Source organism: Cupriavidus cauae, assembly GCF_008632125.1.
Lineage (GTDB): Bacteria > Pseudomonadota > Gammaproteobacteria > Burkholderiales > Burkholderiaceae > Cupriavidus > Cupriavidus cauae.
Map to the genome: position 1 here is coordinate 171,820 of NZ_VWRN01000031.1, position 57,671 is coordinate 229,490.

General features: G+C 68.0%; 48 protein-coding genes and 1 pseudogene (2 of these 49 only partly in view). 21 read left to right on the forward strand and 28 right to left on the reverse strand.

The window, feature by feature from the left end; genetic code table 11:
- From F1599_RS11715 to F1599_RS11730, 4 genes are all read right to left on the reverse strand, one after another.
- On the reverse strand, positions 1–651 hold the 5' portion of the coding sequence (locus tag F1599_RS11715; protein WP_150083211.1) for a tripartite tricarboxylate transporter permease. It extends 852 nt beyond the left edge of the window; only the first 651 of its 1,503 coding nucleotides appear in the window; it begins with the start codon at positions 649–651; its stop codon lies off the left edge, out of view.
- 13 nt (positions 652–664) lie between these two features.
- Positions 665–1,126 (reverse strand): tripartite tricarboxylate transporter TctB family protein, encoded by a 462-nt coding sequence (locus F1599_RS11720; RefSeq protein WP_149317382.1) that lies wholly within the window; start codon positions 1,124–1,126, stop codon positions 665–667.
- Between the two features lie 470 nt (positions 1,127–1,596).
- Positions 1,597–2,523, reverse strand: coding sequence for a 2-hydroxy-3-oxopropionate reductase (locus tag F1599_RS11725; protein ID WP_150083212.1), 927 nt, complete (start codon positions 2,521–2,523; stop codon positions 1,597–1,599).
- Positions 2,524–2,710: 187 nt separating this feature from the next.
- On the reverse strand, positions 2,711–3,811 hold the full coding sequence (locus tag F1599_RS11730; protein WP_150083213.1) for a malate/lactate/ureidoglycolate dehydrogenase: 1,101 nt from the start codon (positions 3,809–3,811) through the stop codon (positions 2,711–2,713).
- A 335-nt stretch (positions 3,812–4,146) separates the two neighbouring features.
- Between F1599_RS11730 and F1599_RS11735 the strand changes: the two genes are divergently transcribed.
- A complete protein-coding gene (locus tag F1599_RS11735) occupies positions 4,147–5,223 on the forward strand; it encodes an Ldh family oxidoreductase (protein ID WP_149317379.1) in 1,077 nt (358 codons plus the stop codon).
- Positions 5,224–5,259: 36 nt separating this feature from the next.
- On the opposite strand, the gene F1599_RS11740 is transcribed toward F1599_RS11735, so the two are convergent.
- A complete protein-coding gene (locus F1599_RS11740) occupies positions 5,260–5,679 on the reverse strand; it encodes a GNAT family acetyltransferase (protein WP_150083214.1) in 420 nt (139 codons plus the stop codon).
- Between the two features lie 91 nt (positions 5,680–5,770).
- Positions 5,771–6,574, reverse strand: a complete 804-nt coding sequence (locus tag F1599_RS11745) for a thioesterase family protein (RefSeq protein WP_150083215.1) — start codon at positions 6,572–6,574, stop codon at positions 5,771–5,773.
- A 158-nt stretch (positions 6,575–6,732) separates the two neighbouring features.
- Between F1599_RS11745 and F1599_RS11750 the strand changes: the two genes are divergently transcribed.
- From F1599_RS11750 to F1599_RS11765, 4 genes and pseudogenes are all read left to right on the forward strand, one after another.
- Entirely contained in the window at positions 6,733–7,377 is a 645-nt protein-coding gene (locus F1599_RS11750) for a TetR/AcrR family transcriptional regulator (protein ID WP_150083216.1), read from the forward strand.
- Positions 7,370–9,049 carry an acyl-CoA dehydrogenase family protein gene (locus F1599_RS11755; RefSeq protein ID WP_150083217.1) on the forward strand — a complete coding sequence of 560 codons (1,680 nt, stop codon included), beginning with the start codon at positions 7,370–7,372 and terminating at the stop codon, positions 9,047–9,049. Before F1599_RS11750 ends, F1599_RS11755 begins: the two co-directional genes overlap by 8 nt.
- A 105-nt stretch (positions 9,050–9,154) precedes the next feature.
- A pseudogene (locus F1599_RS11760) lies at positions 9,155–10,663 on the forward strand (class I adenylate-forming enzyme family protein).
- A 184-nt stretch (positions 10,664–10,847) separates the two neighbouring features.
- Positions 10,848–11,285 (forward strand): FKBP-type peptidyl-prolyl cis-trans isomerase, encoded by a 438-nt coding sequence (locus F1599_RS11765; RefSeq protein ID WP_149317373.1) that lies wholly within the window; start codon positions 10,848–10,850, stop codon positions 11,283–11,285.
- A 50-nt stretch (positions 11,286–11,335) separates the two neighbouring features.
- Here the strand turns inward: F1599_RS11765 and aac(3)-IVb are convergent, their stop codons facing one another.
- On the reverse strand, positions 11,336–12,133 hold the full coding sequence (aac(3)-IVb, locus tag F1599_RS11770; protein WP_150083218.1) for an aminoglycoside N-acetyltransferase AAC(3)-IVb: 798 nt from the start codon (positions 12,131–12,133) through the stop codon (positions 11,336–11,338).
- Positions 12,117–12,437 (reverse strand): winged helix-turn-helix transcriptional regulator, encoded by a 321-nt coding sequence (locus tag F1599_RS11775; RefSeq protein ID WP_150083219.1) that lies wholly within the window; start codon positions 12,435–12,437, stop codon positions 12,117–12,119. Before F1599_RS11775 ends, aac(3)-IVb begins: the two co-directional genes overlap by 17 nt.
- A gap of 55 nt (positions 12,438–12,492) precedes the next feature.
- On the opposite strand from F1599_RS11775, the gene F1599_RS11780 reads away from it, so the two are divergent.
- A complete protein-coding gene (locus F1599_RS11780; RefSeq protein WP_223819586.1) occupies positions 12,493–13,443 on the forward strand; it encodes an NAD(P)-dependent oxidoreductase in 951 nt (316 codons plus the stop codon).
- 151 nt (positions 13,444–13,594) lie between these two features.
- On the opposite strand, the gene F1599_RS11785 is transcribed toward F1599_RS11780, so the two are convergent.
- Positions 13,595–13,825, reverse strand: coding sequence for a hypothetical protein (locus F1599_RS11785; protein ID WP_150083221.1), 231 nt, complete (start codon positions 13,823–13,825; stop codon positions 13,595–13,597).
- Here F1599_RS11785 and F1599_RS11790 point away from each other — a divergent pair.
- Both F1599_RS11790 and F1599_RS11795 read left to right on the forward strand, forming a co-directional pair.
- The gene (locus tag F1599_RS11790; RefSeq protein ID WP_150083222.1) at positions 13,814–15,220 is read left to right on the forward strand and encodes a saccharopine dehydrogenase NADP-binding domain-containing protein; all 1,407 of its coding nucleotides are present in this window, start codon (positions 13,814–13,816) and stop codon (positions 15,218–15,220) included. The genes F1599_RS11785 and F1599_RS11790 overlap by 12 nt on opposite strands.
- 283 nt (positions 15,221–15,503) lie before the next feature.
- On the forward strand, positions 15,504–17,453 hold the full coding sequence (locus F1599_RS11795; RefSeq protein ID WP_150083223.1) for a putative Ig domain-containing protein: 1,950 nt from the start codon (positions 15,504–15,506) through the stop codon (positions 17,451–17,453).
- Positions 17,454–17,567: 114 nt separating this feature from the next.
- On the opposite strand, the gene F1599_RS11800 is transcribed toward F1599_RS11795, so the two are convergent.
- Positions 17,568–18,329 carry an SDR family oxidoreductase gene (locus F1599_RS11800; protein ID WP_150083224.1) on the reverse strand — a complete coding sequence of 254 codons (762 nt, stop codon included), beginning with the start codon at positions 18,327–18,329 and terminating at the stop codon, positions 17,568–17,570.
- A 242-nt stretch (positions 18,330–18,571) separates the two neighbouring features.
- Between F1599_RS11800 and F1599_RS11805 the strand changes: the two genes are divergently transcribed.
- A complete protein-coding gene (locus F1599_RS11805; RefSeq protein WP_150083264.1) occupies positions 18,572–19,555 on the forward strand; it encodes a GlxA family transcriptional regulator in 984 nt (327 codons plus the stop codon).
- 103 nt (positions 19,556–19,658) lie between these two features.
- Complete coding sequence (locus tag F1599_RS11810) at positions 19,659–20,195, forward strand: dihydrofolate reductase family protein (protein WP_149317367.1); 537 nt, start codon at positions 19,659–19,661, stop codon at positions 20,193–20,195.
- Positions 20,196–20,317: 122 nt separating this feature from the next.
- Here the strand turns inward: F1599_RS11810 and gyrB are convergent, their stop codons facing one another.
- From gyrB to dnaA, 3 genes are all read right to left on the reverse strand, one after another.
- The gene (gene gyrB, locus F1599_RS11815; protein WP_149317366.1) at positions 20,318–22,843 is read right to left on the reverse strand and encodes a DNA topoisomerase (ATP-hydrolyzing) subunit B; all 2,526 of its coding nucleotides are present in this window, start codon (positions 22,841–22,843) and stop codon (positions 20,318–20,320) included.
- Positions 22,844–23,067: 224 nt separating this feature from the next.
- On the reverse strand, positions 23,068–24,183 hold the full coding sequence (gene dnaN, locus F1599_RS11820; protein ID WP_023264426.1) for a DNA polymerase III subunit beta: 1,116 nt from the start codon (positions 24,181–24,183) through the stop codon (positions 23,068–23,070).
- 322 nt (positions 24,184–24,505) lie between these two features.
- A complete protein-coding gene (gene dnaA / locus F1599_RS11825) occupies positions 24,506–26,215 on the reverse strand; it encodes a chromosomal replication initiator protein DnaA (protein WP_149317365.1) in 1,710 nt (569 codons plus the stop codon).
- 813 nt (positions 26,216–27,028) lie between these two features.
- On the opposite strand from dnaA, the gene rpmH reads away from it, so the two are divergent.
- The 6 genes from rpmH to mnmE all read left to right on the forward strand — a co-directional run bounded on the left by rpmH (position 27,029) and on the right by mnmE (position 32,368).
- Positions 27,029–27,163, forward strand: coding sequence for a 50S ribosomal protein L34 (gene rpmH / locus F1599_RS11830; RefSeq protein ID WP_006578231.1), 135 nt, complete (start codon positions 27,029–27,031; stop codon positions 27,161–27,163).
- Between the two features lie 164 nt (positions 27,164–27,327).
- Positions 27,328–27,741 carry a ribonuclease P protein component gene (gene rnpA, locus F1599_RS11835; RefSeq protein WP_150083265.1) on the forward strand — a complete coding sequence of 138 codons (414 nt, stop codon included), beginning with the start codon at positions 27,328–27,330 and terminating at the stop codon, positions 27,739–27,741.
- A 14-nt stretch (positions 27,742–27,755) separates the two neighbouring features.
- Positions 27,756–28,016, forward strand: coding sequence for a membrane protein insertion efficiency factor YidD (yidD, locus tag F1599_RS11840; protein ID WP_149317364.1), 261 nt, complete (start codon positions 27,756–27,758; stop codon positions 28,014–28,016).
- Positions 28,017–28,036: 20 nt separating this feature from the next.
- Entirely contained in the window at positions 28,037–29,698 is a 1,662-nt protein-coding gene (gene yidC, locus F1599_RS11845) for a membrane protein insertase YidC (protein ID WP_149317363.1), read from the forward strand.
- Between the two features lie 176 nt (positions 29,699–29,874).
- On the forward strand, positions 29,875–30,915 hold the full coding sequence (locus tag F1599_RS11850) for a CHAD domain-containing protein (protein ID WP_150083225.1): 1,041 nt from the start codon (positions 29,875–29,877) through the stop codon (positions 30,913–30,915).
- A gap of 19 nt (positions 30,916–30,934) precedes the next feature.
- Positions 30,935–32,368 carry a tRNA uridine-5-carboxymethylaminomethyl(34) synthesis GTPase MnmE gene (gene mnmE / locus F1599_RS11855; protein ID WP_150083226.1) on the forward strand — a complete coding sequence of 478 codons (1,434 nt, stop codon included), beginning with the start codon at positions 30,935–30,937 and terminating at the stop codon, positions 32,366–32,368.
- Positions 32,369–32,450: 82 nt separating this feature from the next.
- Here the strand turns inward: mnmE and F1599_RS11860 are convergent, their stop codons facing one another.
- Positions 32,451–33,695: an MFS transporter gene (locus F1599_RS11860; protein WP_150083227.1), complete on the reverse strand. Its 1,245-nt coding sequence runs from the start codon at positions 33,693–33,695 to the stop codon at positions 32,451–32,453.
- 1 nt (position 33,696) lies between these two features.
- A complete protein-coding gene (locus F1599_RS11865) occupies positions 33,697–35,106 on the reverse strand; it encodes an amidase (protein ID WP_150083228.1) in 1,410 nt (469 codons plus the stop codon).
- 161 nt (positions 35,107–35,267) lie between these two features.
- Between F1599_RS11865 and gcvA the strand changes: the two genes are divergently transcribed.
- From gcvA to F1599_RS11880, 3 genes are all read left to right on the forward strand, one after another.
- Positions 35,268–36,167: a transcriptional regulator GcvA gene (gcvA, locus tag F1599_RS11870; protein ID WP_150083229.1), complete on the forward strand. Its 900-nt coding sequence runs from the start codon at positions 35,268–35,270 to the stop codon at positions 36,165–36,167.
- 87 nt (positions 36,168–36,254) lie between these two features.
- Complete coding sequence (locus tag F1599_RS11875) at positions 36,255–36,968, forward strand: MgtC/SapB family protein (protein WP_149317358.1); 714 nt, start codon at positions 36,255–36,257, stop codon at positions 36,966–36,968.
- Between the two features lie 168 nt (positions 36,969–37,136).
- Positions 37,137–37,421: a hypothetical protein gene (locus F1599_RS11880; protein WP_150083230.1), complete on the forward strand. Its 285-nt coding sequence runs from the start codon at positions 37,137–37,139 to the stop codon at positions 37,419–37,421.
- A gap of 268 nt (positions 37,422–37,689) precedes the next feature.
- Here F1599_RS11880 and F1599_RS11885 read toward each other — a convergent pair whose 3' ends face one another.
- From F1599_RS11885 to F1599_RS11925, 9 genes are all read right to left on the reverse strand, one after another.
- Positions 37,690–38,721: an ABC transporter ATP-binding protein gene (locus F1599_RS11885; protein WP_150083231.1), complete on the reverse strand. Its 1,032-nt coding sequence runs from the start codon at positions 38,719–38,721 to the stop codon at positions 37,690–37,692.
- Positions 38,722–38,837: 116 nt separating this feature from the next.
- Complete coding sequence (locus F1599_RS11890) at positions 38,838–39,863, reverse strand: ABC transporter ATP-binding protein (protein WP_150083232.1); 1,026 nt, start codon at positions 39,861–39,863, stop codon at positions 38,838–38,840.
- Positions 39,860–40,771 carry an ABC transporter permease gene (locus F1599_RS11895; protein ID WP_223819588.1) on the reverse strand — a complete coding sequence of 304 codons (912 nt, stop codon included), beginning with the start codon at positions 40,769–40,771 and terminating at the stop codon, positions 39,860–39,862. Before F1599_RS11895 ends, F1599_RS11890 begins: the two co-directional genes overlap by 4 nt.
- Complete coding sequence (locus tag F1599_RS11900; RefSeq protein WP_150083233.1) at positions 40,764–41,675, reverse strand: ABC transporter permease; 912 nt, start codon at positions 41,673–41,675, stop codon at positions 40,764–40,766. Before F1599_RS11900 ends, F1599_RS11895 begins: the two co-directional genes overlap by 8 nt.
- A gap of 90 nt (positions 41,676–41,765) precedes the next feature.
- Positions 41,766–43,373, reverse strand: a complete 1,608-nt coding sequence (locus F1599_RS11905; protein WP_150083234.1) for an ABC transporter substrate-binding protein — start codon at positions 43,371–43,373, stop codon at positions 41,766–41,768.
- 183 nt (positions 43,374–43,556) lie between these two features.
- Positions 43,557–44,390, reverse strand: coding sequence for an IclR family transcriptional regulator (locus tag F1599_RS11910; protein ID WP_223819589.1), 834 nt, complete (start codon positions 44,388–44,390; stop codon positions 43,557–43,559).
- Between the two features lie 83 nt (positions 44,391–44,473).
- The gene (locus tag F1599_RS11915) at positions 44,474–45,487 is read right to left on the reverse strand and encodes a Bug family tripartite tricarboxylate transporter substrate binding protein (protein ID WP_149317352.1); all 1,014 of its coding nucleotides are present in this window, start codon (positions 45,485–45,487) and stop codon (positions 44,474–44,476) included.
- Positions 45,488–45,605: 118 nt separating this feature from the next.
- Positions 45,606–47,387 (reverse strand): AMP-binding protein, encoded by a 1,782-nt coding sequence (locus F1599_RS11920; RefSeq protein WP_150083235.1) that lies wholly within the window; start codon positions 47,385–47,387, stop codon positions 45,606–45,608.
- A 58-nt stretch (positions 47,388–47,445) separates the two neighbouring features.
- Positions 47,446–50,802 carry a carboxyl transferase domain-containing protein gene (locus tag F1599_RS11925; RefSeq protein ID WP_150083236.1) on the reverse strand — a complete coding sequence of 1,119 codons (3,357 nt, stop codon included), beginning with the start codon at positions 50,800–50,802 and terminating at the stop codon, positions 47,446–47,448.
- 358 nt (positions 50,803–51,160) lie between these two features.
- Between F1599_RS11925 and F1599_RS11930 the strand changes: the two genes are divergently transcribed.
- Complete coding sequence (locus F1599_RS11930) at positions 51,161–51,802, forward strand: Sbal_3080 family lipoprotein (protein WP_223819590.1); 642 nt, start codon at positions 51,161–51,163, stop codon at positions 51,800–51,802.
- A gap of 84 nt (positions 51,803–51,886) precedes the next feature.
- Here F1599_RS11930 and F1599_RS11935 read toward each other — a convergent pair whose 3' ends face one another.
- Positions 51,887–53,890 (reverse strand): methyl-accepting chemotaxis protein, encoded by a 2,004-nt coding sequence (locus F1599_RS11935; protein ID WP_223819591.1) that lies wholly within the window; start codon positions 53,888–53,890, stop codon positions 51,887–51,889.
- Between the two features lie 314 nt (positions 53,891–54,204).
- Here F1599_RS11935 and F1599_RS11940 point away from each other — a divergent pair, with 314 nt between their 5' ends.
- Entirely contained in the window at positions 54,205–55,197 is a 993-nt protein-coding gene (locus F1599_RS11940; protein ID WP_150083237.1) for an Rpn family recombination-promoting nuclease/putative transposase, read from the forward strand.
- A 42-nt stretch (positions 55,198–55,239) separates the two neighbouring features.
- Here the strand turns inward: F1599_RS11940 and F1599_RS11945 are convergent, their stop codons facing one another.
- From F1599_RS11945 to F1599_RS11955, 3 genes are all read right to left on the reverse strand, one after another.
- The gene (locus F1599_RS11945; protein ID WP_150083238.1) at positions 55,240–56,211 is read right to left on the reverse strand and encodes a M14 family metallopeptidase; all 972 of its coding nucleotides are present in this window, start codon (positions 56,209–56,211) and stop codon (positions 55,240–55,242) included.
- Between the two features lie 10 nt (positions 56,212–56,221).
- Positions 56,222–57,217 (reverse strand): Bug family tripartite tricarboxylate transporter substrate binding protein, encoded by a 996-nt coding sequence (locus F1599_RS11950; RefSeq protein WP_150083239.1) that lies wholly within the window; start codon positions 57,215–57,217, stop codon positions 56,222–56,224.
- Positions 57,218–57,448: 231 nt separating this feature from the next.
- Positions 57,449–57,671 carry the 3' portion of a LysR family transcriptional regulator gene (locus F1599_RS11955; RefSeq protein ID WP_150083240.1) on the reverse strand. It continues 764 nt past the right edge of the window, so 223 of the gene's 987 nt are visible here — the last part of the coding sequence; its start codon lies beyond the right edge, outside the window — the gene reads right to left on this strand; it ends in the stop codon at positions 57,449–57,451.

Consider the following 57,671-nt stretch of genomic DNA (forward strand, 5'->3'; position numbering starts at 1 on the left):
GGCGAAGCCGAACAGGCCCATCGCCAGCCCGGTGATGTTGATGCCGTCGGTCAGCTCCGGGACGTCGAACGAGAAGCGCGCCACGCCCGAATTGACGTCGGTGCCGATCAGGCCGATCAGCAGGCCGAGCACGATCATCGCCACGGCCTTGACCAGCGAGCCCGACGCCAGCACCACGGCGCCGATCAGGCCCAGCACCATCAGCGAGAAATACTCGGCGGGACCGAACTTGAAGGCCAGCTCCGACAGCGGCGTCGCGAACGCGGCCAGGATCAGCGTGGCGACGCTGCCGGCAAAGAACGAACCCAGCCCCGCGGTCGCCAGCGCGACGCCCGCGCGGCCCTTGCGGGCCATCTGGTAGCCGTCCAGCGTGGTCACCACCGACGACGACTCGCCGGGCAGGTTGACCAGGATGGCGGTGGTCGATCCGCCGTACTGCGCACCGTAGTAGATGCCCGCCAGCATGATCAGCGCCGCCACCGGCGGCAGCGTGTAGGTGATCGGCAGCAGCATCGCGATCGTCGCCAGCGGCCCCAGGCCCGGCAGCACGCCGATCAGCGTCCCCAACACGCAGCCCAGCAGCGCATAGGCCAGGTTCTGCAGCGACAGCGCGGTGGAGAACCCCAGCGCCAGATGGTTGAGCAATTCCATAGCGTGGGCCTCCTCAAGCCGACAGGAAAGCCGGCCAAACCGGCATTTGCAGATTGATGCCGTAGACGAAGGCAACCAGGCTGATGACCACCAGCACCGCGGCATTGAGCAGCGCCCCGCGCCAGGTGAACTCGTGGCTGGCCATCGACGCGATCAGCACCAGCAGGATCACCGACAGCACCATGCCGAGCGGCTTGAGCACCAGGCCGAACAGCACCACCGAGCCGAGCACCCACAGCACGGTGCGCAGGTCCCAGCGTGCGAGCCGGTCGGACTCGCCCTTTGGTGACATGGCGCCAATCGTCACCACCGCGCCCAACAGCGCCAGCACGATGCCGAGCCAGAACGGAAAGTAGCCGGGCCCCATGCGCGCCGCGGTGCCCATGGTGTAGCCGCGCGCGACCAGGGAAAAGCCGAGGCCGACGGCGATGAACATCAGGCCGGAGAAGAAATCGGTTTGTTTGCGTATTCGCATGATGGCGCCCGCAGGATTCGAAACGGTGAACGGAACAGCCATCCCCGCCTGTCTTGGCGCAGGCTTGTCGCGATGGCACTCGGGAATGTCGCGGCGCGCGGGCCCATATGCCGGCGCGGCGACGGCAGGCGACCCTCGTCGTGGCGAGGGCGGCTGCAGGTCAGGGCTGGCGGAAGTCCCGGTGACGGACCGGGACCAGCGCCCTCACGACGGTGCGGAACCGTCGATGGCTACGAAAGATACATCATGGCGTGATGTATTTGAACGAAAACAAGGGTAATTCCCGAGAAATTCACCGTGCCGGTGCCGGGTCAGGTGCGGGGGCATGCATGCGGGTTTGGCCCGATTGCAGCGGGCATTGGTGGCGCGATCCACGCGAACCACGCAGTCGGACAGGCGCGGCGGCGCGAGCCGTCCCTGGCCGGCGTGGTCCGCGTTGTTGCCGCCGTCGTTGCTGCTGTTGCCGCTGCTTATGCGCCGCGCCCGGCGCTGTCACCGCTCGCGGAAGCGGGCGTATCGCCGATGGCGAAGTCGGCCATGTGTTCGAGCGCGCGGACCAGCCCCGAGTGGTCCCAGGCCTCGCCGCCGAGCGCTTCGCAGACATTGAACAGCTGCTGGCACGACGCGGTGCCGGGCAGGCTCAGGCCGAGCTTGCGGGCGGTCGACAGCGCGAGGTTCAGGTCCTTCTGATGCAGCGCGATCCGAAAGCCCGGATCGAAGGTGCGGCGGATCATCCGTTCGCCATGCACCTCCAGGATGCGCGAGCTGGCAAAGCCGCCCATCAGCGCCTGCCGCACGCGCGCCGGGTCGGCCCCGGCCTTCGCGGCCAGTACCAGCGCCTCGCCGACCGCCTCGATCGTCAGCGCGACGATGACCTGGTTCGCGACCTTGGCGATCTGCCCGTCGCCGACGCCGCCGACCAGCGTGATGTTCTTGCCCATCAGCTGCAGCAGCGGCAACACGCGATCGAACGCGGCCTGCTTGCCGCCCGCCATGATCGACAGCGTGCCGGCCTTGGCGCCGACCTCGCCGCCCGATACCGGCGCATCGACATAGTCGCAGCCGAGCGCTTCGATGCGTCCGGCGAACTCGCGCGTCTCGATCGGCGAGATCGAACTCATGTCGATCACCACCTTGCCGCCGGACAGCCCCGCCGCGACGCCGTTGTCGCCGAACAGCACGCGTTCGACGTCGGGCGTGTCCGGCAGCATCAGAATGACGATCTCCGCCTGCCGCGCGACCTCGGCCGCGTTCGCACAGGATTGCGCACCGGCATCGAGCAGCGCCTGGGGTGGGCCGCTGCGGCTATGGACGTACAGCGTATGTCCGCCTTCGAGTAGATGCTGGGCCATCGGCGCGCCCATCACGCCCAGGCCGATGAATCCGATATTGCTCATCTGTCTGCCTCATCGATAGATCGGGAACCGCCGGCTCCGTCCAGCATCGTACGCTGGCGCGTCCGGCACCAGCGCCAGCATACGCCCTGTGGGCCATACGCCGGGCGATACTTCCGAGCGATACCCTTCAGCGATGGCACCGGCCGATGCTGCCGGGCCATGGCCCGGCAGCATCGCCTGCAGGCGCTCAAGCGGGATCCATCACGAGCCGCGACAGCGGCCCCGGCGATGCGCCGCACCTGGCCTGCACCTGCGCCGCGGCATCGTCCAGCTGCGCCAGCGTGCCGCCGTCGACCGGGATGCCGTCGGCGCGCGCGTGCTGGCGTTCCCGCTCGGGATCGCCGGGCATGCGGATCGCATCGTGTCCCGGCTGCAAGGGCGACGACTTCAGCCAGTCGACGAAGGCTTGCAGCTCGGCGCCGAAGCTGGTGCTGCCGGCGAGCCGCTCCGGATCGAACACGATCGCCAGCATGTTGTTCCAGATCGCATGCGGATGCGTCAGGGTCTCGGGCCGGACCGTATGGCCGCCGGTCACGGCCGCGCCCAGCAGCTCGCACATCACCGCCAGCGCATAGCCCTTGTGCTCGGCGAAGGGCCGCAGCGCGCCTTGCGGCTCGCCGTTCTGCGGATACATCACCGAGGCCAGCTCGGTCGCGGCGCCGTCGGCATCGAGCAGGCAGCCGGCCGGCACGGCCACGCCCTTGTTGTGGGCCACGCGGACCTTGCCCAGCGCGATCGCGCTGGTGGCGAAGTCCATCACCAGCGGCGGCTTGCCGGCGACCGGCACGCCGATCGTGAACGGATTGGTCCCATAGCGCGCCTGATAGCCGCCATGCGGCGCGACGATCGGCTTGGACAGCACGTTGACGAAGTGGATCGAAATCATGCCCGCGGAGCACGCCTGTTCCGCCCAATGGCCGACCCGTCCCAGATGATGCGACTGGCGCAGCCCCATCACCGCCACGCCGTGCTCGCGGGCCCGCGCGATGGCGAGCGCCATCGCTTCCTCGGCCACCGCCGGTCCCATGCCGCGGTTGCCGTCCAGGCTCAGCATGCTGCCGGTGTCCTGCAGCACGCTGACGCGCCGGTTCAGCTGCAGCTGGTCGCCGAGCCAGGACTGCACGTACTTCGGGATCATGCCGACGCCGTGGGAATCGTGGCCGGTCAGGTTCGCCGTCACCAGATGGTCGGCGGTCAGCTGCGCCTCGCGATCGTCGGAGCCGGCGGCGCGCCACAGGTCGACGACCCATCGATGCAGGGAGGCAGGGGCAATGTGATGTTCGGTCATGGGTTCGGGATGCGAGGTGGGTGAAGAGAGCCGTGGGCTCCCGCGCGAGTTCAGCGGTCAATGATGGGGTATCCGGGCGTCGCATGCCAACCGGTCCGTCATTCGGACTCGAGGTTGGCTGTCGTGTCGTGCTGGTCAACAATGGCGTGTATGGCATGTCCCCGATGCATCGGGAGAAGCGCGCTCCGGGCCGCGTCAGCGGCGCGCCATCGCCCGGCGCACGCGACCAGCGATGGAAGATCGATAGCCTGACAGGCGGCGAATAGACGACCGATACACGACCGATAGACGACTGGTACACGACGATAGACGACGACCGATACGAGGAAAGCCCGATGACCAACGCATCTCCTGAAGTTCGCGCCCGCTATCACGCGGCCGCGCTGCGCGATATGGCTGTCGCCCTGCTGACGCGCGCCGGCATGCCGATCGATCGCGCCGGCGATGTCGCCGACATCCTTGTCGAAGGCGACCTGATGGGCCACGACACCCACGGCCTGCAGCTGCTGCCGGTCTATCTGGCGGAGATCGAGAGCGGCAGCATGCAGGTGGCGGGGGACTACGAGGTGATTTCCGAGCGCGCGGCCGTCGCCACCTGGGACGGCAAGCGCTTGCCAGGGCCGTGGCTGACCCTGCGCGCGCTCGATGTCGCGATCGAGAAGGCGAAGGCGTACGGCACCGGCACCGTGACCATCCGCCGCAGCCACCATATCGCCGCGCTCGCCGCCTATCTGGAGCGCGCGACCTCGCAGGGCCTGATGATGCTGCTGTACTCGTCGGCGCCGGCGGCGATGATGGTCGCGCCGTTCGGCGGCACACGCCCGCTGTTCTCGCCGAGCCCGATGGCGGCCGGCATCCCGACGCCGCGCGGGCCCGCGCTGATCGATGTCTCCACGTCGATCACCACGGTCGGTCTGACCACGCGCCTCTATCGCGAAGGCAAGCGCTTGCCGCACGCCTGGCTGATCGACGAGAACGGCGAGCCCAGCGACGACCCCGCCGTCCTGCAGGCGCCGCACAAGGGCTCGATCCTGCCGCTCGGCGGCCTGGACGTCGGACACAAGGGCTACGCGCTGTCGCTGATGGTCGAGGCGCTGACCGCGGGGCTGGCCGGGCACGGCCGCGACGACCCGGGCCAGCGCTGGGGCAATACGGTCTTTCTGCAGATCCTCGACCCGAAGGCATTCGCCGGGGAGGACGCGTTCGAACACCAGATGGGCTGGATCGCCGATGCCTGCGCGCAGAACCCGCCGCGGCCAGGCGTCGAACAGGTCCGGCTGCCGGGCTGGGCCGCGCTCGACAGAAAGGCCAGGCAGCTGGAGGAAGGCGTTGCGCTGAACCCGAGCATCGTGCCGCAGCTGGAGCCGTGGCTGCGGAAGTTCGGCACCGACATGCCGGAGCGGATGGGCTGAGCCCGGCCGCTCGGTTGTCGGGCTCGGTCGGCGGACTCAGTGATCCGGGATCAACCGTTTGCCCAGGGTGACGGTGGCATCGGCGGCATAGCCGAGCTGGCGATAGAAGGCGAGCACGGCTTCGTTGCCGGCGCGGATCTGCAGGTTCAGCTTCGGGCAGCCGCGTTCCATCAGCAGCCTCTCCGCCTCGGCCATCAACTGACGGCCATGACCGCGGCCCTGGAAATCGCCATGCACGGCGAGGTAATAGATCCAGCCGCGATGGCCGTCATAGCCGACCATGGCGGTCGCCATCAGCCTGCCGTCGACTTCGCCCACGAGGAACAGCTCCGGCTGTTCGGCGAGCTTGCGCGCGATGTCCCGGTGCGGATCGTTCCATGGACGTGTGAGGCCGCAGTGCTTCCACAGGGATACCACTTCGGCTTCGTCGGACTCGCGGTAGGTGCGTATTTGCATGGGCGTTCAGCGGTTGCCGGGAAACGCCCAGTGTAGCGTCCCCTTCGCCCGCTCGCGCGCGGACCCCAACCATGGCGACCACGGCAACCATCTATCGCTGCTTGATCAGCAGGCTCTGCTGCGCCACGCCGATCACGCCGGCTTCGTCGTACAGCGTCGAGGTGGTCAGCCCGATGCCGCTCGGCTGCGCGACCGTGACGGAATCCACGCCGACCCATTCGCCCTGCGGCGGCCGGTGCAGCGAGACGCTCAGGTCCGCGTTCGCGAACACGAAGCGATCGAGCGGCAGTGCCCAGCTGATGCCGTTGCCAAAGTCCGCGGCGGCCACCGCACGGGCGCTGGGCGGCGTGGGCCAGCCGTCGATCAGCGGCACTGCCAAGCGGAACCACGCGGCGGCCGGGCCGGGCTCGGCGACGCTGCCGCTCGCCACGCGGCTCTCCATTGCCGTGTAGTGGAACGAGGTCTGCTCGACCATGCCCGGGATGCGGATCGGCTCTCTGCACTGGTCCGGCAGCGGCAGCGGGCATGCGGCGGCGGCCGGGCTCAGGTCGACCGCCCGTTCGCGCATGAATACCGCGACGCCGCGCACGACCGGCTTGTCCTCATGCATCAGGCTCAAGGCCACGCGCCGCACCGAGCCGCCCGGCTGGATTTCCTGCGTGGCCTGCAGCGGCGCGATCGGTACGGGCCGCAGCAATTCCAGCGTCAGCCGCACCATCGACCATCCCGGCTCGTCGGCCATCGCGCGTTCGGCGATCGCAGCCAGCAGGCCGGCCGGCGCGCCGCCGTGCTGCGCATCCGGACTCCACGGCCCGCGCGCCAGCGCCGTCGGCAGGATGCGGTTGCCGACATAGGCGAACACGCTGTGCGGATCCAGCTCATTCTGCGACGCCACAGGCCACCTCCGGGATCGGTACGGTTTCGACGGCCAACTGGCGTGACCAGCCGCGGAACCGAATGCGCGTGCATTCGTTCTTTCCGTCGAATTTTTTCCGAGTCTACAACCAGAATCTCAACCTTGCACGAAGAAATGAAAGCATAGATACTTCTTTCATGCCCTACCGTCGAACCCCCAAAGTCGAAGCCCGCCTGGCAGAAACCCGCGAGCGCATCATCAAGGCCGCGCTCAAGCTGGTCGCGCGTGGCGGCTACGCCGCCGCCAACATTCCGGCCATCGCCGCCGAGGTCGATATCTCGGCCGGCCTGATTTACCGCTACTTCGCCACCAAGGCGGATCTGTTCAACGAGGTGTTCAAGCGCGCCGCGCAGACCGAGATCGACGCCTGCGCAGCCGCATTCGATACCGAAGGCACCGTGCGCGAGCGGCTGGCGCGGGTGGTCGAGACCTTTGCGCGGCGTGCCCTGCGCGGGCGCAAGCTGGCCTGGGCGCTGCTGGCCGAGCCGGTCGATCCGCCGATCGACGTGGCACGGATGCAGTTCCGCGAGCCCTACCGCGCGATCTTCGCCAGGCTGGTCCAGCAGGGCATCGAGGCGGGCGAGATCGCGCCGCAGCATCCGCACCTGGTCGGCACCGCCATCGTCGGCGCCATCGCGGAAACGCTGGTGGGGCCGCTCAGCGCGCCGCATCCGGACGAGGAAGACGTCGACTTGGTGGCGAGCCTCGTCGCCTTCTGCGTGCAATCCCTTGGACCGCAGCCCACTGCTGCCAACCCGTCAAGGAGAAGACGGCATGAGTGACTTCCATCAGGCCGCGCCGAAGCCCGGCAACCGCTTTCGTACCGATCCGACGCTGCGGCTGACGCTGGAGCGGCTGCTTCCGGCGGAGGTGTTCGCCGAGGCCAGCCCCTCGCTGGATCGCCTCGGCGAGCGCGCGGTCACCGAACTGCTGCCGCTGGCCGAGCAGGCCGAACGCAATCCGCCGCAGCACGTGCCCTACGACCCGTGGGGCCGGCGCGTCGACGAGCTGCGCGTCGATCCGGCGTGGCTGCGACTGGTGCAGATCGGCCAGGAGGAAGGGCTGGTCGCCTTGCCCTATGAAACGCCCTACGGCGAGCATTCCCGCGTGGTGCAGGCCGGCCTGGTCAACCTGTACGACCCCGCCTGCGCGGTGGCCGACTGCCCGCTGGTGATGACCGACGGCGCCGCGCGGCTGCTGCTGCAGCACGACCCGCAACTGGCGCGGCGCTATGTGCCGAAGCTGACCGCCCGGCACGAGGCGTGGACCTCGGGCCAATGGATGACCGAGAAGGAGGGTGGCTCGGACGTGGGCCGCAGCTCGACCACGGCGCGGCGGTCGAGCGACGGCAGGTGGTTGCTGAACGGCACCAAGTGGTTCACCTCGGCCACCACCGGGCAGGTGGCGCTGGCGCTGGCGCGGCCCGAGGGCGCGCAGGACGGCAGCCGCGGCCTGTCGCTGTTCCTGGTCGAGCTGCGCCGCCCGGACGGCAGCTGGAACGGCATCGAGGTCCGGCGGCTGAAGGACAAGCTGGGCACGCGCGCGCTGCCCACCGCCGAGCTGGACCTGAAGGACACCGTCGCGGTGCCGGTCGGCGAGATCGGACAGGGCGTCGGCAAGATGGCGGGCCTGCTCAATATCGCGCGACTGTGGGCCTCGTGGGGCGGCCCGGCGGGGGTCGGCCATCTGCTGGATCTGGCGCGCGACTACGCGGGCAAGCGCGAGGTCTTCGGCAAGCCGCTGGCGCAGCAGCCGATGCATCGCGCCTGGCTGGCGCGCATCGCCGCCGAATACGAGGCGATGCTCGCGCTCAATTTCCAGACCGCGGCGCTGATCGGTGCGGCCGAGCACGGGGCCGACGGCACGCTGTCGCGCCTGATGGCGCCTCTGACCAAGCTGGCCTGCGCGCGCCAGGCGGTCTGGGCCGGCAGCGAGCTGCTCGAGAGCTTCGGCGGCGCGGGCTATATCGAGGACACCGGCCTGCCGCGGCTGTTCCGCAATCTGCATGTGCATTGCATCTGGGAGGGCACGACCTCCGTGCTGGCGCACGACGTCCTGCGCGCGCTGCGCGCCTCCGAACATGGCGAGGCCTGGATCGAGGACGTGGTGCGGCGGCTGCGCGGGCTGTCGCTCGATGCGACGCGCGGCCTGCGCCAGCGGATCGAGAATGCGCTGGACACGCTGATTCCGATGATCAACGCGCCGGAGGAAGCGCAAGGCCGGCGCCTGGCATGGGGCATGGCGCGCACGTACCAGGCGGTGCTGCTGGGCGAGGCGGCGGAATGGCGCCTGCGGGTCAAGCGCGATGCGGCAGGGCTGGCCGCGGCCGAACTGTTCTGCGCCGACGGACTGGTGCCGGCGACGGTGTCGGCGATGTTGTCCGCAACCGGTGGCAGCGACATCGCCGCCGCGGTCGATGCGCTGGCGATGGGAACGGCGCGACCGCACGCCTGATGGCATCGGCCTGAATGGAATCACCGGGGAGGAAGCGGCAAGCCATACGGTAGACGACGGAAGACGAAACGGCCGAACCAGGAACGGCCTCAAGGAGGAGACACCATGTGGACGATCAATGAGGCGCTGGACAGCGTCGCCCGGCAGCGCAAGTCGGATATCGCTATCGTCGATGGCGCGCAGCGTATCCGCTACGACGAACTGCGACGGCGCGTCAAGCACACCGCCGCGTGGCTGCAGGCGCAAGGTATCGGCAAGGGCGACAAGGTCGCGCTGCACGGCCGCAATTCGGCCGCATGGGTGATCGCCTACTACGCGATCCTCGATATCGGTGCCGTCGCCGTACCGGTCAACCACAAGCTCGCCGCGCCCGAAACCGCCTATATCCTCGAACACAGCGAAAGCCGGCTGTGGCTGGTCGATGCCGACCTGCATCGGCAGCTGGACGGCGCGCCGCCGGCGTTTGCGCTGTCGCCCGCCGGCAATGAGGCGGGGCTGCCCCTGATGGCTCCGGAGGGCGGGGCGCACCCCTATCGGCCAGTCGGAGTCGAAGCCGACGATCTCGCCGAACTGCTGTACACCTCGGGCACCACCGGCAGGCCGAAGGGCTGCATGCACTCGCACGCCAACGTGATTCTCGCCGGCACGGGATAGAGCCTCGTCTATGGGCTGGGTCCTTCCGATCGCGTACTGCTGGCGATGCCGATCTGGCACAGCTTTCCGCTGAACAACCTGCTGGTCGGCAGCCTGTTCGTCGGCGCCACCGTGGTGCTGCTGCCCGAATATCATCCCGTGCGGTTTCTCGAGACGGTGCAGCAGGAGCGATGCACGCTGTTCTTCGGCGCGCCGATCGCGTACCTGATGGCGATGAAGATGGCACCGGATTTCGCCAGCTACGATCTGTCCAGCGTGCGCGCCTGGCTGTACGGCGGCGGCCCGATCGATGCCGGCACCGCCCGCGTGCTCGCCGAACGCTACCGCTCCGAGCGCTTCTATCAGGTCTTCGGCATGACCGAAACCGGCCCCACCGGTACCGCGCTGTTGCCGGAGGAGCAGGTCGTCAAGGCGGGCTCGATCGGACGCCACGCGGTCAGCGGCTGCACCATCAAGGTCATGCGCGACGAACAGCACGAGGCCGGCCCGGGCGAGGTCGGCGAAATCTGGATGCGCTGCCAGTCGATGATGCAGGGCTACTACCGCGATCCCGCCGCCACCGCGGCAGCATTTCACGATGGCTGGTATCGCACCGGCGACCTGGTGCGGATCGCCGAGGACGGCTATCTGTTCATCGTCGACCGCGTCAAGGACATGATCGTCACCGGCGGCGAGAACGTCTATTCGAAGGAGGTCGAGGACGTGCTGGCGGGCCATCCGGCGATTTCGGAAGTGGCGGTGGTCGGCATGCCGCACCCCGAGTGGGGCGAGAGCGTGGCAGCCGTGGTGGTGGCCAAGGCCGATGCCAGCGTCGACGTCGAAGATATCCAGGCATACTGCGCCGAACGGCTGGCGAAGTACAAGGTGCCGCGGCAGGTGCGCGTCGTCGAGGCGATGCCGCGCACGCCGACTGGCAAGGTGATGAAGTACCAGTTGCGTGAGCGCTTGCGGACGGGTTGAACGCGCGAGTTTGAGGGGGGAGCGGGTGAAGTCGGGCGGTCTGCCGGTGCCTGCGGCAGTGCTTGCCGTGGTGCGTGCAGCGAGGCGCTGCATGGCGCCGCATGGCACCGCACGGCACCGCGGACCGTCCCGGGCTTCAATCGGTTTATCCTTGTGCCTTCCCCTGACTCAAAGGATTACCGCAATGACCCGACTCCCCCGCCTTGCTTCCTTCGCTTCGTTTGCTTCCCTCGCTTCGCTGCTTTCCTTCGGCGCGCTGGCCTTCGCCGCCCATGCCGCCGAACCGGCCCAGACCCTGCCTTCCGGCGTCTCGATCCAGCACCTGACCAAGGGCAACGGCGCCTCGCCCAAGGCCACCGATACCGTCAAGGTGCATTACCGCGGCACGTTGACCGACGGCACCGAATTCGACAGCTCGTACAAGCGCGGGCAGCCGATCTCGTTCCCGCTCAATCGCGTGATCCCGTGCTGGACCGAGGGCGTGCAGAAGATGCAGGTCGGCGGCAAGGCCAGGCTGGTGTGCCCGGGCAGCACCGCCTATGGCTCGCGCGGCGTGCCGGGGACGATCCCGCCGAATGCGACGCTGAATTTCGAGGTGGAGCTGCTCGGCATTGGCGGTTGAACGCGCCATTCCGGCAACATCTCCCGCTACGTCATTCGCTACGTCGGTCGCTACTTGGTGCTGACCGACCGCCGCGCGGCATCGCACTCCTCGCAGCCAACCTGAGGCGGATGCAGGAAGACGAGCGGATCGCGAGCCAACTGCTGCCGCACGACATCGACGATGTCCCGCGCCCGCATCAAGCGGGCGCCGGCATTGCCAACTGGGCCTTCACGCTGAAGGCCCTTTTCCTTGAGCCATCCGTCCACCAGATCGAAGCGCTGGCAGCAGTGGTCGTTTTCGAGATAGTCGATGCGAGCCGGCTTGCCGTCCCGCAGCACCGTGCAGTGATGCGGCACGCCGTAAGGCACGCCGGCCATCAGTTCGGCCAGATGGATCGTGGTGTTGGCGTCATGGCCCACGCCAAGCAGCAGCACCTGTCCATCGAGCTCGTGCACGCGGCCGACCGGGCTGGCCGGAATATGGGGCGGCAACGGCAAGGGATCCGCGGTGATTCGATGCGCATGCGGTCCCGCCGCCGCGAAGGCAAACGGGTGGTGGCTGCGAACCACGTCGGGCAGTCGCCAGAAGGCATCGGCGACCGCGCCAAGGTCCGCCGATGCCGGCGTGGCGGCCGGGTCGAAGGGCGCGTCATCGTCATCGCCCCACGACGGCATCACCAGCGTGCCGGCAGGGCCGGCCGCTTCCCGCAGCGCCTCGATCAATCCTTGTGGGCCCCGTTGCACGGGCCTGATCGAGCGGAACGACGCGTGGACCAGCAGCACGGCGCCCGGAGGCACGCCGAGCGCGCGCAACTGGGTCACCAACTCGGCCTGTTGCCACGCGCGCGGATCATCGGGATGCCGCATATTTTTGTCCCCATTCGGCGACCGGCCCCAACGCCCGATTCAATGCCCGGCCGGCCGGCGTCAGCGAGTATTCCACACGCGGCGGTACCTCGTGAAACACCTCGCGGCGCACGATGCCGTCCGCCTCCATCTCGCGCAATTGCTGGATCAGCATCTTCTCGGTGATGCCATCGAGCAGTCGACGAAGCTCTCCGGTCCGCAAGGGCCCGGCATGCAGCTCGTACAGGATCAGCGCCTTCCATTTGCCGCCGATCACTTCGAAAGCAGGGCCGATGCCGCAGTTGTAAGGCTGGCTGCGTTTCATTCGATTCATCTCCAATACTTACCAATTGGATAGTACCTGTCATTTTAGTGCGTACTTGACCATCCAAACCGTACATTCGCATACTGCGCCAACGTTACACGAATGGAGTGCGCAGATGAAAACGGTAGCCGTGATCGGCCTCGGCCAGATGGGAACGAAACTCGCCAGCCTGCTGTTGCAGGCGGGCATGGAAGTGCATGTGTGGAACCGCACGCCGGACAAGGCCGCATCGTTGGCGAGCCATGGTGCCATCGTCGCGGATACGGCCGCACAGGCGGCGGCTGCAGCCGAAGCCGTCGTCATCTGCGTGCACGACTACGCGGCCACGCACGCCATCCTGTCGGGAGACGGGGTCAAGGCGGCGCTGAAGGGCAAGCTGGTGTTGCAGCTGACCACCGGAAGCCCGCAGGACGCGAAGGAGTTGGCGGCCGTGGCGCGCGAGGTGGGTGCCGGCTATCTGGACGGCGCCATCCAGGTCGCGCCCGAGCAGATGGGCCAGCCCGATACGACCATCCTCGTTTCCGGAAGCCGTGCGGCACATGCCGATGCGCGCGATCTGCTGGCGGCGCTCGGCGGCAATATCGTCTACCTCGGCGAAGACGCTGCCGCCGCGGCCACCATGGATCTGGCGACGCTGTCGTACGTCTATGGTGCGTCGATGGGCTTCTTCCAGGGCGCCGCGCTGGCGCAGGCCGAGGGGCTCGACGTCGGTGTCTATGGTGGCATCGTCGAAGCGATGTCTCCCTCGTTCGGCGCATTCCTGCGTCATGAGGGGAATGTCATCGAGAAGGGCGATTTCGCGATCTCGCAGAGTCCCTTGTCGATCTCGGTCGATGCCACCCGGCGCATCGAAGAGGCGATGCGTCGTCAGGGCCTACGGAGCGAATTGCCCGCGCTGATTGCACAGCTGCTGCGCGACGCGGAAGACGCGGGATATGCGAACGAAGAGTTCGCGGCCGTGACGAAGATCTTGAGGGGCGCGGCGGCACCGACGTCCGTCGGTTGAGCCGCTCACGTCGAGCTGTCTCCATTCTTTGTGGCAAGGCTGCGGGCGTGGCGCGCCGCCTCGTGTGCATGGCGCGCCAGCCCCGGCGATTCCGGCTTGGAGACTGATCTTGCCGGGCCTGAAGCGGGGCAACAATGATGCGTCCGGCATATTAGGCATCACCCGGCGGAATGGCGGCCGGCAGCTGGGTTGCCGGCGCGCACTGCGAAATCGATGCCCGTTGGCAGTGGCCGCACGCGGCGATACCATTGCCTTCGCCAGTCTGGATATAAGGAATCGAATCGATCGGTATCCCCGATTCGGTCCGCTGCGGCGCGGTCTTGGCGCGCGAGATGACCGGCATCGCCGTTGTCGAGCGGAAGAGTTCAACGTGATCGAGCAAATCGTCATCGTCGGCTTTGGCTGTATCGGGCAGGCCGTGCTGCCGCTGCTGCAGCGAACCTGGCCACGGGCGGCCATCACCGTGGTGGATCGCTCGCTGGACGATCGCCGTCGGCAGGTCGTGGCGGCGCACGATCTGCGCGCGGTGGAGGCCGGCATTACCGCGGACAATTTTGCGCCCGTCCTTGGCCCGCTGCTGCGCCCGGGGACCTTTCTGGTGAGTTTGGCGCCTTCCGTCTGCAGCCGCGACCTGATCGCACTGACGCAGCACCGCGGTGCCTTCTACATCGACGCCGGCATCGAGCCTTGGGACTATGCCGGCAACGCCCCCGCCTCGCAGCTGAGCAACTACGCGTTGCGCGAACGGATGCTGGCATTCGCCCGCGGCCGCGAGACGCTGCCGACTGCGCTGGTGGCGCATGGCGCCAACCCGGGCATGGTGTCGGTGCTGGTCAAGGCGGCCTTGATGGAGCTGGCGGGCCATGCCGGGCTGGAGGCGGTCGAACCGCGGCATCGCGCCGGCTGGGCCGCGCTCGCACGCCGTCTCGATCTACGGGTCATCCAGATCAGCGAATACGATAGCCAGCAAGCGCCGGGCTTCCCGCGCGATGGCGAATTCGCCAACACCTGGTCCGCGGAGGGCTTCATCACCGAATGCCTGCAGGACGCGGAACTCGGATGGGGAACGCATGAGCCCGCGCTGCCCCCCGGCGGCTACCGCCACAGTGACGGCTGCGGTGCGGCGATCGCGATCAATCGGCCGGGACATCGCACGCGCGTTCGCTCATGGTCGCCGGCGCACGGACCGTTCGACGCCTACCTGATCACGCACAACGAATCGATCTCGATCGCGGCCTACCTTACCGACGATGGTGCCCAGGGCGCCGGTGCGGCCGATGCAGCCGATGCAGCCGGCCGGCCCCCGTATCGTCCCACCGTCTACTACGCCTACCGCCCCACCGCCGCCACGCTCGCCTCGATGCAGTGGCTCGACGACCGGACCGCCACGCGCGTACGCGGCGCACGCATCCTGCGCGACGAAATTGTCAGCGGCGAGGACGAACTCGGCGTGCTGCTGCTCAGCGGCCGATACGGCGGCATCTGGTACGGCTCGCACCTCGGCATCGAGCGAGCGCGCACGCTGGTACCTTACAACTCGGCGACGAGTCTGCAGGTCGCCTCCAGCCTGGTGGCCGGAATGCGCTGGGTGCTGGCGAACCAGCGGCGCGGCGTGGTGGAGTCCGAAGCGGTGGACTTCCGTTCCGTACTCGCCGACGCAGCGCCCTGGTGGGCGCCGCTGGGCGGGCATGTCACGGACTGGCAGCCGAAGCCGGGGGCGAGGTCCCTGGTGATCGCGGACTTCCTGCCGGACTGGCCGACGACATGGCGTCGTTGAGGCGCTGCTTTATCCAATACACGGAATGGCACCATTGGCCCCACGTACCCGTGCCATCCATTGGTGAAATCTGCGGAAACCGGCATTATTGACCGCGATCATTCCGTGCATTGCCTGGTGTATATTCGCGCCAATTCCTGGGCCATCGCCGATTTATCAGGTGGAATTGCATTTCGCCCATATTGGAATGCGATTGTCGCAACGGCTGCGTATCGGTTTGCCACGCAATACCGTTGCCCATTCGGGAGCGCCGTAAATCAACGCATTTTTGGAGCCGGGAAAAATGACAAATCTCTCGCGCCATGCCGCAATTCGCCCGCGGCACCAATTGCAGCGGCCGGCCCAATGGCTGCTGTTGCTGTGCCTGTGCTGTCTGTCGCTGCTGTCCGCATGCGGCGGCGACGATGACGATGACAAGCAGGTGCCGGCCCCAACCCCGACGCAGCAGGCGCCCGCCGGCCTCAGCTATGGCATGTCGTCGGCCGTCTACGAGGTCGACAAGCCCATCGTGCCCAATCATCCCAGTGCGAGCGGCGGGGCGATCGAGCGCTACACCATCGCACCGGCGTTGCCGGAAGGGTTGGTTCTCGATGCCGCCACGGGGATTATCTCGGGGACGCCCGCCGCGGTCACTCCCTCGACAGTCCATGTCGTGACGGCGCGGAACGGCGCCGGCAGCGCGACCGCCAGGGTGCAGATCGAAGTGCGGAAGACAACGGTGGCCCCAAGCCAGCTGGCTTACCGGGAGCCCGCCGTCGTCTACACCGTGGGTGTGCCCATTGCCGCGAACGGACCGACCAACGGTGGCGGACCGATCGATGCCTACACCATCACGCCCGCGCTGCCCGCGGGGCTCGCGTTCGATACGCAGACGGGCGTGATCACTGGCACGCCAGCCGCCGCGGCGGCGGAGGCGACCTATACCGTGACGGGACGCAATGCGGCCGGGGAAGCGACGGCGACGCTGCGCATCGCCGTGGAAGCCGCCGTTGTGGCTCCATCCGGCCTTGCCTATGCGCAGGCGTCCGCGCTGTATGTCGCCGGCGAAGCGATCGTTCCCAACACGCCTGTCGTCACCGGCGGCGCGGCGGCGAGCTTTTCGGTGAGCCCCGCCTTGCCCGCCGGCCTGAGCCTGAACAGCCAGACCGGCGTGATTGCCGGCACCGCCACCACGATCCAGCCGCAAGCCGTGTACACGGTTACCGCGGCCAACCGGGCCGGCAGTACGCAGGCCACGGTCCGGATCGGCGTGACCGCCCGCGGCAGCTGGATAACGGCGCATTCGCTGCCGGGTCCCATGCACTACATGTCCGCGACGAGCCTGAACAATGGCAAGGTCCTCGTGGCCGGCGGCTACCTTGCGTCGGCGGCCAGTGTTTCGGCGTTTCTCTATGACCCGGTCACCGATCTCTGGGCAGCGACGGCGAGCATGGTCAGTGCCCATGTCGAGGCGACCGCTACGCGTCTGCAAGACGGGCGGGTGCTCGTCGCCGGAGGCAACACGGCGACGGCGGAGCTCTACGATCCGGCCACCGGCACCTGGCAGTCGGCCGGCAGCATGGCGTACAGCCGCACCCGGCATACCGCTTCGCTGCTGCCGGACGGCAAGGTGCTGGTGATCGGCAGCAGCACCAGCGGGGCGGCGTCCACGACGGCGGAACGGTACGATCCGGCCACCAATACCTGGACGTTGCTGGCGACGCCGCTGGCCTTTTCGCGGGGGCAGCATGCGGCAACGCTGCTGCCGGGCGGCGATACGGTGCTTCTGGTGGGTGGTCTCGGCCCGGGTTCCGCGGTGGCGGAGCTGTATCCGGTTGCCGATACCGGCAGCAGCACGCCGCTGGCGTTCCCCGGCAGCACCAGCACAGTGGCCGAGTCCGTGTTGTTGGCCAATGGGAAGGTCCTGATGACAGGCGCAGGCAATACGGCGTGGCTCTATGATCCTGTCGCGTCGACATGGACGCCCAGCACCATGCATGCCGGACGTTTCCTGCCCGCGATGGCGCTTCTGGCGGACGGTCGCGTGCTTGTCGCTGGCGGCGCCACCTCGGCGGGCACAACGGCGACCGCGGAAATTTATAACCCGGACGTCAACGTCTGGACCGTGGCAACCAGCATGTCGAGGCCACGCAGCCGGGCCGCGCCATCGCTGCTCCAGGACGGCAGCGTTCTGGTTGTCGGCGGTGCCGATTCGAGCGGCAATCTCGACATCGTGGAAAGGTATCGACCGTAGACCGGGCCCGGCTCGGATTGCCAACTCCAACAAGAAACCCCCGCCAGCAGGCGGGGTCTGATTCAGGCGACTCGGGTAGCCACCGCGCCATGCGCCGACGCGCTTGGCGGCGTCTCAGCCCACCGGGATCGGCGTGGCCGCGATGCTCTCGTTGAAGCCATTGACGAACGCATGCTCTGCGGCGCCGGGGTTGTCGCGCAACGGACGTGCCGCTTCGACCAGCACTTCTTCCGCATCGGTCGCCAGCGCCGCCATGGTCTGCTCGATGAAGGCATCGAGCGGCATCGCGCGCGGGTCGTCGCTCTTCTGGATCAGGTCCGTGTTGACCCAGGGCGGCGCGATTTCCTGCACGCGCACCGAGGTGTGGCGCAACATGAAGCGCTGCGACAGCGCGTAGGAATGCAGTGCGGCCTTGGTCGCCGAGTACACCGCGGTGTTGGCAAGCGGCACGTACGCCAGCACCGACGTGTTGTGGATCACCACCGAGCGCGGCTGGCGCTTCAGGTGTTCGATCAGCGCCGAGGTCATGCGGATCGGGCCGAGCAGGTTGGTGGTCACGGTGGCCTGCATGGTCGCCTCGTCGATCGCGGCGTCGGCCTGATCGAAGGGCATGATGCCGGCGTTGTTGATCAGCACGTTGAGCCCGGGATGGCGGGCAGTCAGCTCGCTTGCCGCGCGCGCGATGCTTGCGGGGTCGGCGATATCCAGCTCCACCGCGTCCATGCCCGGGTTGGCCTTGGTCACTTCGTCCAGCAGATGCTTGCGGCGGCCGCCGACGATGACCTGGTTGCCGAGCTTGTGGAACGCTTCCGCCAGGGCGCGGCCGATGCCGGAGGTGCCGCCGGTGATGAAGATGGTGTTGTCGGTGAGTTGCATGTCGATGTCCTGTATCGCTGTATCGGTCAAAGGGGATTCGGCAGCTCGCACTGGAGCCCATTGGCCCTGCCGTGCCGCCGGTGCCCGATGCGTTGCCGTCCGAGCTCATTCTGGTGGAAACCGGCGATGGCTCAAATGACCAAAAAACCGCAATAAGGGACACGGCGAAAGGCCGGCCGATTGGCGGCCCTGCCGCTACAATGGCCGGCATCCAATCGGCGGAACCCTCCAAAGGGGACATCATGAGCGCGCGCATTGCCCTGGTCGTCTATCCCGGCTTTCAGATCCTCGACATGGCGGCACTGACCGTCTTCGAGCTGGCGAACGAGCTGTCGTCGCAACCGCGCTACGAGATTGCGGTGGTGTCCGCCGACGGCGGCATGGTGGCCGGATCGTCGCGCGTCAAGATCGAGACGCAGGCAATCGGCCGGCGGCACTACGACACCTTGCTGGTCGCTGGCACCACGACGCAGGCCCCCACCGAGCCCGCGCTGATCGCCCAGTTGCGACGAGCGGCGCCACGCGCCAGGCGCATCGCCAGCATCTGCACCGGTGCCTTCATCGTGGCGGAGGCGGGACTGCTGGACGGACGCCGGGCCACGACGCACTGGGCGCTGGCGCGCGAACTGCAGCAGCGTTTTCCCGCGGTGCAGGTCGATGAGGACAAGATCTTCGTCAACGACGGGCCGGTGTGGACGTCGGCGGGCATGACGGCCTGCATCGACCTCGCGCTGGCCCTGGTGATGGCGGACCTCGGCGATGCGCTGGCCAAATCCATCTCGCGGATGATGGTGGTGCATTACCGCCGTACGGGCGGGCAATCGCAGTTCTCCACGCTGGCTGCGCTCGAACCCAAGTCCGACCGCGTCCGGCTCGCGCTCGACTTCGCGCGCGAACATCTGCACGAGCCGTTATCGGTCGAACAGCTTGCCGAGCACGTGCATTGGAGCAAGCGGCATTTCAGCCGGGCGTTCCAGGCGGAGACGGGCATGTCGCCGGCAAAGGCGATCGAGAAGCTCCGGCTCGAGGCGGCCCATGCGCTGATCGAGGCAGGAGAGACCTCGATCGGCAGAGTCGCGGCGCAAACGGGATTCGGCGACGAGGAACGGATGCGGCGGGCCTTCCTGCGTTCGCTGGGCAGGCCGCCGCAGGCGCTGGTACGGGAAACGCGGGCGCGCCGCGGCGGCGACGGCTTTGCGGGCGCAGGGGCATTGCGCGCGGCATAGTGCGCGGCCTGGCAGCCGACCGACCTGCAACAGTGCCGTGGCGAGTCTTGTGCCAGGGGCATACGCGGACAACAATACGGTCCGCACACAAGGAGGCAAACCAGTGACCACCGCACACGTCTTCATCGCCACCAGCCTCGATGGCTTCATCGCCCGCCCCGACGGCGATATCGGCTGGCTGCTGCAGCGCGACGATCCCGACGAGGACCATGGCTACACGGAATTCATCGCGGACAAGGACCTGATCGTGATGGGACGCGGCAGCTATGAGAAGGTGCTGAGCTTCGATCCATGGCCTTACGACCGGCCCGTGCTCGTGCTGTCCAGGCAATTGGCGGACACGCCGGTGCCCGAGGCGCTGAAGGGCAAGGTCCGCTTCGCCAACTGGACGCCGACGGAAGCGATGGAGGCACTGGCGCGCGAGAACGTACGTCGCGTGTATGTCGACGGCGGGCAGCTGGTGCAGTCGTTCCTGCGCGATGGCCTGATCGCGGACATGGTGATCACCACGGTGCCGGTGCTGATCGGCTCCGGCAGGCCGTTGTTCGGCGCACTGCCGCACGACATCGACCTTGCGCTGGTATCGAGCCGCAGCTTTCCTTCGGGGCTGGTGCAGTCGACTTATCGGGTGATGCCTTGAATGTCCTGAATGCCCCGAGTCTTCTGAATCTTCTGAGCCGGCCATAAAAAAACGCCCGGCCGTTGAACGGTCGGGCGTCTTGCCTCGGCTTGAACAGGCCGCCATGCTACGGCGCTGCGCGATCACACATCGATATTGCGTGCCACCAACGCATTCGACTCGATGAAGTTGCGGCGCGGCTCGACCTCGTCGCCCATCAGCGTCGTGAAGATCTGGTCGGCCGCGATCGCGTCCTCGATCTGCACCTTCAGCAGGCGGCGCTGCGTGACGTCCAGCGTCGTTTCAAACAGCTGCTCGGGGTTCATCTCGCCCAGGCCCTTGTAGCGCTGGCGGGACACGCCGCGCTCGGCTTCCGACAGCAGCCACTGCATCGCGCCGTGGAAGTCGTTGACGGTCTGCTCGCGCATCTTCTCGCCTTCGCCGCGGCGAACCTTGGTGCCGACCGGAATCAGGCCCTGGAAGGTCTTGGCGGCGAGCGCCAGCGCGGCGTAGTCGGCGCCATGGACGAAGTCGGAATCGATGTGCGACAGGCGCACGTTGCCGTGATGGCGGCGGGCCACCATCAGGCGGTGCTTCTCGTTCTTCTCGTCGAACTGCGCGTAGACGTCGGCGGTGCCGTCGTCATTGACCGCGGCGCCGTTCAGGCGCTTGGCGTGCATTTCCGACAGCTTGGCCTTCAGTGCGCGGGCCGAGGCCTCGGCGGCTTCGGCGGAGTCCAGGTTCAGTTCGACGCCGTCGGCGATCGCGCGCAGCGCGTCGCTGTCGACCACGCGCGACAGGCGGCCGATCACCGCTTCGGCGAGCTGGTACTGGCGCGCCAGTTCGGTCAGCGCTTCGCCGGTGATCTCGCTGCCGTCCGGGCGCAGCAGGCTGGCCTTTTCCATCGCCAGGCGCAGCATGTACGCGTTCAGCTCGTTGTCGTCCTTGATATAGCGCTCGTCCTTGCCGTGCTTGACCTTGTACAGCGGCGGCTGCGCGATATAGACATAGCCGCGCTCGATGATGTCGGGCATCTGCCGGTAGAAGAAGGTCAGCAGCAGCGTGCGGATGTGCGAGCCGTCGACGTCCGCATCGGTCATGATGATGATGCGGTGATAACGCAGCTTGTCGAGGTTGTAGTCGTCCTTGCCGATGCCGGTGCCCAGCGCGGTGATCAGCGTCAGCACTTCCTGGCTCGACAGCATCTTGTCGAAGCGCGCGCGCTCGACGTTCAGGATCTTGCCCTTGAGCGGCAGGATCGCCTGGAACTTGCGGTCGCGGCCCTGCTTGGCGGAGCCGCCTGCGGAGTCGCCCTCGACCAGGAACAGTTCGGACAGCGCCGGATCGCGTTCCTGGCAGTCGGCGAGCTTGCCGGGCAGGCCCATGCCGTCGAACGCGCCCTTGCGGCGGGTCATTTCGCGGGCCTTGCGCGCGGCTTCGCGCGCGCGCGCGGCGTCGACGATCTTGCCGCAGATGATCTTGGCGTCGTTCGGCGTTTCCAGCAGGAAGTCGCCCAGCGCCTTCGATACCAGTTCCTCGACCGGCAGCCGCACTTCGGACGACACCAGCTTGTCCTTGGTCTGCGAACTGAACTTGGGCTCGGGCACCTTGACCGACAGCACGCACGACAGGCCTTCACGCATGTCGTCGCCGGTGGTCTCGACCTTGGCCTTCTTGGCGATCTCGTTTTCTTCGATGTACTTGTTGATGACGCGCGTCATCGCCGCGCGCAGGCCGGTCAGGTGGGTACCGCCATCGCGCTGCGGAATATTGTTGGTGAAGCAGAGCACCTGCTCGTTGAAGCCGTCATTCCACTGCATCGCCACTTCGACGGTAATGCCTTCCTTCTCGGCATTCGCGTAGAAGATATTCGGATGCAGCACCGACTTGGCGCGATTGATGTATTCGACGAAACCCTTCACGCCGCCGGAGAAGGCGAAATCCTCTTCCTTGCCGGTGCGCTGGTCGGTCAGGCGAATATGCACGCCGTTATTCAGGAACGACAGTTCGCGGATGCGCTTGGACAGGATCTCGTAGTGGAACTCGACGTTGGTGAAGATTTCCTGGTCGGCGAGGAAGTGGACCTCGGTGCCGCGCTTGTCGGTCGGGCCGAGCACTTTCATCGGCGAGACTTCGACCGGCTGTCCGTCCGGGCCGTTGACCGTTTCGACGATGCGGTTCTGCACCGCGCCCTGGGCAAATTCGATGAAATGCGCCTGGCCGTCGCGGCGCACCGTCAGGCGCAGCCATTTCGACAGCGCGTTGACGCAGGACACGCCGACGCCGTGCAGGCCGCCCGAGACCTTGTAGCTGTTCTGGTTGAACTTGCCGCCCGCATGCAGCTCGGTCATCGCGATTTCCGCGGCGCTGCGCTTGGGCTCGTGCTTGTCGTCGAACTTGATGCCGGACGGAATGCCGCGGCCGTTGTCGATGATCGAGATCGAGTTGTCGGTGTGGATCGTGACCTGGATTTCCGTGCAGTAGCCGGCCAGCGCTTCGTCGATGGAGTTGTCCAGCACCTCGAACACTAGGTGATGCAGGCCGGTGCCGTCCGAGGTGTCGCCGATATACATGCCCGGCCGCTTGCGTACCGCCTCCAGGCCTTCCAGGATCTGGATCGAGGAGGCGCCGTAGCTGTTTTCCTGTTGCGGGTTCTGCTGTTGGGTCATGTTTTCCTACTCACGGCAAATGCGGGGAGCGCGGCGCGCCGGGTTACGACGCGGCCATCGGCCCTCCGCATGGCGGTTACATAAAAACGGCAAAGGGGCGGATCGCCATGATCCTGCCCCTGCTACTGCGGGTCGGTCGCGCGGGCTGTTTGCCCGCTGCGAGAGCCGTAGCCTGCCGTTCGATGCTCCGGATTCTGCGTATCTTGCGATCCTTTACCGGAACATCAGATGCGCATCGGCATGACGACGTACTTGAAGTTGTCGTCTTCCGGCACGGTGATCAGCGCGCTCGAATTCGAGTCGCCGAGGCTGACCTGGACCTGCTCGCTCTTGAGGTTGCCCAGCACGTCGAGCAGATAGGTCACGTTGAAGCCGATATCGAGCGCATCGCCCGAATAATCGAGTTCGAGCTCTTCCTGCGCCTCTTCCTGATCGGCGTTGGTCGAGCTGATTTTCAGGGTATGCGTATCGAGAATGCAGCGCACGCCCTTGAACTTGTCGGTGGTCAGGATCGCGGTGCGTTGCAGCGCCTGCTGCAGCTTGATGCGATCGATCGCGAAGGCGTTCTTGTAGCCCTTCGGAATCACGCGCTGGAAATCGGGGAACTTGCCTTCCACCAGCTTCGAGATCAGTTCGACATTGGCGAAGGTGAACTTGATCTGGTTCGCGGCCAGCTGCACCTGCACCGGGTCGTCGTTGTCCTCGAGCAGGCGTTGCAGTTCCAGGATGGTCTTGCGCGGGATGATGACTTCCTGGCGCGCGCCGGCGCCCGCCGCTTCCTGTTCGAGCTCGACCGCGCAATAGGCGAGGCGGTGGCCGTCGGTGGCGACCGCCATCAGCTTCTTGCCGTCGACCACCAGCAGCATGCCGTTCAGGTAGTAGCGGATGTCCTGCTGGGCCATGGCGAAATGCACCATCGCCAGCAGATGCTTGAAGGTCTTCTGCGGCAGCGTGACGCTGGCGTTGAATTCGGTGGCTTCGGCGACCGTGGGGAATTCCTCGGCGGCCAGCGTCTGCAGCGCGAAACGGCTCTTGCCCGATTGCACCGTCATCCGCTTGTCCGACAGCGACAGCGCGACATCGCCGTCGGGCATCGCACGCAGGATATCGAGCAGCTTGCGCGCGGCCACGGTGGTGGCCACGTCGTCGCTGCCGACGCCGCATTCGGCGTGCGTGGTGATCTGGATTTCGATATCGGTGGACAGGAAGGAGACGTTGGCGCCGGACTTGCGGATCAGCAGGTTGGCCAGGATCGGGAGGGTGTGGCGGCGCTCCACGATGCCGCTCACGATTTGCAGCGGACGCAGCAGATTGTCTCGCGAGGTTTTGACCAATTGCATTGAATATGTCCTTCGTCGTTTATAGTCAGCGTCCGCCGGGTGTCTTGGACAACTCCAAAATCACTTAGGAATCAAGGAGTTAATGTCGCATTTTACCTCGGATCGGGCGGCTCGGCAAAGCCGGACGATGTGTGGCTGGTCTGCATATTGTGCATGAAAAGCCACGATCCCCCAATATTTGCCGGCGGCCCGCAAAGCCTTGTTCCGCGCGGGTTTGCGGGTCGCCACCGGGCTTTTCCGCGTCCCGCGGCAGCGCGCGGCGCGCAGACCACAGTATGCCAGCCCGCCGCACCCGTCCCCCAAAATCCCCGGCGCCGGGTTTTCAACCCTTCAGGGTCTGTTCCAGAACGTGCAGTTCGTGATTGAGCTGGGCATCCTTGCTGCGCTCGTCGGCGATCTTGCGTACCGCGTGCAGCACGGTGGTGTGGTCGCGCCCCCCGAACAGCTCGCCGATCTCGGGCAGGCTCTTCTGCGTCAGTTCCTTGGCCAGATACATCGCGATCTGCCGCGGCCGCGCGATATTGGCAGGCCGCTTTTTGGAATACATATCGGCGACCTTGATGTTGTAGAAGTCGGCGCAGGTCTTCTGAATGTTTTCTACCGAAATCTGCCGGTTCTGTACGGTCAGCAAGTCCTTCAGCGCTTCGCGGGTGACCTCGATCGTGATGTCCTTGCCGTGGAAGTTCGAGAACGCGAGGATCTTGCGCAGCGCGCCTTCCAGTTCGCGCACGTTCGAGCGCAGATGCTTGGCGACGAAGAAGGCCACTTCCTCCGGCACCGAAACGTTTTCCGCGGCGGCCTTCTTCATCAGGATCGCGACGCGCATTTCCAGCTCGGGCGGCTCGATGGCGACGGTCAGGCCCGAGTCGAAGCGCGAGATCAGCCGATCATCGATGCCGGTGATTTCCTTCGGATAGGTATCGCTGGTGATGATGACCTGGGCACGATTGGCGATCAGCGCCTCGAACGCGTAGAAGAATTCTTCCTGCGTGCGGTTCTTGCCGGAGAAGAACTGGATGTCGTCGATCAGCAACAGGTCGAGCGAGTGGTAATAGCGCTTGAACTCGTCGAACGCCTTGCGCTGATACGCCTTGACCACATCGGAGACGTACTGCTCGGCATGGATATAGCGGATCCGGGCGCGCGGGTTCTCCATCAGCATGAAGTTGCCGATCGCGTGGATCAGGTGGGTCTTGCCGAGGCCGACGCCGCCATACAGATAGAGCGGGTTGTACGACTTGCCCGGATTGTTGGCGACCTGGATCGCCGCGGCGCGCGCCAGCTGGTTCGCCTTGCCGGTGACGAAATTGTCGAAGGTCAGGATCGGGTTGAGCCGCGAGCGCTCGTGGACCGTGTCGGCCGGCTGCTGGCCGGGCATCGGTTGCTGCGCGACGCGATACGAGCGGGCCGCGGCCTCGGCCGGGTCCAGTTGCGGCACGTCGACATCGACCACGTCGGCGCCGATCGGCTGGCCGCCACCGGGGTAGGGAGCGGCCTGCGGGTTGCCCATGCCGGCGCCGATGCCGCCGTGGATGCCGCCATAGCCCGCCGGCGCGGCAACGCCGGCACCGGGCTGCTCCGGTGCGCCGTACATCAGCGCGCCCGGACCGGGCCCCTGGCCGCCGTGCGCCGGCGGCTGGCCCATCGCCTGGCCCGCGCCGTAGGCCGGCGCCAGATGGGCGGCCGGACCCACGCCGCCGGGGGCGGCCGGATCCTGGGCAGGACCGTACGGGCCGCCCGGATTGCCGGGGGCCTGATAGCCGTTCGCTGCCGCACGCCCCGACGCCGTAGGGTCGAGGACGAAGTGGACGCTCACCTGCGCTTCCCAGTACTCGCAGGCCAGCGCGGTGATGCGCCCGGAGAACTGGCTCTTGACCCAGTCGAGCTTGAAGCGGTTGGGCGCGGCAATGCGCAGCGACAGGGCGTTCTCATCGAACGCGACCGGCGCGAGCGGCTTGATCCAGGTTTTGAACTGTTGAGGCGTCAGTTCGCGCTCGAGCTGCGCGGCTGCCGCCTGCCAGAAATCTTGCATCGGTTGTTGTTGGGTAGTGCCACGGCTGCCTGGCGTCACGTCAGCAGTCTTTCGAGTCCCAATAAAAAAGGGCGCCGCTGTCTCCCGAGTGCCGGCATGACCGCTACCGCAGCCGGCTTGTCGGATCCCCCGCCCGCCAAGCCGCCTAACCGTCATGTCCTGCACACCTCGGGTTGTGCGTGCGCCACGCAGGCCGTGTTGTGTTTGGACCGGGATTGTACCCCCCGGCCCAAGTTATCCACAAAGGATAAGTCTGTGGACAACTTGTGAAAATTCGGTGGATGACTGTGCACAACCTGCAACCTTGCAGCGCCGCAGCCGGCACTTATAGAGGCCAATCGCTTGATTTAAAAGGGGATTGTCCTTCGCATCACGAAAAAAAAGCGGTGTTTAGGCCACTCCAAAATGTGCTTCGCACCACTGTGGACAAGAAAACCGCCGTCATCGGCCATGCGTGCACCCGCACAGCGGCGTCCTCCCACAGCAGCCTTGACAGGCGCGCAGAAAATCCGTTAAATGGCGGGTTCTGCGATGCGGCAGGGGATCACGTATGCGCATCGCCGGGTCTGACCCGCTTCATTTCTTGAGCGGCGGCGGACCTGAGCTCGGGTCGCCCGCGCCAGCCGCGCGGTCATCCCGCCCAGCCTGCGTCGCGAGACCTGTATCGCGACACCCAAGGCCGGCGTCAGGTCAGCTTCAGGACAATCACAAGCGTCGGCAGTACCGCATCCGCGGCGGCCCCCATGCGAACCATACGCGGCAGCCAAGGCCCCTGGCCGGCCGGGCGTGCCCAGATCAACCAGAGAGTGCAACATGAAACGTACCTACCAACCTTCCGTTACCCGCCGCAAGCGTACCCATGGCTTCCGCGTGCGCATGAAGACCCGTGGCGGCCGCGCCGTGATCAACGCGCGCCGCGCCAAGGGCCGCAAGCGCCTGGCAGTCTAAGGGCCGGGTGACGGGACGGCGGCCCGCATCGATGCAGCCGGCAACCGCCGGCGCATGATGGCGGGACGCGGCGCGGTCGTGTCCCGGCCGCCGCCCTTGCCGCTGTCCCTTCTTGCCTTGCCCCCAGGACGGCCCGGCAACGCGTGCCAGCCAGTCTGACCAGCGTGCCGACCCATGCCTTCCCCAAAGCCGCGAGGCTCACAAAGACGGATGAGTTTTCATCCGTTTTTGCTTTGCGCCCGCGGCGGCGCAGCGCCCATTTCGTGCTTTACGTCCGCGCCAACGGCCAGCCGCAGGCGCGGCTCGGCATCGTGGTCGGCAAGAAGTTTGCGCCGCGCGCCGCCGAGCGTAATCTGGTGAAGCGCATGGTGCGGGAACTGTTCCGCCAGCGGCAGGACCAATTGGTCGGCCGCGACGTGTTGCTGCGATTGCAGGCCAAGTTCCCGCGCACCGAATTCCCCAGCCGCCGTGCAGTCCGGCTGGCCTGCCAGGCCGAACTGGCCGAGCTGATGGAAGTCGCCGCCCGGCCCCTGCCGTCCGCTCCGCCCGCTGCGCTCACCTCGCATTCCGGCGCCTGATCGAGGGCACCGACATGAAGCCTATCCTGCTTGCCCTGCTGCGCTTCTACAAGATCGCGCTGAGTCCGTACCTGGGCTCGCAGTGCCGCTTCCTGCCGACCTGCTCCGATTACGCCCGCGAAGCCATCGTCGCTCATGGCGCCGCGCGCGGCAGCTGGCTGGCCGCCCGCCGGCTGTGCCGCTGCCATCCCTTCGCGCAAGGCGGGTATGATCCGGTGCCGCCTTCGCGCGACGCCGGCCGTCCGACGGTCAGCGTCCGGCTGCCCAGACCCTGAATTCCCAGATACAGCGAGACATGGATATCAAACGCACCATCCTCTGGGTCATCTTCTCGATGTCCCTCGTGCTGCTCTACGACAATTGGCAGCGCGCCAACGGCCACGCCTCGATGTTCTTCCCGAGCGCCTCGCAACCCGCCGCGACCGGCACGCCGGCGAGCGCCCCGCAGGCGCGCAGCGACGTGCCCAAGGCGGTGGGCGGCGCGTCGCCGACCGGCACCCCGGCAGCCGCGCCGCAGGCGCCCGCGCCGGCCGGCGAGAAGATCGTCATCACGACCGACGTGGTCCGTGCCGAGATCGATACCGCGGGCGGCATCCTGTCTCGTCTCGAACTGCTGCGCCACAAGGACGAGGCCGGCAATCCGGTCGTGCTGTTCCAGCGCAGCGCCGCGCATACCTATATGGCGCGCTCGGGCCTGATCAACGGCGACCTGCCGAACCACACGACGGTGTTCACCGCCGCGCCGGGTCCGCGCGACCTGGGCAATGCCGGTTCGCTCGACGTCGTGCTGACCGCCGAGAAGGACGGCGTGCGCTTCGCCAAGACCTACCGTTTCCAGAAGGGCAGCTATGTCGTCGCGACGCATTTCGACGTGACGAACAACCGCGCCCAGCCGGTCTCGCCGACGCTGTACATGGAACTGGCGCGCGACGGTACCCACGTCGAGCAGTCGCAGTTCTACAGCACCTTCACCGGTCCGGCCGTCTACACCGACGCGGACAAGTACCACAAGATCAGCTTCGAAGACATCGCCAAGGGCAAGGTCACGCTGCCCGCTCCGTCGGACAACGGCTGGGTCGCGATGGTGCAGCACTACTTCGCCTCGGCCTGGCTGCCGCAGACCGGCAAGCAGCACAGCTTCTACGTCGAGCAGATCGACCCGAACCTGTATCGCGTTGGCGTGCAGCAGCCGCTGGGCGAGATCGCGCCGGGCGCGACGGTGTCGACCGACGCACGCCTGTTCGCCGGCCCGCAGGAAGAGCACATGCTCGAGCAGATCGCGCCGGGCCTGGAACTGGTCAAGGACTACGGCTGGCTGACCATCCTCGCCAAGCCGCTGTTCTGGCTGCTGGAGAAGCTGCACGGCATCCTGGGCAACTGGGGCTGGTCGATCATCGCGCTGACCGTGCTGATCAAGCTGGTGTTCTTCCCGCTGTCCGCGGCAAGCTACAAGTCGATGGGCAAGATGAAGGACCTGCAGCCGCGCATGACGGCGATCCGCGAGCGTTACAAGAACGACCCGCAGAAGATGAACCAGGAGATGATGGGCCTGTACCGCACCGAGAAGGTCAATCCGCTCGGCGGCTGCCTGCCGATCCTGATCCAGATCCCGGTGTTCATCGCGCTGTACTGGGTGCTGCTGTCTTCGGTCGAGATGCGCGGCGCGCCGTGGCTGGGCTGGATCAAGGACCTGTCGGTGCCCGACCCGTTCTACATCCTGCCGATCGTGATGGCCGTGTCGATGTTCGTGCAGACCAAGCTGAACCCGACGCCGCCGGACCCGATCCAGGCCAAGGTGATGATGATCATGCCGCTGGTGTTCTCGGTGATGTTCTTCTTCTTCCCGGCCGGCCTGGTGCTGTACTGGGTGGTCAACAACATCCTGTCGATCGCGCAGCAATGGCAGATCAACCGGATGCTGGGCAAGGGCAAGACTCCGGCGCCGGCCAAGGGCTAAGCCCGACCGGCACCTCGCCACACGAGAAGCCCGACGCGAAAGCGTCGGGCTTTTTCTTTGGGCGGCCGCCCGGCCCAAAGACGACCATGCGCCGCATCGGGCGAGGTCGTTTCCTACACTGTAGCCAGGTGGATTGACAGCGGGCCGGCGGGAGTCGCCGGCCCCGACAGGGCGACATGGGCACTCTCACACTGAAACGCCGGATGCGCGCGCTCGACGCCTTTGCCGCGTTGGCCGCCGCCGATCTGCAGCGGATCGCCGACGCGCTGCGCGCCATGGACCGGCGCGACCGGCCCGACGACCTGCATGCCTTGCGCGTGGCGGTGCGCCACCTGCGTGCCGTGCGCTGGGTCTTTGCCCCCGCGCTGCCGGGCGCGCTGGCGGCGCGCTGGCGCATCGTGCTGCGGGACCTGATGCGGGCCACCGGGCCGGTGCGCGACTGGGATGTGTTGATCGCCGACACGCTGCAGCCCGCGCTGTCGCGCCAACCGGGCGATCCGGTGCTGCTGGCGCTGCTGGACACCGCGCAGTCCCGGCGCGAGGCGGCGCGCGCGACGCTGCTGTCGGTGCTGCATGCGCAGCGCAGCCAGACCTTGCCGGTGCTCGACGACGACCTGGCCGCGCTGCGGCACCGCGCCGTCGACGGCATCCCGGGCAAGGCCAATGCGCCGCTGGGCCGGCTGGCGCGCCGGCGGGTGCGCAAGGCGCGGCGCAGCGTGCGGGCGTTGAAGGCGCGCTGGCGGGATCTCGGCACCGAAGCGGACTTGACGCTCGCGCCGGCCGCCGACGTCCTGCACGCGCTGCGCGTTGCCGGCAAGCGCCTGCGCTACGCGATCGAGGCGGTCGGCCCGGTGCTGCCCGGGCGCTACACCGGACGCGTTCATCGCAAGCTGGTCGCCCGTCAGGCCAGGCTCGGCGCGCAGACCGATGCTGCCAGCGCCCGCGGCCTGCTGTCTGCGCTGCTGTCCGGCCCGCGCGCGGAGGATTCGTTCGAGCCGGCCGAGATGGGGATGACACGAACCGGCTCGCCACCGATCGCCACGCAACCGATGGCCCCTCAACCGGTGGCCCAACCGAAGATCGCCCAACTGAAGATCGCCCAACCGAAGGCGGCCCAACCGAAGGCGGCCCAACCGAAGCCCGCCCGCCCGAAGCCCGCCCAACCGAAGCCCGCCCAACCGAAGCCCGCCCAACCAGTGACGCCGGCGCCGCGTTGATCTGCGACAATACCGCCCTATGACCGCCCAGCCCAGCATCGACACGATCGCCGCCATCGCCACCGCGCCCGGACGGGGCGGCATCGGCGTGGTCCGCGTGTCCGGACCCGAAGCCGGCACGATCGCCCGCGCGATCTGCGGCCAGCCGCTGACGCCGCGCCGCGCGACCTATCTGCCCTTCCTCGACGGCAAGGGCGAGGTGATCGACCACGGCATCGCGCTGTTCTTCCCCGGCCCGCATTCGTACACCGGCGAGGACGTGCTCGAGCTGCAGGGCCACGGCGGTCCGGTGGTGATGCAGATGCTGCTGACGCGTTGCCTGCAGGCCGGCCGCGAAGTTGGTCTGCGCCTGGCCGAACCCGGCGAATTCACCCGTCGCGCCTTCCTGAACGACAAGCTCGATCTGGCCCAGGCCGAGGCCGTCGCCGACCTGATCGAGGCCAGCACCGAGGCGGCCGCGCGCTCGGCGGCGCGCTCGATGGAAGGCGCGTTCTCCGAGGCGATTCGCGCGCTGGTCGAGCAGGTGATCCATCTGCGCATGCTGGTCGAGGCCACGCTGGACTTCCCGGAGGAAGAGATCGACTTCCTCGAGGCCTCCGATGCGCGCGGCCAGCTCGATACCATTCGTACCGCGCTGGGCGGCGTGCTGGCGCAGGCGCGGCAGGGTTCGCTGCTGCGGGAGGGCCTGTCGGTGGTGCTGGCGGGCCAGCCCAACGTCGGCAAGTCCTCGCTGCTCAACGCGCTGGCCGGCGCGGAGCTTGCCATCGTCACGCCGATCGCCGGCACCACGCGCGATCGCGTGCGCGAGACCATCCAGATCGAAGGGATCCCGCTGCATATCATCGACACCGCAGGCCTGCGCGAGGATGCGGTCGACGAGGTCGAACGCATCGGCATCGAGCGCACCTGGGAAGCGATCGGCCGCGCGGACGTGGTGCTGCATCTGATCGACGCCACCGACTATCTGCAGCACGGCCTGTCCGAGATCGACGACGCGATCGACGACCGCCTGTCGGGCCATCTGCCGCCCGGCGCGCCGATCCTGCGCGTCGTCAACAAGATCGACCTCGCGCCTGCGGTCGGCGCCATCACCTTCGGCGGCAACCGTCCCCACGTGGTAGTCGCCAACGGCCCCAACCCCACCGAAATCTGGATCTCGGCGCGCACCGGCGCCGGCATCGACCTGCTTCGCCACGAGCTGCTGCGCGTGATCGGCTGGCAGGCCGGCAACGAGGGCGCCTTCCTCGCGCGCGAGCGCCATCTGAACGCGCTGCGCAGCGCCCAGTCGCATCTGGACCTTGCCGCCGAACGCGCCGATCAGCAGGACAAGGCGCTGGACCTGTTCGCCGAGGAGTTGCGGCTGGCGCAGGAACACCTGAACAGCATCACCGGCGAGTTCACCAGCGACGATCTGCTGGGGACGATCTTCACGCGGTTCTGCATCGGCAAATAACGCAGCCCCTTGGGTTGGTGGACTGACGCGTTGGTGGGCTGACGATGGGTAGGCTGACGATGGGTAGGCTGATGGTTTGGCATCAGCCCTGTGCCGAGCCCCGCTTCGTCCCCCGCGCCGCTACCATCAGAATTGCCCCCGCAATCAGATTCGCCGCCACCGCCGCCAGAATCGGCAACGTATAGCTGCGGCTGGCGTCGAACGCATAACCGGCCGCGCTCGGGCCGATCAGCGTGCCGAAGGCCACGCTGGTGTACAGCACGCCGATGATGCCGCCGACATTGCGGCCGCCGAACAGGTCCATCACCACCGCCGGCAGCACCGCGACCCAGCCGCCGTAGCAGGCGCCGAACAGGAAGGCGAACAGGGCCAGCATCCAGAAGCCGGTGGCGACGGCCCAGATCACCAGCGTGAACGCCAGCGCGATCACCGTGCACAAAAGGAAGCGCTGGCGGCCCATGCGGTCGGCCAGGCTGCCGAGGAAGAAGCGCCCGGCCGTGCTGCCGATGCCGATCACGCCCAGCAGCAGCACCGCCGAGCCCTGCGCAATGCCGAGGTCCTGCGCGTGCGGCACCAGATGGACGAAGGGCACGAACACGCCGAAAGAGGCGATCAGGCAGGCCGCATAGAGGCTGATGAACTGGCGCGTCCGTACCGCGTCGCGCACCGATAGATCGCCCGACGGCGGCGCGGCGTGAGCATGGGCCGGCAATGGCTCGCCGTCCGCCGCCCGGCCACGCTCGCGCGGATCGTTCTCCAGCAGCAGCGAGGCGCCCACGCCCAGCACCGCGGCCAGCACGCCCAGCGTCAGATAGGCGTCGCGCCAGCCCATGCCGTCGATCAGCAGCGCGGCCAGCGGGGGCATCGCCAGCGTGCCGACGCCGATGCCGCTGACCGCGAGCCCCGAAGCGAGGCCGCGGCGCTTGACGAACCAGCGCTGCACCGCGCCCACCGCCGGCACATACGCCAGACCGACGCCCAGTCCCACGCCGAGCCCATAGGCCGCATAGACCTCGACGATATTGCGCGCGACGCTCGCCAGCGCCAGGCCCGCGCCGACCAGCAGCATCCCCGCGATGCAAAGGCGGCGCGCACCCCAGCGATCGGCCAGCGGCCCGCTGACGATGCCCAGCGCGAAATACAGGAAGCCCGCCAGCGAGAACACCAGCGACACCGCGCCGCGCGACGCGCCGAACTCGCGCTGCAAGGGCTCGATGAACGCGCTGAAGGTATAGGCGCTGCCGAAGCCGACGAAGGTCACCGCGAACGCGGCCGCCACCACCCACCAGCCGTAGAACACGCGCTGCTTGAACACCAGTGTCGTCATGTCAGTTCACCGGATGTTGGCGATGCCAGCCGGTGGCGCCCTGGAAGGCGGCGCCCGCGCGTACCAGCATCGCTTCGCCCAGATGCGGGGCGACGAGTTGAAAGCCGATCGGCAGCCCTTGCCGCGACAAACCGCCTGGCAGCGTCAGGGTCGGATGGCCGGTCAGGTTGAAGGGACAAGTGTACCGTTGCAGCCCGGCGATCAGCGCCGGCTGTTCGCCAAGCGTGCGTACCGCGGCCAGCGACAGCGGCGCATACGGATGCACCGGCGTCAGCAGCAGGTCGACGGTTCGCAGCAGCGCGACCATGCGGCCGCGCAATTGCGCACGGCGCAGCAGGATCCGTTGATAGTCGATGCCGGACAGCGCGCGTCCGGCTTCGATCACCGAGGCCAGCACCGCCCCGTATTCATCCCGGCGCGCGGGGTAGGTGGCGGCATGCGCGACGGCCGCCTCGACCGCGCAGTTGGCGGCCCAGTCGTCGGTCAGTCCGCTGCCGGCGCGCACCGCGTCGGGAACGCGGACATCGACCAGGGACGCGCCGAGCGCTTGCAATACCTCGGCGGCCGCGCCGACGACGGCCCCGACTTCGGCATCGACCCCGTCGCCGTTCCAGTCCGCATCGATGCCGATGCGTACGCCGCGCAGGTCCGTCGCGATCCCGCCGAGGCAGTCGGGCACCGGGTCGTGCAGCGCGGTCGGGTCCTCCGGATCCACGCCGGCGATGGCCTGCAGCAGCAGACCGGCATCCGCCGCGCTGCGCGCCATGGTGCCGACATGATCCAGCGACGGCGCCAGCGCAAACACGCCATGCCGGCTGACCCGGCCCCAGGTCGGCTTCAGCCCCGTCACGCCATTGGCGGCCGAGGGCCAGCGGATCGAGCCGCCGGTATCCGACGCGATGGCGCCATGGCAAAGGCCGGCCGCCGTGGCCACGCCGGCGCCGCTGGACGAGATGCCGGGCCAGTAGTCGGCGTGCCAGGGGTTCACCGGCGCGGTCACCGAGGGGTGATGGTCCGAATACGCGCCTTCGGTCAGTTGCAGCTTCCCCAGCAGCACCGCGCCCGCGTCCCTGAGCCGGCGGACCACGGTGGCATCCCGGTCGGGGCGGAAGTCGCGATGGATCGCCATGCCGGCGGCGGTCGGCACGCCCTCGGTCCAGCACAGGTCCTTGATACCGATCGGCACGCCATGCAGCGGGCCGCGATACCGGCCCGCGGCAATCTCGGCCTCGGCGGCTTCCGCCTGCGCCATCGCCGCGTCGGCCATCACCAGTGCGTAGCTGTGCAGCGCGCCGTCGAGCGCAGCGATCCGATCGAGCTGGACGCGGACCACGGTAGTCGGCGAGACCTCGCGCCGCCGGATTTGTGGGGCAAGTTCGGCGATGGAAAGCAGATGCCAGGCGGTCGCCATGTTTTTATCGGATGCCATCGAAGGTTAAGTAGAATTGAACCGGCCCTACGCCAGACCGTACCCGATGCTGCGCTGACGTGGCCAGATAACGCCCCAAACTTAACTTTTCCGCTGCACGCTCGCAAACCAGAATTCGTACGCTTTTCGCCTTAGAAAATCTAATGTCAAACCACAAGCTGCCGCCGCTCAATGCCTTGCGGGCCTTCGAGGCCGCGGCGCGGCATCTGTCGGTCAAGCACGCCGCCGAGGAGCTGTGCGTGACGGCCGGCGCGGTCAGCCAGATGGTCAAGGCATTGGAGTCGCACCTGGGCGTCAAGCTGTTCCAGCGCGTGAACCGCGGCATCTACCTGACCGAAGCGGGGCGGGCCTATCTGCCGCCGGTGCGCAACGCCTTCCGGCAGATCAAGGAGGCGACGGGCCGCATCGCGGCGCCCGCCGACACCGGCCTGCTGAACGTCAGCGTCACGCCTTTTTTTGCGGCCGCGTGGCTGGTGCCGCGCCTGCAGTCGTTCCAGCAGGCGCATCCGGACATCGACCTGCACGTGATCACCACCACCGCGCTGGCCGACTTCACCCGCGACGGCGTGCACGTCGCGGTCCGGCACGGTCTGGGCCAATATCCCGGCCTGCACAGCGAGCGGATCCTCGCAGTGGAGATCGTGCCGGTGGCCGCGCCGGCGCTGGTGCGCAAGCTCGGCATGCCGGCCACGCCCGCCGATCTGCTGCGTTGGCCGCAGGTCCACGACACCGAGCGCAAGGGCTGGCATCTGTGGTTCCAGGCGCAGGGCATCGACGAGATCGAGCGCCCGCGCGGACCGTCGTTCGACGATTCGAGCCTGCTGTGGAAGGCGGTGATGGCCGGGCAGGGCGCCGGCCTGCTGCCGGCCGCGATGGTGTCGCGCGAACTGGCCGACGGCTCGCTGGTCCGGCTCGCCGACGTCACGCTGCTCGATGCCTTTGCGTATTACCTGGTCTACCCCGAGGAAAGCCACGCACGCGCGAAGATTGCCGCGTTTCGCGAATGGATTCTGGGCGAGGCGGGCCGCGCCGGCTCTTCGTAAACGACGCATCCTCTCCTCGATATCGGTGCGCATGGCGATCGCAAGATGGCGCCCTGCGCTGGCGGTCACATCGCGTCAGGAGCCCGCATGGAAGCCTTCCACAACGTCAATCTCTCCTCGCTGCTGGATACGCTGGTCAGCCTGACGGCCGCATTCGTCTTCGGCGGTGCAATCGGTTTCGAGCGGCAGTACCGGCAGCGCACCGCGGGGCTGCGGACCAATGTGCTGGTCGCGGTCGGCGCCGCGGTGTTTGTCGACGTCGCCAACCGGCTGCACGGGCACGATGGCGCGGTGCATGTGATGGCCTATGTCGTGTCAGGGGTCGGCTTTCTCGGCGCGGGCGTGATCATGCGGGAGGAGGGCAATGTGCGCGGCCTCAATACCGCGGCGACGCTGTGGGGCTCGGCCGGCGTCGGTGCGGCGGCCGGCGCCGATCTGATTCTCGAGGCGATGCTGGCGACGGTGTTCGTGCTGGCGGCCAACACGCTGCTGCGGCCCATCGTCGATGCGATCAATCGCAAGCCGCTCGACGTGGAATCGGTCGAGGTCACCGGCACGGTCCACGTGATCGCCGAGCGCGGCCAGCAGAAGGCGGTGATGGCGCAGCTGGAGGAGGCGCTGGAGCGCGGCGGTTACCCGGTACACGATCTCGACATCCAGCCGTTCGGGCAGGACGAGGTCGAGATCGAGGCGACGCTGGTGGCGAGCTCCTTCGATGGCGATGCGCTGGACCGTCTGGTGCAGCGGCTGGCGGCGCTGCCGGCGGTGCGGCAGGCGTTCTGGAGCCCAAGTACGACGTGACCGCGGGCGCGGTTTGCGCCCCGTTCTTGGCGCCGTTTGTTTGTAGGACTACACCCACATTGCTTTCGGCGTGCGCTTGATAAGGACCCGCCGGACCCCTGTGTATCGTTCAGTTACGGTTGATATTGATTTGTCACGCCGTACCGAACAACTCAGAGGTAAGCAATCATGGCCCCGGCCCTTGTCGGCATGCCTGTCGAGCATGCCCGGGCATTTGCCCGGATTCTGTCCGTCACCCGCGCCGCCTGGCACTTGAACGAGGACGCGGAAAGCAGCAAGACCACGAACACCGCGAACACCGCCAACAGCAGGAAGGCCGCAAAGGCCACCAACGCCGCGCAGTCCGACACGCCTTCGCGGCGCCGCCGCACCGCCCACCTTGCCGAACTCGCGGCACGCGCCTTCGAGGCGCAGGTGATGGCGCTGCGCTGCCGCCAGGCCTTCGTAGGTTGACGCCAATCCGGTTGGCGACGCGGACCATCCCTTGACGCCAGTCCGCAGCGAGTTCCGCAGTACCTTGTAGTGCTTGTTCCGTTTTGCGCGCGTCGTTTATGCGCGTTTGTGTGTCTCCTTGGTTCTTGGCCAGCCTGTCGGCTGGCTTTTTTTTGACCCGCTCGTTACGCCGGCCACGGCACCACGGCACCACGGCACCACGGAATCACGGAATCAGGAATCACGGAGTCACGGAGTCACGGAGTCACGGAGTCACGGAGTCACGGAGTCACGGAATCGTCGCGACGTCGTTCACAAGCTCCACGCTTACCGTTGCACGGCCGCGGTCGAGCAAATGACAGGCCGCGAGATGGGCCAGTCCCGCATCCCTGCCACCCACCACCTCCACCGTGCCCATCGCTCGCATCGCCGGCGCTTGCTGCCCGCATACCGGCATCGCATGCGGGCAGCGCGGATGGAAGCGGCAACCGGAGGGCGGCGCCAGCGCCGAGCCGATCTCGCCGACGATCAGACCCTCGGTCGGCTGATGATCCGGATCGGGACGCGGCGCGGAACCGAGCAGTGCCTGCGTGTACGGATGGCGCGGCGCGCCGAACACCGCCTCGCTGGGGCCGCTCTCGGCCATCGCGCCGAGATACATCACGCCGACCGCGCTGCTGAAGTGCTCGACCAGCGCGAGATCGTGGGCGATCACCACATAGGCCAGGCCAAAGCTGCGCTGGATATCGGCCAGCAGGTTGACGATCTGGGCGCGGATCGACACGTCCAGCGCGGAGGTCGGTTCATCGAGCACGATCAGCCTGGGCTGCAGCGCCAGCGCGCGCGCCACCGCGATGCGCTGGCGCTGGCCGCCGCTGAACTCATGGGGATAGAGTTCGAGCGCGCCGGGCGGCAGGCCGACGATCTCCAGCAGTTCGAGCAGCCGGCGCTGCAGCGCCGCGCGATCGCCGCCCAGGCCATGCGCCAGCAGTGGCTCGGCCAGCAGCATCCGCACCTTCAGGCGGGGATTGAGCGACGACGACGGATCCTGGAACACCGCCTGCACCTGCCGCCGATAGCCTTGCACCGCCTTGCGGTTTAGCGTCAGCACGTCCCGGCCATCGAAGCGGATCGCGCCGCCGGTGGGCTTTTCCAGCAGGAGCAGCAGCTTCGCGATGGTGGTCTTGCCACAGCCCGACTCGCCGACGAGCGCGAAGGTCTGGCCGGCGTCGACGGCAAAGCTGACCCCATCGACGGCGCGCACGGCGCCGCCGCCGCGCACGGGGAAGTGTTTCTTCAGGTCCTGCACTTCGAGCAACATGGGCACTCCTGCGCTGGCTGCGATGTTCCGGGAGCAAGGTCCGGTCCGGACATTCGGCGTTCTGCGTTCTGCGTTCTGCGTTCGGACGTTCGGCGTTCGACCTTCGACCTTCTCCCCTACGTGCCGCTCGCCAGCCAGCACGCGATGCGATGGCCCGATTCGAGCTCGACCTCGGGCGGATACGCCTCGTCGCACAGCGGCTTGCGATGCGGACAGCGCGCGGCGAAGCGGCAGCCGGCCGGCGGATCGATCAGGCTCGGCGGGCTGCCCTGGATGGCGAACAGCCGCTCCTTCTTCTGGCCGAAATGCGGAATCGAGTTCAGCAGCGCCTGCGTGTACGGATGCGCGGGCCGCTTGTACAGCGTGCGCACATCGGCGGTCTCGACGATGCGGCCCGCGTACATCACCGCGACACGGTGGCAGATGCTGGCGGCCACGCCAAGGTCGTGCGTGATCAGGATGATGCCGACGCCGGTCTGCGCCTGGATCTTGCGAAACAGCGCCATCATCTGGACCTGGATGGTCACGTCGAGCGCCGAGGTCGGCTCGTCGGCCACCAGCAGCCGCGGCGCACTGGCGATCGCCATGCCGGTCACCACACGCTGCCGCATGCCGCCGCTGAACTGGTGCGGATAGTCGTTCAGCCGCGCGTCGGGGGACGGGATGCGCACGCTGTCGAGCACCTCGACCACGCGCCGCCGCGCCGCCTCGCCGCGGGCGATGCCGTGGTGGCGCAGCGGCGCGCCGACCTGGTCGCCGATGGTGAAGACCGGATTGAGCGAGGTCAGCGGGTCCTGCGAGATCATCGCGATCTTGCGGCCGCGATAGACCTCGCTCATGGTCTTCTCGGAGACCTGCAGCAGGTCCTGGCCGTCCAGCACGATGCTGCCGCCGATGCGTGCGCCGGTCTGCCGCGGCAGCAGCCGCAGGATCGACAGGATCGTCATCGACTTGCCGGAGCCCGACTCGCCGACCACGCCAAGCGTCTCGCCTTCGTGCACATGCAGGTCGACGCCGTCGACGGCGCGTACCACCCCGCGGCGCAGCGTCAGGTGCGTGGTCAGATTGCGCACGTCAAGCATCGGCGCGCCCCTTACGGCGTCCGTCGAAGCACGCGCGGTCGCAGTGTCGGCATGGCTCATAGCTGCCTCCTCTTGGGATCGAAGCGGTCGCGCAGCCAGTCGCCCAGCAGGTTCGAGGCAAGGCAGGTCGCCATGATGGCGAGCCCCGGCATCGTGATCGCCCACCAGGCGTTGGTGATGTAGTTGCGCGCGTCGGCCAGCATCAGGCCCCACGACACGTCGGGCTGCTGGATGCCGAGGCCGAGAAAGCTCAGCGAGGCCTCGAAGATGATCACCTGCCCGACCTGCAGCGTGGCGAGCACCAGCAGCGTGTTCAGCAGGTTCGGCAGCAGGTGGCGGCGGAAGATGGTCGGCGTGCCGCAGCCGGCCACGCGCGCCAGCGCGACGTAATCGCGCTGCTTCAGCGACATCACCTCGCCGCGCACGATGCGCGCATACCAGGTCCAGTAGGTGATCACGATCACCAGCACCACGGTCTCGAAGCCCGGGCCGAGCACCGCGGCCAGCACCAGCGCGAGCGCCAGCGAGGGAATCGACATCTGGATATCGACCAGCCGCATGATCAGCGCATCGAGCCGGCCGCCGAAGTATCCGGCCAGCATGCCGGCCGCCGTGCCGATGCCGCCCGAGATCAGGATCGCGTACAGCGCCACCACCAGCGAGATCCGGGTGCCCGCCATGATGCGCGTCAGCAGGTCGCGGCCCATGTTGTCGGTGCCCAGCGGATAGGCCCAGTTGCCCCCATCGAGCCAGGCGGGCGGCAGGAAGGCGATGCCCAGGTCCAGCGCATTGGGATCGTGCGGCAGCAGCAGTTCGCCGCCGAGCGCGCAGACGACCAGTACGGGGAAGACCAGCAGCGCGAACCAGGGCAGCGTGCCCCAGGCGATCGCGCCGCGCCGGCGCAGGGGCGCGCCGGCGATGGCGCTGTCGGCCGCCGAAGCCGTTTTCGCAGCAGTCAGATCAGCCATGGCGAATCCTCGGGTCGATCAGGCTGTAGCTCAGGTCGACCAGCAGGTTGGACAGCACGAACAGCACGGAAGTCAGCATCACGCCGGCCTGCACCACCGGAAAATCGCGGGCGAACACGGCCTCGACCACGGTGCGTCCGACGCCGGGCCAGGCGAAGATGACTTCGACCACGAAGGCGCCGCCGAGCATCGCGGCGAAGTAGACGCCGAGGATGGTGACCGGCGGAATGGCCGCATTGCGCAGCGCGTACTTCCACACCAGCACGCGTTCGGGCAGGCCCATCGCGCGCCCCATGCGGATGTAGTCGCTGTCGAGCACATCGAGCATTGCCGAGCGCACGATGCGGGTTTGTGCCGCGACCGGGTACCAGCCCAGCGCGATCGCTGGCAGCACCAGGCTCGACCAGGACTCGCGCCCAAAGGCAGGCAGCCAGTTCAGCTGCACCGCGAAGAACAGGATCAGCAGCAGCCCCACCCAGAAGTTCGGCATGGCCTGCCCGACCATCGCGAAGACCTTGGCGAAGCGATCGAACCAGCTGCCGCGATGAACGGCGGACAGCACGCCGAACGGTACCGCCATCGCAATCGAGAAGGCGAGGGCCGCCAGCGCCAGTTCGACGGTCGCCGGCAGGCGGTCGAGGATCAGGCCGAGCGCCGGCTCCTGCCAGCGGTAGGAGTTGCCGAAGTCGCCGGTCAGCGCATGGCCGAGGAACTTCAGGTATTGCGCGACCAGCGGCTGATCGAGGCCGAGATGCTGGCGCGTCTGCTCGATGACGTCGGGCGGCGCGTCCGCGGGCAGCAGCAACGCCAGCGGATCGCCCGACAGGCGCGAGATCAGGAAGATGATGACGCTGGCGCCCAGGATGCTGACCAGGCCGTGCAGCAGCCGTTTTGCGATGGACATGCGAGCCTCCGTAAGAGACCGGGGTGGGGACCGACGAACCGAACTGCCGTCATTCGCGCATCGGCCCGAATGACGGCTCGCGTCGACGCATCACTGCGCCTGCTTCAGGCTCACCTCCTGGAACGCTCGCCAGTAATCCCGGATCGGCCACGGCACGTAATGCACCTTGTCCTCGCGCCAGGCGAAGGTCACCAGCGGCCGATAGGTCGGCAGGCCGCCGAGCACGCGCTCGTGCTTGAGCCGCGCGATCTGCTTGAGCAGCTCGGTACGTGCCGCGGGATCCATGGTCTGGCGCTGCTTCTCGATCAGCGCATCGACCTCGGCATCGTTGGTGTACGAGTACGTGCCCCAGCCGCCGGGCTGATAGCTGTGCAGATGGCCGGACCAGGCCAGCCCCGGATCGCCGGGCAGGCCCTGCGACCACATCCAGCTGAGCACCCCATCCATCTCCGGCGGACCGCTGCGGCCGCGCTTGCCCAGGCTGATCCACGCGCCATACTCGAGATTGCGGACCTGGCAGCGGATGCCCACCGAGCTCAGATACGCGTACATCGCCTCGCCGACCTCCTTGACGCCCGGTTCGCGCGGCGTGGTCAGGTTGTAGCACGGCGTGTCGAAGCCGTTCGGATAGCCGGCCTGCTTCAGCAGTTCGCGCGCGCGCTTCGGATCGTAGGCATACGGCTTGAGCGCCGGATCGTAGCCGTTCGAGCCCTTGCCGACCTGCGCATAGCGCTCGCCCTGACCGAACAGCACGCGCTTGATGATCGCGTCGACGTCGATCGCATGCGCCGCAGCCTGCCGCACGCGCACGTCGTTGAACGGCGACTTCGGCATCTGCGTGTTGAAGTTCAGGAACAGGTTGTTGCCGCTGACCAGCGTTGCGGTCTTGACGCCCGGCATCTTCCTGAACTCCTCGATCATCGGCGGCGGTACGTTGTCGATCCAGTCGACCTTGCCGGTCTTGAACGCCGCCACGCGGGTCAGGTCCTCGGGAATGACCTTGATCGTCAGCGTCTTCACGCCGGGGCGCTTGTTCTTGTTCCAGTAGTCGTCGAAGGCCTCGAGCTTCAATTCGTCCTTGACGGTGCGCGAGACGAACTTCCACGGGCCGGTGCCGACCGGCTTCCTGGCGAACTCCTCTTCACCGACCTTCTGGATGTACTTCTTCGGCATCGCCCACAGCTGCAGATTGCCGACCAGGAACTGCGCGTCGGGCTCCTTGAAATGCAGCTTGAAGCGATGCGCGTCGACGATCTCGAAGCGCTCGACCGACGACACGTAGTGCGAGAAGAAGCTGCCCTTCGGATCGCGCTGCCGTTGCCAGGAAAACTCCATGTCCTCGGCCGTCAGCGGATCGCCGTTGTGGAACTTGACGCCCTTGCGCAGCCGCACGTCGAGCACCGGCTTGCCGTCCTTGCCGGTCTCGAGCTTCCAGCTTTCGGCCAGCCAGTTCTCGTCCTGCAGCGAGGCGTTGCGGCGCACCAGCATCTCGAAGATCTGGCCGACGAAATAATGGTCGACGCCCGCGGAAATGCGCACGGGATCGAGCGTGGTGGACTCCGCGCCGAAGGCCACCGTCAGGCTGCCGGTCGCCGGGGCCGCCTGGGCGGTGCCCCCCAGGGCCGTCAACGCGCCGAGCGCCAGGGCGCCGATCGTGATCGTCAGCTTCGAGCGAGCCGATGCCGGGTGCTGTTGCATATTGCGCCTCCTGTTGCGCCGAACGGGACGGCGCGTTTCTTGTTGAAGAACGGGACCGTGCGATAGCCGGTTGCGATTCCGCTGCCATGCCGGTGCCATGCCGATGCGATTGCGGTGCGATTGCGATGCGACTGCGGTGCGACTGCGATGCGATTGCGGTGCTACGGCGATGCCATGTCGGTGCTATTTCGGGAAGGTCGACTCCAGCTGCCGCACCACTTCCAGCAGGCGCGGCCGCACTTCGTTGAGCAGGAATTCGGGCGGCAGGCTGTACGACGGGCCGCCGACGTTCAGCGCCATCCTCGCCATGCCGTTGCCCGGGTCGAAGCCGCGGCCGATGCCGTTGACGTCCTTCTGCCAGTCGCCGAACGAGCAGGCCACGCCCAGCGTGCCGTGGTCCTGCAGCCCCTGTTCGATGCCCTGGCGGATGCGCGGCCATGCCACGTCGTCGAGCTCGCGTATCTGTTCGAGCAGCGCCTCACGTTCTGCATCGGGTGCCACCGCGAGCCACGCTCGTCCGATCGCCGAGGTCGAGACCGGAATGCGCGAGCCGATATCGAGCGTCAGCGAGATCGCCGCCGAGCTGCGGCAGTGCTCGACATAGATCATCGACAACCGGTCGCGCGCGCCCAGCGACACGGTGCCGCCGGAGAAGTCGGCCAGTTCCTGCATCAACGGCCGCGCCACCTTGCGAATGTCGAGCCGCGACAGCATCGCGCTGCCCAGCCCCAGGCAGGCGGTGCCGAGCGCGTACTTGTGGGTGCCTTCGTAATGGGTCAGATAGCCGAGTCGGATCAGCGTCGCGGTCAGGCGCGACACCGTCGATTTCGGCAGGCGGCAGCGCTGCGCGATCTCCTGATTGCCGAGGGCACGGTCGCTGGAGCGGAAGCACGCCAGCACTTCGAGCCCGCGCGCGAGCGCCGTGACGAAATGCCGGTCTTCCTTCGATTCGGCCCGGCTGGTGATCGGGGACGAGGTCGAGGAGGAGGACGACGTCGAGGTCGAGGTCTCGCGCATGGGCAATGGACTCCTGTTGGACTGCTCGCCGGGGCGCCCGCCGGCTCCTGGCGTCGCTGCGTTCGGCGCTGCCGCTGCCGCGCTCATCCGACGCGGATGCCGGTCTGCTGGACCAGCGCCTGCCACACCTTCTGGTCGCGCTTGAGCAGCGCCGCGAACTCGTCGGCGCTGGTGCCGCGCGGCAGCATGCCGGCTTCGGTCAGCATCCGCGAGCCGTCGGGCGAACGCACGATGCGTGCGATTTCCGCCGACAGCCGGTCGATCACGGGCCGCGCGCAGCCATGCGGCGCCAGCATGCCGATCCAGCCGATCGCCTCGAAGCCCTGGTACCCCGATTCCGCGAAGGTCGGCACATCGGGCATCGACGGCACGCGAGTGGTGCCGAGCGTCGCCAGCACCTTGATGCGGCCCGCCTCGCCATAGGTGCGCGCCACCACGGTGGAAACGAAGCCGGCCGGCAGCTGCTTGGCCAGCAGATCGGCGATCGCCGGCGCATCGCCCTTGTAGGCGGCGTGCACGATCTCGACCTGCGCGCGCCGCTTGAACAGCTCGCCGTACAGATGCCCGGTCGAGCCGACGCCCAGGCTGCCGTAGGCCGAGCCCGGATGCGCCTTGGCCCAGGCCGCGTAGTCACGCAGCGACTTGACGGGCAGGTCGACGTTGGCGACGAACACCTGCGCGGCGTCGGCGACCAGCGACAGCGGATCGAAGTCCGTCATCGGGTCGTAGAGCGGCTTGGGCTGGATCAGCGGGCTCTGGATCAGCGCGGTATTGGTAAACAGCAGCGTGCGGCCGTCGGCGGGCGACTTGGCCACCTGCGCGGCGCCGATCATGCCTGCCGCGCCGGGGCGGTTCTCGACGATCACGGTCTGCTTCAGCGCCGCGCCAAGCCGGTCGGCGATGAAGCGCGTGATCGCATCGGTCGAGCCGCCGGGCGGGTAGGGCAGCACGATGCGGATCGGGCCGTCGATGGTGGCGCTGGCGGCGGTGGCAGCAGCAGTCGTAGTGAGCGCCTGCGCACCGGCCAGGCGGGGCAAGGCCAGGCTGCCGGCGAGCGCGGCCGACGTCTGCAGCAGCTTGCGGCGGGACGGGTTCATGTTTGTCTCCTGTTGTCGTGGGGCGCTCGTGCGGCGCCCTTTCGATCGCTATGCGCGCAAGGCCTGCGCGGCGTCGCGCCCGTGGTCTCCCTGCGCTTGGTGCGGGCCCAGGGCCGCCTTATTGCTGTCCCTGCTCCGCCTCCAGTTGCGCCTGCAGCTCGACCTTGCGCACCTTGCCGGTCGCGGTCAGCGGCAGCTCGTCGACGATGCGGATCTCCGGCACCTTGTAGACCGCCATCTGCTCGCGGCACCAGGCGTGCAGCGTGTCGGCGTCCACCGTCGCGGCGTGTTCCGGCCGCAGCCGGATGAAGGCCACCGGCATCTGTCCCTTGTCCGGGTCGGGCCGGCCCACCACGGCCGAGCCCAGCACCGCGGGATGGCGCGACAGCAGCACCTCCAGTTCCGACGGGAACACGCTCATGCCGCGCACCTTCAGCATCTCCTTGCGGCGGCCGAGGAAGTGCAGATAGCCGTCCTCGTCGTAGGCGCCGATATCGCCGGTGCGGAACCAGCCGTCGCGAAACACCTCGGCGTCGACATCCGGCCGTCCCCAGTAGCCCTTGAACAGCGACGGCGTGCTGACGACGATCTCGCCTTCCGCGCCGATCGGCAGCAGCGCGCCGGTCTCGAAATCGCAGATCTTGATGCGCGTGCCGGGCACCGGCAGGCCGACGAACACGGGACGCCCGCGCAGGTCCATGTCGTCGTCCTGCATGCCCGTGGTGAAGGTGTCGCTGGTGTGCGTCTCGGTCATGCCCCAGGCGCCCTCGGCCAACACGCTGCCGGTCAGCTCGAACCAGCGCCGGCGGATGTCCGGCGTGATCTTGCGGATGAACGAGGCCGCGCGCGTATGCCGCAGCGAGCGAAGGTCGTAGCGCGGCAGCTCGGGGTGGTTCATCAGCTCGACGGCGTTGTCGACCACGACGAAGGTGCGGTTGACGCGGTAGCGGTCGATCGCCGCCATCACGGCGACCGGGTCCCAGCGCGCGAGCACGACCACGGTGGCCCCGCTGAAGATCGGATAGATCAGCCCCAGGTTCTCGCCGGCGATCCAGAACATCGGCAGGAAGTTCAGCATCACGTCGTCGGAGCCCTCGGCCATGCGCGCGGCGTCCACCCCGCCGGTCAGCGCGTACGAGGCGGCGGCCGTGTAGACCATGTCGCGCTGCGTGTGCATGCAGCCCTTGGGCATGCCGGTGGTGCCGCCGGTGTAGTTCAGCGCGGCCAGCGCGTCGAGATCGACCGGCGGCAGCGCGATCGGCGCGGTGGCGCGGATTGCCGGCATCAGGTCGGTCGCGCCGTCGATGCGCCGTGGCGGCGCGTCGAGCCCCGGCGGCAGCGGCACGGTCGGCTGCGCCGGCAGCATCTCGCCCTGGCTGGTGGTGAAGACGGTGCGGATGCGGGTCTGGCTTTTCACCGCCATCAGCATGCCCGCCAGTTGGTCCAGCACGACGATGGCGGTGGCGCCCGAGTCGTTCAGCTCGTAGCGCAGCTCTTCTTCCTTGAACAGCGGGTTGACCGGCACGTAGACGGCGCCGAGTTTCAGGATGCCGTAGAACACCACATGGAATTGCGGGCAGTTGCCGATCATCACCGCGACACGGTCGCCGGCACCGATGCCGTGCGAGGCCAGCAGCGCGGCGCAGCGCTCGCTGAGGTCGTCGAGCTCGGCGTAGCCGACCTCGGTGCCGTAGTAGATCAGCGCCGGATGCGCGGGGCGCCGGCGCGCCCACGCGCGCAGGTAGTCACCGAGCGCGACCTCGCCGTGCGGATAGACCGGCGCGGTGGGCAGGCCGGCGGGCCAGATCCTGCGGTGGCGCGCTTCCAGATCTTCGAAGAACTGCGCCTCTTCGACGGAAGCGTCGGGCAATGCTGGTGGGTTCGACTGCTCGCGGTCCATCTGCTGTCTCCTGTTGCGTTCTTGTTCGGGTCGATGGAAGAGCTGCGGGGACGTTTCCTTACCAGGCGTCGACGTACTGCCGCAGCGGCCGGTTGGGGTGCGATGCGCCCGCATCGAGCCCGGTCACCAGCCACTGCCGCGTCGCGGCAGGATCGATCACCGCATCGAGTTCGAGCGCCGCGGCGGCGTTGATCGCATGGCCGCGTTCGTACATCTGCGCGACCAGCTTCTGGTACAGCGCGTCGCGTTCCGGTCCTTCGGGCAGCGCCTCGAGCTCCTTGCGAAAGCCCAGCCGCACCGCGCCCTCGAGGCCCATGCCGCCGAACTCGCCGGTCGGCCACGACAGCGTGAAGGTCGGCGCGCGAAAGCCCCCTGCGGCCATCGCCATCGCGCCCAAGCCATAGCCCTTGCGCAGCACCACCGCGAGGAAGGGCACGCGCAGCTTGGCGCCGATCACGAACATCCGCGAGACGTGGCGCACGTGCGCGCGCGCCTCGACCTCGGGGCCGACCATGAAGCCCGGCGTGTCGATCAGCGAGACGATCGGCAGGCCGTGCGCATTGCAGATCTGCATGAAGCGCGCGGCCTTGTCGGCGGCGTCGGCATCGATCGCGCCGCCCAGATGCCGCGGGTTGTTGGCGAGGATGCCGACCGGCCGGCCCTGGATGCGGGCCAGCGCGGTATGGATGCCGGTGCCGAAGCCGCTGCGCAGCTCCAGCACGCTGCCGACGTCGGCGATGCCGGCGATGGCCGCGCGCGTGTCATAGACGCGCAGCCGGTTCTCCGGCACCACGCGCCGCAGCGCCAGCGGATCGGGCGCCTGCCATTCGGCGACGGCACCCTGGAACATCGAAAGATAGTGCTTGGCCGCGGCCACCGCGGCGGCCTCGTCGTCGACCAGCAGATCGACCACGCCATTGTGGTGCTGCACGGCGGCCGGGCCGATGTCCTCGGGACGGAATACGCCGAGCCCGCCGCCCTCGATCATCGCGGGTCCGGCCATGCCGATATTGGCGTTGCGCGTGGCGACGATCAGGTCGCAGCAGCCGAGCAGCGCCGCGTTGCCGGCGAAGCAGCGGCCCGAGGCGATGCCGATCACCGGCACCTCGCCGCTGAGCGCGGCGAAGGCGGCGAACGACGGCTGGAACAGGCCGGCCACGGTCGGGAAGTCGACGTCGCCGGGCCGGCCGCCGCCGCCCTCGGCAAAGATCACGGTCGGCAGCCGGTTCTGCAATGCGACCTGCAGGATGCGGTCGGTCTTGGTGTGATTGCGTTTGCCCTGCGTGCCGGCCAGCACGGTGGCGTCGTAGGCGAGCACCGCGCAGCGCGAGCGCTCGGCCGGAAACAGCGCGCCGTTGATGCCGCCGATGCCGGTGATCAGGCCGTCGGCCGGCGTATTGGCGATCAGGTCCGCCTCGCTGCGGCGGCTGGCCTGCGCGGCCACCGCGAGCGCGCCGTACTCGACGAAGGTGCCGGCATCGCACAGGTCGGCGACGTTCTCGCGCGCGGTGCGCTGGCCGCGCGCGCGGCGCCGGGCTACGGCGTCGGGGCGCGCCTCGTCGTACAGGAAGGCATGGCGATCGATCACGCGCTGCAGATCCGCGCGGATCGCGTTGGGGTCGGCCTGCTCGACGTCACCGCCGGTGTGCGCGCCAGCCTCGGCCGGTTCGAGCACCAGCAGCACCTGGCCTTCGGCCGCCTGCTCGCCGGCCTCGGCACGCAGGTCGATCACGCGGCCCGGCTGCTCGGCGACGATCGCGTGTTCCATCTTCATCGCGTCGAGTACCGCGACGGTCTGGCCGGCCTGCACCAGCTGGTCCACCGCGACGCTGACCTCGACCAGGCGGCCGGCCATCGGCGCGCGCACCGCGTGCAGGCCCTTGCCGAGCTGCTCGTCGAAGCTGCTGGCGCCGACCGGCGTGGCGGCGACCGCGGGAATGGCGCCACTGGCACACCCGGCGCCGTCCTGCACCGCCTGCAGCGCGCGGCTCTGCGCTTCGAGCTGCGCGGCGCGGCTCAGCAGTTCGGGCAACACCGCCTCGACATGCCGGGTATGGATCCGCTGGCTGGCGAAGTCCTCGCGCTCGGCCAGCGCGCGCAGCAGGTCGAGATTGGTGGCGATGCCGCGGATGGTGAATTCGCCCAGCGCCCGCTGCAGCCGCCGCACCGCGTCGGCGAAGCGTGCGCTGCCGGAGGTCACGATCAGCTTGGCCAGCAGCGTGTCGTATTGCGGCGACGGCGCGTAGCCGGTATAGCCGTGCGTGTCGACGCGAACGTCCGGGCCGGTCGGCGGATCGAAGCGCTCCAGCCGGCCCTGCGCCGGGCGGCCGAGCCCCTGCGCATCGATCGATTCGGCGTTGATGCGGGCCTGGATCGCAAAGCCGCGCGCCGCGGGCGGCCGTTGCGGATCGAGGCCGAGGTCGCGCAAGGATTGGCCTTGCGCGAGGCCCAGTTGCAGCGCCACCAGATCGACGCCGGTGACCTGCTCGGTGATGGTGTGCTCGACCTGCAGGCGCGGGTTGGCCTCGATGAAGACGAAGGGCTGGCGTGCGACATCGCGAGCGTCCGCGCCGTCGGGCTCGGCTTCCTCCACCAGAAATTCGAAGGTGCCGAGGCTGCGGTAGCCGCTGCGGCGTGCCAGCGTACGGGCCGCCTCGACGATGCGTTCGCGCAGCCCCGGGTCCAGCGCCGGGCTCGGCGCGATCTCGACCAGCTTCTGAAAGCGCCGCTGCAGCGTGCAGTCGCGCTCGCCGAGGGCGATCACGTCGGTGCCATCGCCGGCGATCTGCACTTCGATATGGCGCGCGCGCACGACCAGCCGCTCGGCATAGACCGCGTCGATGCCGAAGGCCGAGCGCGCCTCGGAACGGCAGCGCGCATAGGCCTCGGCCAGCGCGTCGCGCTCGCGCACCACGCGCATGCCGCGACCGCCGCCGCCGCCGACCGCCTTCAGCACGATGCCGGCGCCGTGCTGTTCGTCGAAGAAGGCGGTGACCGCTTCGAGCGTGGCGACGCCCTCGGTGGCCGGCATCACCGGCACGCCGCATTCGCGCGCCAGCGCCAGCGCGCGGCCCTTGTCGCCGAACAGCGCAAGCTGGTCGACCGTGGGGCCGACGAAGACCAGGTCGGCCTCGGCGCAGGCCTGCGCAAAGTCGGCGCGTTCGCTGAGAAAGCCGTAGCCGGGATGGACCGCGTCGCAGCCGGTGCGGCGTGCGGCGGCAAGGATGGCGGGGATGTCGAGGTAGGCGGCGGGGCCTTCGCCGTCGAGCGCGACCGCCTCGTCGGCCAGCAGGCGGTGGCGGCTATTGGCGTCGTCGCGTGCGTAGACGGCGACGGTGGCGATGCCCAGATCGCGGGCCGCGCGTTGCACGCGCAGCGCGATCTCGCCGCGATTGGCGATCAACAGCTTCTTCACAAGTGTCCCCTCTCGATGTCGCCGCCGCGCGGGCGGGGCGCATTGTTTTTTGTGGCATGTGATTCTGCAAAGCAGAATCTACAGGCCGAGCGACGCGCGGGACAAGGGCGTAAACGAGGACCCGGAAAAGAGGTTGGCGATAATCGGCCACCGCGAAATTCTGCTATGCGGAATTCCCGCCCAAAATCGCGCACCATCGTGTGCGCGCGCCCATGGAGCCCGGACCAGATTGCGTCTACAGATCTCGCACCGGGTCGCCGTTAACCGGCAGAGACCCCGCCATGCGCGCGCCGCGATGCCGGCGGGAGAAAGCCTGCCATCGCGCTATCGCACCAACCGGACCCTGAGGGGAACCGCCATGACTTCCGCCCTGCCACGCCGCGGCCGCGCCGCGTTCGCCGTTTCGTCCAGCCCCGTTTCGTTCGCTCCCGTTTCGTTCGCCCGTGCCGGCGTGCTGATGCTGTCCGCGTTGACGGCGCTGACCACAGGTTGCGCGACCTACCAGTCGGTCAGCCCGGCCGAAGCGGCACCGCCGGCCGACCCGATCGCGGCGATGGTCCGCATCGATCCGGACCTGGGCGCATCGTTCTGCGTGATCGACAGCCCCGCCGGACGCGCGCCGTTCGCGGCGACGCTGCTGCAATCGCTGCAGCGCCGTGGCTTCGAAGCCAGGCTGCTGCCGCCGGGATCGTCGGTGGCGGCCTGTACGCTGACGGCGACCTATGCGGCCACCTCGCAGTCGTACTGGCGCACCTTCCTGGCGACCGCCGACATCACCGTCTATCGCCGGGGCGAGCGCGTCGGCAAGGCGGTCTACGATGCGCGGCGCAGCCAGGGCGGCGTCAACCTGAGCCACCTGATCGACCCGGCGCAGAAGATCGACGAGCTGGTCGACCAGCTGTTCCCGGGCCGACTGCCGCATCCGGAGGCGCGGGATCGCAATCCTCCGCTGTCCGAGCCGAACAGCGGGGCGAGCCCAAGCCCCGCTACGCCAGCCTGAACCCGGGCCGCCTGCAGGTTCGCGACGCCCCGCTGTCCGGTCCGAACAGCGGGGCGCGCTCCAGCGCCGACCGCGGCCCCGCCGCTACGCCAGCCTGAACGCCTGCACCGCCTCGCGCAGCTGCTGCGCGCGCTGATCGAGGCTTTCGGCCGCCGCAGCGGCCTCTTCCACCAGCGCCGCGTTCTGCTGCGTGACGCCGTCCATCTCGGCCAGCGCGTCGCTGACCTGCGCGATGCCTTGCGCCTGCTCGCGCGAGGACGCGCTGATTTCCGCCATGCGCGTGGCGATGCCTTCGACCTGGCGCACGATGTCTTCCATCGCGCTGCCGGCCTGCTGCACCGCTGCGTGGCCGTCGCGCAGATCGGAGACCGTCCGCTCGATCAGCGCCTTGATCTCGCCTGCCGCGGTGGCGCTGCGCTGCGCGAGGCTGCGCACCTCGCCGGCCACCACCGCGAAACCGCGCCCGTGCTCGCCGGCCCGGGCGGCTTCGACCGCCGCGTTCAGCGCCAGGATATTGGTCTGGAAGGCGATGCCGTCGATCATGCCGATGATGTCGACCACCTGCTGCGCGTTGCGATGCACGCCGTCCATGGTCTGCACCACACGCTCGACGGTGCCGCCGCCGTGCCGGGCTGCATCGGCGGCGCTGCGCACGGTGGCGTCGGCGTCCACGGCGGCATCGGCGTTCTGCCGCACCGTCGCGCTCAGCTGCTCGATGCTGGCGGCGGTGCGCTCCAGGCTGCTGGCCTGGCTCGCGGTGCGTGCCGACAGATCGGCGTTGCCGCTGGCGATCTCGCCGGTGCTGGCGACGATCGCATCGGCGCTGGCCCGCACGGTGCCGACGATGCCGGACAGGCCCTGGCCGACGCCGTCGATCGCGCGCATCAGTTCGCCGATCTCGTCGCGGCGCGGGCTGTCCAGCCGCGCGGTCAGGTCCCCGGCGGCCAGGCTGCGCGCGGCCGCTGCCGCATCGGCCAGCGGCGCGCTGACCATCCGGCGCAGCATCCACCAGAATCCCGCCGACACCAGCAGCGCCAGCGCCAGGCCGGCCGCGAGGAAGCGATTGCGATTCGCGATCAGTTCGGCGCGCAGGCTGTCGACCGGCACCGAGCCGACGATCAGCCATTGCCATTCGGGATAGGTCTCGAACGCCGTCAGGCGCAACGCCGGGGCGCTGCCGTCGAAGGCGATCCGATGCGTCAGGCTGCCCTGGCGCGCGGCAATCATCTCGCGCAGCCAGGTCTTGCCGTCTTCGTCGCGGGCGTCCAGCTGCACCGTGCCCTCCTGGCGGCGGCCGACCAGCAGCTTGCCCTGGTCGGGACCGGGCCTGGCGTCGACCACCAGGAAATGGCCGTCGGTGCCGATCGATTTGCGGCGGATGCGGTTTTTCAGCATCGCCAGCTCGGCGCTGACATCGACGCCGACATAGAGCGCGCCGACGATCTTGCCGGCGGCATCGCGCACCGGCTCGTACTTGCTCATGTACGGCTTGCCGAACAGCCACGTCAGCGCGCGGTACGAACGCCCGGCCTGCACCGCGGCATAGGCGCCGCCGGCGCGGTCGAGCAGCGTGCCGACCGCGCGCTCGCCGTTCTGCTTCTTCAGCGAGGTGGTCACGCGCACGAAGTCGTCGCCGCGGCGCGCGAACACCGTGGCGATGGTGCCGCCGGTGGTCGAGAAGAAGCGGTCCGGCAGCGCGAAGTTGTTGTTCAGCACGACCTCGCCGCTGCTGAACTGTGGCGTCGGCTGGCCGGCGACCTCGATGGTCTGGGCGGGATCGACCGCGTACGGGCCGGGCACCACCGCGGCGAAGCTCAGCAGGAAGCGGTCCGCCTCCTGCAGCATGGTGTCGTCGAACTGGCCGAGCAGATCGCGCAGCGTCTCGTTCTGCGCGCTCATCGCCGCGCGCTGCTGCGCCTCGAGCTGGCGCATGCTGCTGTCCGACAGCACCCAGGCGAACAGGCCGAATACCAGCACCTGCACGGCCAGCACGATCAGCGCGAGCCGCGTGCCGATCCGCGCGGCGCCAGGGCGCCAGCGGCGCGACGGCTGGCTGGTGGACGAGGTATCGGTAGGGGAGGAAGCCAAGGCACCGGCAAGGCCGGCAGCCGACGAAGCAAGGGGGGCGGGGGCAAGGGGGCGCACGTCCGTTTCCTGCGAAAAGGAAGTTGCCGGCACCACATGGCGCACGGCGGACGCATGATCTCCGTCACGTCGTCATGGGTTGGTTTACGGTCGGAACTGGCCGGGGCTTGATGAGGGTGTTCACCGATTTCTACGAGGGGATTACCGTCGCCCGGCAACAAATCAGTAACTCATAGGGCGGCAACTTTTACGACAGCTTCACAGGGCTTGTGTCGGCATGCTGACGGCCTCGGCGCAATGCGCCTTCGCACGACGGCATGATGGCCAAGCACGACGACGTATCGTACAAACTGTTGTACTCCTGTCCCGAATTCGTCAGGGACCTGCTGAAGGACTTTGTGCCGAAGCAATGGTGGCGGAAGGTCGATTTCAAGACCCTGGAGCGCATGCCTTGCAGCTACGTGACCGATGACTTCCGCGAGCGCGCCGATGACGTGGTTTGGCGCGTGCGAACCGGCCAGGATTGGATGTACCTGTACATCCTGATCGAGTTCCAGAGTACCGTCGACACCTTCATGGCGGTCCGCGTGTTGAGTTATCTAATGCTTCTGTATCAGGACCTGATCCGGCGCAAGGAATGTCTGCCCGGCCGCTTGCTGCCGCCGGTGTTGCCGATCGTGCTGTACAACGGCGAAACGAAATGGCGAGCGCCAGTGGATGTCGAAAGGCTGATCGTTCACGATGCGGACTTGCCGGTTCCACGTTTTCGCTATCACCTGATCGACGAGAGCCAGTACACGGAAGCCCAGCTTTCGCGGCGGCGAAATTTGGTGGCCGCCGTGATGCGTTTCAATCGGCTAAAGAGTGAGCGGAGTCTTGTCCGCGTGATTCGAGAGGTCCGTCGCTGGATCGATGGGCGCAAGGAACTCAGGCGAACTTTGGCGATGTGGATGCGTAGCGTATTGTTGAGGCAGCGCAAGGGCAAGCTCGCGCTGCCACGGGTCTGCGATCTGGAGGAACTGGAAATGTCACTGGCACAACGTATGGACGAGTGGGCAGCCCAGCACGAGCAGAGGGGCATGCAGAAGGGGGAGAAAAAAGGGGAGAAAAAGGGGGAGAAGCGAGGACTCGCAAAGGGCCGGCAGGAAGGCGCCGCGCGAGTGCTGCAGCAACTGCTGGCCCGCCGCTTCGGGCCGCTGCCGGCCGATATCGTTGCCAAGCTGAACGCGGCGCAGGCCGCCGACATCCGGCGATGGAGCGGGCGGCTGCTGACGGCGGGATCGCTCGACGCCGTCTTCAAGACACGATAAGGGCGCGGCGATGCTCTTCGGGGGCATCTTTGCCGCGCAGGATCAAGCCAGCAGCTGTCCCAGCCGAACCACCGTCACGCCAGGACGCAGCTGGCGCAGCGACGGCATCACCAGCACGCAGTCGGGATACGGCGTCACCACCGGCGCGCCGTCGTTCCACCCGATCACGGTGCCGGGCTCGGAGAAGGTCTCCAGGCCGGTATAGGGGCCGGCGAAGCGGAAATTCATGCTGGTGGCCACCACCGGCTCGGTGACGCGCACCACGCGCTGCGGCGCGACCGGCGCCGACAGCCAGCCGGCAGGCAGGTCGCCGCTGTCGACGATGCCGGCGGTCAGCAGGAAGCGCGCCGTGCTGTCGCGCGCCACCGCGACCGACGATGCCTCCCAATGCTGGCCACATTCGATCAGCAGCGCATTCTTCGGGCTGTCCTGATCGCCAAAGCCGGCGTAGTCGCGCATGCGACGGCCTTCCGGATGGCCTTCGTCGACGATCACATGCGCCGGAGCGCCGAGCGCGCGCGCCAGCGCCACGCCCTTGTCGAGCGGGCCCGACACGATCAGCGGCAGGCTCTTCTCGTGCATCGAATGCAGGTCCAGCAGCAGGTCGACGCGATCGATCAGCGGGCGCATCTCGCGCGCGCGCCGCAGTTCGGACGAGTCGCGCGACGCGTCGTCGAGCACCGCGGCGGTCCAGACGCGGTTGAAGTCCTGGTCGACGAAGCGCGAGGCGTCGGGCTTTGCCGGATCGAAGCGGTGATAGGCGTCGACGTTGGCGAACGCCAGCGTCAGCTGCCCGCGGCGCGGCTTGAGCCCGAGGTCCAGCAGCTCCTTGACGACGATCGCGCCGCAGACCTCGTTGCCATGGGTCAGCGCGTTGATCATCACGTGCGGGCCCGGCACGCCGCTGTCGAAATGATGGACATAGGCGACGCCGGTATTGCCGTCGGCATACGGGCGGATATCGGGAAATGCGACTTCGACCGGATAGGCGTCGAGCGTGGTCATCGTGTTCATAACGTCCCTGTTATTGCTGGATGCCGGCCGCCTGCACGATGGTGCGGTATTTGGCGGTCTCGCGCTTGACGAAGGCGGCGAACTGCGCCGGATTGGCGGGCGCGACCTCGACGCCGGCCTCGGCCAGCTTCTTGCGGACCTCCGGCATCGCCAGCACGGCCTGCATCTCGTTGTTGAGCCGATCCACCACAGCGCGCGGCGTGGCCTTCGGTGCCATCAGGCCGAACCAGACGCCCATGTCGACGCCCTTCAGCGCGGGCGTCTCCGCCAGCGCCGGCACCTCCGGTGCCACCGCGGCGCGCTTGGCTTCGGTCACGCCATAGGCCTTGACCCGTCCGGCCTGGATATGCGGCAGCGCGGACGACAGCACCATTACCGCCAGATCGATCTGGCCGCCCAGCAGGTCCGTCGCCATCGCGGAAGCGCCCTTGTACGGCACGTGCGTGATACCGACCTTGCCCTGCTGCTTGATCAGCTCGCCGGCCAGGTTCAGCGGCGTGCCGACGCCCGACGAGGCGTAGGCCAGCTTGTCCGGCTGGGCCTTGGCCAGCGCGATCAGTTCGGCGGCATTGCGCGCCGGCAGCGTCGGCTTGCCGACCAGCACCATCGGCTGCGTGCCGACGAAGGTGATCGGCGCCAAATCCTTCTCGCCGTCGTAGCGGACCGCCGGATTGGTCACGCGCGCGATCGACACCTCGCTGCCCGAGCCCATCAGCAGCGTGTAGCCATCGGCCTCGGCCTTGACCACGCGCGCCGCGCCGATGGTGCCGCCGGCACCGCCGAGGTTCTCGATCACCACGCTCTGGCCCAGCCGCTTGCCGAGCTCGGGCGCGATGGTGCGCGCCACCAGGTCGACGCTGCCGCCGGCCGTGTAGCCGACCACCAGCGTGATCGGCTTGGCGGGCCATTCGCTGGCGCGCGCGGCGCCGGCAGGCAGCAGCGACATCGCCGAGGCGGCGGAAAACAGCAAGGTGGCGGCGGTGGCAGTCCGCAGCGAGATCTTCATGGCAACGCTCCCGTGTCTATGTGTTATCGATGTGGTATGGCGCGATGTTAGGGAGCGGCGCCGTGTCCGCGCATGCGGGTTTGGCAATGGCGATTGCCGGATCGGCAAGGCTTGTGGCAAGGGGCCTATCACGGACCGGGCAGGGGCAGGCAAGGGGCAGGCGAAGGGCAGGCGAAGGGCAGGCAAGCGGCTCGGCAAGGCGGCGCGGCATCGCCTCCGCCGCCAGCGGCATCACGCCGTCGCGGCGCGCCAGAACGCCTCGGCCAGCTGACGCATCGGCGCGCGCGGACGGTAGAGCCGGATCTGCAGCACCAGATCGCGATTGCCGCCCGGCTGACCGCCGTGCTGGCCGCCCTGTTGGCCACCCTCCGTCCCGGCCTCCGCCACGCTGCCGATATCGGCGCGCACCAGCCGGCCCGCGTGCAGGTCGTCGGCGATCAGCCGGGCCGGCAGC

Bases quoted from the DNA above. Each gene is read 5' to 3' on its own strand.
- F1599_RS11915 (WP_149317352.1), bottom strand. From the start codon at position 45,487: ATGAACCCGTCCCGCCGCAAGCTGCTGCAGACGTCGGCCGCGCTCGCC.
- F1599_RS11750 (WP_150083216.1), top strand. From the start codon at position 6,733: ATGCCCTACCGTCGAACCCCCAAAGTCGAAGCCCGCCTGGCAGAAACC.
- gyrB (WP_149317366.1), bottom strand. From the start codon at position 22,843: ATGACCCAACAGCAGAACCCGCAACAGGAAAACAGCTACGGCGCCTCC.
- F1599_RS11755 (WP_150083217.1), top strand. From the start codon at position 7,370: ATGAGTGACTTCCATCAGGCCGCGCCGAAGCCCGGCAACCGCTTTCGT.
- F1599_RS11905 (WP_150083234.1), bottom strand. From the start codon at position 43,373: ATGCAACAGCACCCGGCATCGGCTCGCTCGAAGCTGACGATCACGATC.
- F1599_RS11945 (WP_150083238.1), bottom strand. From the start codon at position 56,211: ATGAACACGATGACCACGCTCGACGCCTATCCGGTCGAAGTCGCATTT.
- F1599_RS11885 (WP_150083231.1), bottom strand. From the start codon at position 38,721: ATGTTGCTCGAAGTGCAGGACCTGAAGAAACACTTCCCCGTGCGCGGC.
- F1599_RS11910 (WP_223819589.1), bottom strand. From the start codon at position 44,390: ATGCGCGAGACCTCGACCTCGACGTCGTCCTCCTCCTCGACCTCGTCC.
- F1599_RS11795 (WP_150083223.1), top strand. From the start codon at position 15,504: ATGACAAATCTCTCGCGCCATGCCGCAATTCGCCCGCGGCACCAATTG.
- F1599_RS11800 (WP_150083224.1), bottom strand. From the start codon at position 18,329: ATGCAACTCACCGACAACACCATCTTCATCACCGGCGGCACCTCCGGC.
- F1599_RS11930 (WP_223819590.1), top strand. From the start codon at position 51,161: ATGACTTCCGCCCTGCCACGCCGCGGCCGCGCCGCGTTCGCCGTTTCG.
- F1599_RS11940 (WP_150083237.1), top strand. From the start codon at position 54,205: ATGATGGCCAAGCACGACGACGTATCGTACAAACTGTTGTACTCCTGT.
- F1599_RS11880 (WP_150083230.1), top strand. From the start codon at position 37,137: ATGGCCCCGGCCCTTGTCGGCATGCCTGTCGAGCATGCCCGGGCATTT.
- F1599_RS11740 (WP_150083214.1), bottom strand. From the start codon at position 5,679: ATGCAAATACGCACCTACCGCGAGTCCGACGAAGCCGAAGTGGTATCC.
- F1599_RS11900 (WP_150083233.1), bottom strand. From the start codon at position 41,675: ATGTCCATCGCAAAACGGCTGCTGCACGGCCTGGTCAGCATCCTGGGC.
- F1599_RS11725 (WP_150083212.1), bottom strand. From the start codon at position 2,523: ATGAGCAATATCGGATTCATCGGCCTGGGCGTGATGGGCGCGCCGATG.
- yidC (WP_149317363.1), top strand. From the start codon at position 28,037: ATGGATATCAAACGCACCATCCTCTGGGTCATCTTCTCGATGTCCCTC.
- F1599_RS11730 (WP_150083213.1), bottom strand. From the start codon at position 3,811: ATGACCGAACATCACATTGCCCCTGCCTCCCTGCATCGATGGGTCGTC.
- F1599_RS11860 (WP_150083227.1), bottom strand. From the start codon at position 33,695: ATGACGACACTGGTGTTCAAGCAGCGCGTGTTCTACGGCTGGTGGGTG.
- F1599_RS11775 (WP_150083219.1), bottom strand. From the start codon at position 12,437: ATGAAACGCAGCCAGCCTTACAACTGCGGCATCGGCCCTGCTTTCGAA.
- F1599_RS11950 (WP_150083239.1), bottom strand. From the start codon at position 57,217: ATGAAGATCTCGCTGCGGACTGCCACCGCCGCCACCTTGCTGTTTTCC.
- F1599_RS11895 (WP_223819588.1), bottom strand. From the start codon at position 40,771: ATGGCTGATCTGACTGCTGCGAAAACGGCTTCGGCGGCCGACAGCGCC.
- yidD (WP_149317364.1), top strand. From the start codon at position 27,756: ATGAAGCCTATCCTGCTTGCCCTGCTGCGCTTCTACAAGATCGCGCTG.
- gcvA (WP_150083229.1), top strand. From the start codon at position 35,268: ATGTCAAACCACAAGCTGCCGCCGCTCAATGCCTTGCGGGCCTTCGAG.
- F1599_RS11920 (WP_150083235.1), bottom strand. From the start codon at position 47,387: ATGGACCGCGAGCAGTCGAACCCACCAGCATTGCCCGACGCTTCCGTC.
- F1599_RS11875 (WP_149317358.1), top strand. From the start codon at position 36,255: ATGGAAGCCTTCCACAACGTCAATCTCTCCTCGCTGCTGGATACGCTG.
- F1599_RS11765 (WP_149317373.1), top strand. From the start codon at position 10,848: ATGACCCGACTCCCCCGCCTTGCTTCCTTCGCTTCGTTTGCTTCCCTC.
- F1599_RS11805 (WP_150083264.1), top strand. From the start codon at position 18,572: ATGAGCGCGCGCATTGCCCTGGTCGTCTATCCCGGCTTTCAGATCCTC.
- mnmE (WP_150083226.1), top strand. From the start codon at position 30,935: ATGACCGCCCAGCCCAGCATCGACACGATCGCCGCCATCGCCACCGCG.
- F1599_RS11890 (WP_150083232.1), bottom strand. From the start codon at position 39,863: ATGAGCCATGCCGACACTGCGACCGCGCGTGCTTCGACGGACGCCGTA.
- dnaN (WP_023264426.1), bottom strand. From the start codon at position 24,183: ATGCAATTGGTCAAAACCTCGCGAGACAATCTGCTGCGTCCGCTGCAA.
- F1599_RS11735 (WP_149317379.1), top strand. From the start codon at position 4,147: ATGACCAACGCATCTCCTGAAGTTCGCGCCCGCTATCACGCGGCCGCG.
- F1599_RS11720 (WP_149317382.1), bottom strand. From the start codon at position 1,126: ATGCGAATACGCAAACAAACCGATTTCTTCTCCGGCCTGATGTTCATC.
- F1599_RS11865 (WP_150083228.1), bottom strand. From the start codon at position 35,106: ATGGCGACCGCCTGGCATCTGCTTTCCATCGCCGAACTTGCCCCACAA.
- dnaA (WP_149317365.1), bottom strand. From the start codon at position 26,215: ATGCAAGATTTCTGGCAGGCGGCAGCCGCGCAGCTCGAGCGCGAACTG.
- rpmH (WP_006578231.1), top strand. From the start codon at position 27,029: ATGAAACGTACCTACCAACCTTCCGTTACCCGCCGCAAGCGTACCCAT.
- F1599_RS11850 (WP_150083225.1), top strand. From the start codon at position 29,875: ATGGGCACTCTCACACTGAAACGCCGGATGCGCGCGCTCGACGCCTTT.